Below are 57,671 nucleotides of genomic sequence, written 5' to 3' on the forward strand. Positions count from 1 at the left end.
CGGTGGCTTAGAAGAGGGCTTATTCCCACATAGCCGTACCTTGATGAATCCAGAGGAAATCGAAGAAGAACGACGCCTCGCATACGTTGGGATTACGCGTGCTGAAAAGGAATTATACATTTCTAATGCTACAACCCGTACCGTATTCGGTCGTACTAGCAGTTATTTACCGTCTCGTTTCATCGATGAAATTCCAGCGGAACTCGTCGATAGTTTACGTGCAAAACGAAGAATTCCTGATGATATTAAATCAACAGTGCCAAGACATATGTCGGTCGCTAGTCGCCCTGTAACAAAACCGATTATTCGCAATGAAGTTATCGCTGATTGGAAGGTTGGGGATACTGCGATTCACAGCAAATGGGGGAATGGTAAGGTCGTCAATGTTTCCGGTGAAGGGGCTGGCATGAAGTTGACCATTGAATTCCCTACACAAGGTGTTCGTGTAGTTATGGCTAAGTTTGCACCGGTAAAAAAAGGTTAGAACAATCACTGTATGATATAGAGGATAATTATGAATCCTAAAGATAGAATAGAACAATTACAAAAAGAATTGACTCATGCTCAGTATCTATATTATGTAAAAGATAATCCGACGATGAGCGATTTTGAATATGATCAAAAATATCGTGAGCTCGTGGATTTAGAAACGGCACATCCTGAATATATTGTGCCATCGTCTCCGACACAGCGGGTTGGCATCAAAGCGGATGGTCCCTTTGAAAAAGTAGTTCATGGTAGACCTATGCTCAGCTTATCCAATGTGTTTAGTGCAGATGAAGTGCGTGCTTTTGACCAACGGGTAACGAAGGAATTGGGACATCAAACAAAGGCTTATGTGGTGGAGTTGAAAATTGACGGCTTAGCTGTTAATTTGCACTATGAAAATGGTATCTTTGTCCGTGCTGTCACGCGTGGTGATGGTAAGGTGGGGGAAGATGTAACAGCTAATGTGCGTACCATCAAATCTATTCCTTTATATTTAGAAAATGCGCCTGAGTTTATTGAAATTCGCGGTGAAGCGTACATGCCACATAGCGAATTTAAACGTATCAATGAGGAACGCGATGAAGAAGGGCTACCGACCTTTGTCAATCCTCGCAATGCAGCGGCAGGTTCCTTGCGACAACAGGACCCTGCTATTACGGCAAGTCGAAATCTTGCATTCTTTGCTTATGCTATCGGTTCTGAAAGTGGTGCTAATATTCATACGCAAGAGGAATTGTTACATACATTGGAGAATTTCCATTTCTCTGTAAATCCTCATTATCGCGTTTGTAATACCGTAGATGAAGTTATTGAGGCTATTAATTATTGGGGCGAAAAACGTCATGAACTGCCATACGATACAGATGGTATGGTTATAAAGGTCAATGATTTTAATGATCAAGAGATGTTAGGCTCGACCGCAAAGGACCCTAAGTGGGCTACAGCTTATAAATATCCTCCAGAAGAGGTGGAAACAGTTGTCAAAGATATTACCATCAATGTAGGACGTACTGGTGTATTGACGCCAACTGGAGAATTAGAACCTGTGTTTGTATCCGGCACTAATGTGAGTCGTGTTACATTACATAATCAAGATTTCATCACTGAAAAAGATATTCGTATTGGTGACCATGTACTTATTCACAAGGCGGCTGAAATCATTCCAGAAGTCATTCGTGTATTGCCTGAAAAACGTACGGGCAGTGAGGTTCCTTTCACAATTCCTAATCGTTGTCCTGTTTGTGAAAGTCCAGCAGTACGCCGCGAAGGTGAAGCGGCCATTCGCTGTACCAATAAACATTGTCCTGCTATTGAAAAGGAACAAATCATTCACTTTGCATCTCGCGATGCGATGAATATCGATGGGCTTGGCCCAAGTATTGTGGAAAATTTAATCAATGAGAAATTGATTACCAATGTAGTTGATTTATATCATTTGACTACGGAATCCATCATGGGTATGGACCGTATGGGTAAAAAATCGGCAGATAATCTTGTGAAAGCTATTGCAGATTCTAAATCTCGTGGATTAGACCGCGTACTATTTGGTCTTGGCATTCGCCTTATCGGTTCTAAAGCGGCCGGTACAATTGCTAATGTTGTGAAGTCTATGGATAGATTTTTAACGATTAGTAAAGACGAATTAGTAGCGGTAGAAGAAATCGGTCCTACCATGGCAGATAGCATTATCGAATATCGTGAAGACCCTCAACATATTGAAATCATCAATGGCTTAATCGAAGCAGGCCTAAAAATGGACGTAGATGTGCAAGAAGCCGCTGGCAATGAAATGGAAGGGGAAACCGTTGTTCTTACTGGTAAATTGGAGGTTATGGGGCGCAGTGAAGCTGGTAAACTATTAGAAAAACACGGCGCTAAGGTGACCGGATCCGTATCTAAAAAAACAACACTCGTTATTGCTGGTGAGGATAGTGGCAGTAAATTGACGAAAGCAAATGAACTCGGTATTCGCGTCATTAATGAAGAAGAATTTACTGAATTATTACGTGATTTAGGTGAATTATAATCCTTTATTTTGAAAATAAAACCTATTTGCTTTATAATAATAAGATATGAAAGGATGTGGACCGATGAAAATCAGCCAAGAGGAAATTAAGAAAATCGCTTTACTGTCCCGATTAGAAGTAAAAGAAGATAAAATGGCTAGCGTTGAGAAGGAATTATCCGATATCTTAACGTATGTAGCAGAATTAAATGAATTAGAATTAGATGATGTAGAAGTAATGGCTCATGCTGTTCCTTTGCATAATGTGTTTAGAGAAGATGAAACTAAACCTTCTTTAGATCACGACTTAGCATTGTCTAATGCACCTGAAGAAGAAGATGGGTACTTTAAAGTACCACGCGTTGTACAAGAATAGGAGGTTTCACTGTGGCAACAATTCATGAATTACACACTAAATTAGTGAACAAAGAAATCAGTGCTGTGGAATTAACAAATGCAGTGATTAGTCACAAAGCAAAAGTGGAACCAGAGGTACATGCGTATTTATCTGATTCCCACGAACTAGCATTAGCATCTGCAAAAGCTGTTGATGAAGCTATTGCAAAGGGTGAAGCTATTTCCCCATTAGCAGGCATTCCTGGCGCTATTAAGGATAATATTTGTATCAAAGATCAACCTGCGACATGTGCATCTAAAATGTTGGAACATTTCATTCCTCCATATAATGCATCCGTTATTGAACGATTACAAGCCAATCACTTGGTTAGCTTAGGTAAACTCAACATGGATGAATTCGCTATGGGTGGTTCCACAGAAAATTCCGCATTAGCTAAAACAGCTAACCCATGGAATTTGGACTGCGTACCAGGCGGTTCTTCCGGTGGTAGTGCGGCTGCAGTATCCAGTGGTTCTGCTATCTGGGCACTGGGCTCCGATACAGGTGGTTCTATCCGCCAACCAGCATCCTTCTGTGGTGTGGTAGGTATGAAACCAACCTATGGTAATGTATCTCGTTATGGTTTGATTGCCTTTGCATCCTCCTTGGATCAAATTGGACCTGTTACACGCGATGTAACTGATGCTGCATTGGTATTAAATGCCATTGCTGGCCATGACCCTAAAGATTCCACATCCATTCCAGACGAACGTGTAGATTATACAAAAGCGCTTGTAAACGATGTTAAGAATTTAAAAATTGGTGTACCAAAAGAATTCTTTGGTGACGGTCTTAATGCAGAAGTACGCAAGGCTATCGATGAAGCTATCGAAACGTATAAAAAATTAGGTGCTGAAATCGTTGAGGTTTCTTTACCTAGCACAAAATATGCGTTGTCTGCGTACTATATTATCGCATTGGCAGAAGCAAGTTCCAACTTGGCTCGTTATGATGGTGTAAGCTATGGTTTGCGCATGCCTGCAGATAATTTGGTAGAAATGTCTACTAAAACTCGAACAGAAGGCTTTGGTCCAGAAGTACAACGTCGTATCTTGCTCGGTACCTATGTATTGAGTGCAGGTTATTACGATGCGTACTATTTGAAAGCTCTTAAAGTACGTCGCGTTATCAAAAATGAATTTGATGCAGCCTTCTCCAAGGTTGATTTGTTATTGGCTCCAACAGCCCCTAACACAGCGTATAAGTTTGGTGAAAAAATCAATGACCCATTAGCTATGTACTTAGAAGATATTTGTACAGTTCCAGCTAACTTAGCAGGTATTCCTGGTATTAGCATTCCTGCGGGCATGAGCAGTGATAACTTGCCAATCGGCTTGCAATTATTGGGTCCTGCAATGGGCGAAGAAACATTGTTACGTGCCGCTTTCACATTCGAACAAGCACGTCCAGATTGTCAATTAGTAGCACCAACTGGGGAGGTTTCTCTATGAGTAGTAAATACGAAACAGTCGTTGGTTTAGAGGTTCATACAGAGCTTAAGACTAAGTCTAAAATCTTCTGTGGTTGTACCACTGAATTCGGCGGTGACCAAAATACACATGTATGCCCAGTATGTCTCGGCTTACCTGGTGCTATGCCTGTGTTAAATAAACAAGTAGTAGAATTTGCCATCAAAGTAGGTTTAGCGTTGAATTGTGAAATTCTTAAATTCAACAAATTTGACCGTAAAAACTACTACTATCCTGATTTGCCTAAAAACTATCAAACATCTCAATACGATTTACCAATTTGCTTGAATGGTCACCTAGACATTGAAGTAAATGGTGAAACTAAACGCATCGGTATCACACGTATTCACATGGAAGAAGACGCTGGTAAATTGGTTCATAGTGGCAATACGATTTCCGACTCCAATTCTTCTAATGTTGACTATAACCGTACAGGTGTACCTCTTCTTGAAATCGTATCTGAACCAGATATTCGTTCCGGTGCGGAAGCGAGAGCATACGTTGAAAAATTGCGTTCCATTTTGCAATACTTAGAAGTATCTGACGGTCGTATGGAAGAAGGTTCCTTGCGTGGTGACTGTAACGTATCCGTACGCCTTCGTGGCTCTAAAGAGTTTGGTACACGTACAGAAACTAAAAACGTTAACTCCTTAACAGCTATTCAAAAGGTTGTTGAATACGAAGCGTTACGTCAAGCTAAGCTTATTGAAGCTGGCGGCAAAGTAGACCAAGAAACACGTACATGGGACGATGCACAAGGCATTACTCTTGGCATGCGTAAGAAGGACGAAGAAAACGATTACCGTTACTTCCCAGAACCAGATTTGGTACCAATCGTAATTACGGACGAAAAAATCGAAGAAGTACGTCGCTCTTTGCCTGAGTTACAAGATGCTAAAATTGCGCGCTTTGTGTCCGAATATGGTTTGTCTCGTGAAGATGCAACCATTCTTACAATGGCTCGCAAGACGGCTGATTATTTAGATGCAACTGTGAAAGCTGGCGCAGATCCTAAGACTGTGGCTAACTGGATGCTTGGTGATTTGTCTAAGATGATCAATGAAAGCGGCTTAACATTTGGTGAATCCAAGGTAAGCCCTGAAAACTTAGCTGGTATGATTGCTCTTATCGAAAAAGGCACTATTTCCGGTAAAATTGCGAAAAAAGTTATCGTATCTATGTGGGAATCTGGTAAGGATGCAGATACTATCGTAAAAGAAGAAGGTCTTGTTCAAATTACTGATACTGGTGCTATCGAAGAAATCGTAAAACAAGTTATCGCCAATAACCCACAACCAGTGGCCGACTTTAAGGGCGGTAATGGTAAAGCTATCGGTTTCTTGGTAGGTCAAGTTATGAAAGAATCCAAAGGCCGTGCTAACCCTGGTATGGTTAACCAATTATTACAAAAATTCTTAAATGACTAAAACAATCGTGATTTAGTTTATCGGAATATATAATTAGAATATCCTCTATGGTATACTCACTGTAGGGGATATTTTTGTTTCCATGACTATTATGGTATAATAAATTGTATAAAATTGATTAATAGTTTTGTGATAAGGAATATATCATGAATAACCAAGATACAATGAATGAAAATAAAGAACAAGAAACTAAGACACGTGTCCTAAGCGATACAGAGCGCCGCGATTTTGATGGGGTTACCATTGATGAAGCAGGGGATACTGTACATGTTGAATTTACACCTATCGAAAAAAAAGAAGAGCAAAGTGGGTATGAGCAATTTCAAGACTATGGCCCTCGTGTGAAGGTATATCATTTTGGCGGTTCTAGTTGGCTAAGCCGTATCATTATGATTATTGTATTAGCTGCAATCTTAGCAGCCATCGTATTCTTTGGTGGCATCATCTTGTCCATCGTTGGCGTGGTCATCCTAGTAGGGGCTATTATCTCCTTTATCTTAGGCTTGTTTTAATGGTATAATATATCTATTATGACAAGACGGTGGCAAGTCCATTCGATGATGCTAAAGGGGTACTATGAACGTAGTTCTATCAACATTAAACTCAAAATTTATACATTCTTCACTAGCCTTGAGATATCTCAAGGCTTATGGTGAAGCCCATGGACAGGCATACGATATAGTGGAATATACTATTAATATGCCTGTTTTGTATATTCTCAGCGATATTACAGAGCATGATATCGATGTCCTAGGTTTTGCCTGCTACATTTGGAATATTGAAATGACCTTGCATGTGGTGGACATAGTGAAAGCCGTACGGCCAGATATTAAAATTGTATTGGGCGGGCCAGAGGTTTCTTTCACAGCCGATGAACTATTAGAACGATGTCCGAATATCGATTATATTGTACAAGGTGAGGGCGAAGAAGCATTCCATGCTCTTGTAACAGCCTTACAGCTTGGTAATGATGGATTAGACCCTGTGATTCCTGGCGTGAGAGGACGTAGGGATGGTAGTATTTTAGGCTCTATAGAGGCCGTAGAGGTTCGTGATTTATCTACAATACCATTTCCGTATACAGAGGAAGATATGGATGATTTAGAGCATAAGATTATTTATTATGAATCTTCTCGTGGTTGCCCTTTTTCCTGTCAATACTGTTTATCGGGCAATAAAAATACGGTGCGATTCTTTCCTCAAGAGCGGACATTAAAAGAATTGCAATGGTTTATTGATCATGGTGTGAAGCAAGTAAAATTTGTAGACCGTACATTTAACTGTGCGCCTCATCATCATAGACCACTTATGGAGTTTATGAGAGACAGCGATACAGATATGAATTTCCACTTAGAAATGGAACCGGAGCTTATGACGGAGTGGGAAACCAACATTCTTTGTGAAACGCCGCCTGGACGTATTCAAATCGAGGTAGGTGTACAAAGTACGCATAAGAAAACATTGGATGCTATCAATCGCTATAATGATTGGCCATATATTCAAAAATCCATACGTCCTATCATTCAAGCTGGGCATACGCATGTTCACATGGATCTTATCGTAGGATTGCCGCACGAGGATTTTAATCGATTTGGACAATCATTTAACGATTTATTTAGCTTACAACCTCATGCATTACAAATTGGATTCTTAAAATTGCTAAAAGGATCTGGTGTACGACGGATGCGTGAATATAAGTATGTAGCAGATCCATTGGCTCCATACGAGGTTCTAAGTACTCATGTTCTACCTTATGATGATGTACGTTTCTTGAAATATTTTGAAGATGTCTTTGAGCGTTTTTATAATAGTGAACGATTTAGAACAACCTTTGGCTATATCGGACAGCAATTGATTCACGGTGAAACGGATGCATTTAGTTATTTCTGTGATATGACGAGAGCATGGCTTAAGGAAGATAATCATAAGGTTAATCTTAAGGATATAGACCAAATTGAATTCTTATATCGTTTCTTCCTTGCAAAAGGTGATACGATAGCCGCAGAATTATTGCAATACGATACATTGGTAAGTTATCGCGGTAAGGTTCGCAGCGAAGCAGTAGGATTGCCTAAACAAACGAAGGAATTGCTACAAGTCGGCGAAGCGTTCTGGCGTAATGAAGAGATTGCGTCTACATTTATTCCGAATTATACATTTAAAGAATGGCGTAAAATTCGCCAACAATATGTGGAAATGACCATGAGTCGTGAAACAGCATCATATTTAGGAATTCAACATATACCAGAAGGGGCTTTCACAGTAATTATAGATGTTAATAAAGAGGTGGCCCCATTCATTCGCCCTGAAAACATACAATGATATAGAGGAGTGTTATGTCAGATACAACGAGACCGAAACGGTACCGGATGGTGTCAAAATTTTATAAAGAAATATATGGTGAAAAGGTATATAAATTACCTGTTGCATTACCGTTAACCTGTCCTAATCGAGATGGGTCAGCAGGTGTTGGGGGATGTACATTCTGTGGTGAAATCGGTGCAGGTTATGAAAATAGACCGGCATGGATGACGGTGCGCATGCAATTAGAAGAAAATATTGCACACATCGGACCTAAATATAAGGCGAATAAATTTATTCCTTATTATCAAAATTTTAGTAATACCTATTTACCTCTTGAGGATTTCAAATCCTATATGGAACAAGGCTGTATCGATGAAGCCGTGGGGATTGCTATCGCTACGAGACCGGATTGTATTTCCGATGAATATTTAGATGTTTTGCAGGATATACAACAGCGATTTCATAAGGATATCTACATCGAATTAGGATTGCAAACCGTTAATTATCATACACTTGATAAGATCAATCGAGGTCACGACTTAGCACAGTTTATCGATGCAGTGCTTCGCATCAAGCGTTATGGATTTAATGTGACCACACATATGATTGTAAATTTGCCTTGGGATACGATGGAGGATACCATTGAAGGGGCCAAAATTTTATCATCCCTTGGTGTTGACCAAGTAAAGTTACATGCTCTATATATTGTAAAAAATACATTGATGGCCAAATGGTATGAAGAAGGTCAAATTACCTTGATTAGCGCCGAGGAGTATGCGGAGCGGGTTGTTCAGTTTTTACGCTATCTCCATCCAGATATTGTGTTGCAACGATTAGTGGGGCGTGCTCCAGAGGATAATACATTATTTACCAATTGGTCTATGGGCTGGTGGCGTGTACAGGATTTAATCGATGATATGATGGATGAACTAGATGCACATCAAGGCGATTTATGTGATTATTTAAATGGTAAAGCAGTACGTAAATTTATAGATGGGGGACAAGCATGAGCGAACGGGTATTTACCTTTCCTACCTATGACTTAGCACAATCTATACTAGGTCAGCACAATAGATATTTACAAATGATGAATGAAGTCATTCCTGCGGATATCGTATCTCGCGGTGATACAGTTGTCATAAAAGGGGACGAGCTTCAAGTAGAGGCGTTGTATCGGACATTAGAGGAACTGGTATTCCTCTATAAAGAAGGCAGTACGATTACAGAATCTCAAGTACGTATTGCGGCTAAGATGGTGATGAATGGCAGAGGGGATGCCCTTCACTCCATGTTCGAGGATACCTTGTCCGTAACGATGCGCGGTAAAAGCATTACGCCAAAGACGGAAGGCCAAAAACAATATGTAGACAGTATACGCAAGAATACCATCACCTTTGGCATTGGCCCTGCCGGTACAGGTAAAACGTTCTTGGCTGTTGCATTAGCTGCATTTTATTTGAAGAATCGCAATGTAGATAAGATTATTTTGACGCGCCCTGCCGTAGAGGCTGGTGAACGACTCGGTTTCTTACCTGGCGAATTACAAGATAAGGTAGATCCTTATTTGCGTCCGCTCTATGATGCGTTGCATGAAATGTTTGGTATTGAACAAGTACAACGCTTTATGGAACGGGGTACAATCGAGGTGGCACCACTGGCGTACATGCGCGGTCGTACATTAGAAAATGCCTTCGTTATCTTGGATGAAGCACAGAATACGACGGCAGAGCAAATGAAGATGTTCTTAACCCGTTTAGGTAATAACTCTAAAATGGTCGTTAATGGTGATAAAACACAAATCGACTTGCCGCCGCGTGTGACATCTGGTCTCTATGAAGCAGAAAAGGTATTAAAACGCGTGTCTGGCATTCATATGGTGTATTTTACAGATCAAGATGTTGTGCGTCATGATTTGGTAGGTCGCATCGTTAAAGCCTATGATGCGTACCATCAAAAGCTTTCAAAGGAAGAATAAGAATTATGCATATACAAATTAGTTATGATGATGGTATAGCCCAAGATGCTAAGATTGAAGAGGTTATACAAAAGGTTTGCGATGAAGTGAGCCGCGTGTATGGACTCGAAGATGATGAGTTAAGCATTCTACTATGCGACAATAAGAAAATTCATGAACTAAATAAGGAATATCGCGGTATTGATAGACCAACAGATGTATTGTCCTTTGCCCTTAATGAAGGGGACGATTACGAAGGTAGTGAAGAGGAACATCACTTATTGGGGGATATGATACTTTCCTTAGAACGAGCTCATGAACAGGCCATCGAATACGGCCATAGTTTTGAACGGGAATTAGCCTATTTGACAACACATAGTTGTTTGCATATCTTAGGCTATGACCATATGACCGATGAAGATAAAAAAGAAATGCGCACAGAAGAGGAATTTGTGCTTTCTAATTTAGGGTATGTACGAGAGGATCAACCATATAATGAATAAAGCAGAACATTTTAAATCCGGCTTCGTAGCCGTTGTAGGGCGACCAAATGTAGGCAAGTCTACCATGATTAATGCCTTGATAGGCGACAAGATTGCCATTGTATCCGATAAGGCACAGACAACGCGTAACCGTATTATTTGTGTCTACACCGATGAAGAAAAACAAATCGTTTTCATGGATACACCTGGTGTACATAAGCCAAAACATAAATTAGGTGAATTCATGGTTGATGCAGCCATTGAATCCTTAAAAGAGACTGAGGCTGTTCTATTTGTTGTGGCTGGCAATGAAAAACGTGGTCCTGGGGATAATTTCATCATTGAACAATTAAAACGTGTGAAAGTACCGGTGTTCCTCGTAGTCAATAAAATCGACACACTGCAAAAAGAACAAGTATTAGAAGCCATCGTGTCCTATCAAGATGCATATCCATTTGCAGGTGTTATTCCTATTTCAGCAAAGAATAAAGAAAATTTATCCGAACTTCTTAATGTATTAGGTGAGCATTTGCCAGAAGGTCCTCAATACTTCCCAGAAGATATGATTACGGATCAACCAGAACGATTGATTATTTCCGATATCGTTCGGGAAAAGATTTTGTTGTCTACCCGTGATGAAATTCCTCATGCCATCGCTGTCGATGTGGATGAAATGAAGACTCGTGATGATGGAACAACCTATATTCGTGCTACCATCTATTGTGAACGAGATTCTCAAAAGGGTATCATCATTGGTAATAAAGGTGCGTTACTACGCAAGATTGGCGCAGAAGCACGCATGGATATTCAAAAGTTGTTAGCTACGAAGGTGTATCTTGATTTATGGGTTAAGGTTAAAAAAGATTGGCGTAATAAATCGGGTATGCTTTCAGAATTGGGATATAAAAAATAGATTCTTTAGATTGATTATAGTTAGAAAGGATTGTTATGGACAGTATAGATGCCCTGTTACCGATTGGGTTCGGCATAGTATGTATTTTCTTAATTAACTTTTTGGTGGTAGCAAAGTTCTCCTTTGCACGGTTGCGCAAGGAACACGTAGAAGATATGGAAATCCTACATGAAAAGGATCGCCAATTCTTGTTAAAGCTATACCAAAATCCTGAGTATTTTCTTAATACTACACAATTTCTAATACTCTTTTTCATTCTCACCTTGGCAGGAACTGGTACATATATCTTTAATAGCTTTGTAGCTGGTATTATGGATATTTTTAATATCCATGGAACATGGGTTCATCATATTTTGGACCTTCTCTTGCTAATTATCATTAGCCTTGTTGTCCTCATCTTTGGCGAAATTGTACCGAAAGCATTGGGCTTATCATTCCCTACAAAATATGTCAATATGCATAGCCGCATCGTCGTTGGGGTTGGTCGTATTGTATATCCTTTTGTATGGTTAGCTAGTAAAATATCCAATTGTATCCTTAAATTTTACCAAACAAAATACTTAACTGAACTAGACCTCGTATATACAGAAGAGGAACTACGCATGATGATTTCTCGAAGTCATGAAGAAGGTCAATTAAATCAGGTAGAATCTGAGTTGATAGACAATGTGTTCAACTTTGTGGAACGTATGGCAAAAGAGGTTATGGTGCCTCGCCAAGATGTGGATTGTATTTTCGTGGAAGATGGTTATGATGAAGCCATGAAGGTGATTCGTTCTACATCGCATACGAGATACCCATTGTGTGTGGAAGATAAGGATCATATTGTAGGCCTTGTACATATTAAGGATTTGATGGAACGTCAAAAGCAGGCTAGAAAAGATTTGCGTAACATCAAACGAGATATCTTGACCGTTCCTGAAGTTATGAAATTATCTACCTTATTGCAATACATGCGAACACGTCGTATTTACCAAGCCGTTGTTGTCGATGAATACGGCGGTATGGTAGGACTTGTAGGATTAGAGGATATCATCGAAGAATTAGTAGGGGACATTCAAGACGAACATGAACCTCATTTGCCGGCTACGATGAGTTATTCTGATGGTTCCTTTGAATTTGATGGTAAGGTTCTTGTGGATGAAGTATCTGAAATGATGAATATTCATATTGAAGATTCTGATTCTGATACAATCGGTGGATATATTTTCGGTCTATTAGGTCGTACTCCAATTGTGGGGGATACTGTTGATGCTTATGGTTATACATTTGAAGTCATCAAGATGCAAGGATATCGTATTTCACGTTTGCGTGTAACGCCTTTACCTGAGTCTGAAACTGATACGGATGATGAACATGAACAAGATTAGTGGCGCTTTTAATACGCCGGCCATCGTGGTGAGTCGGAAAAAATATAAGCTCTATTCGGTGTTTACCTTTATCACACCGTCCTTAGGTATCATTAGGGCTTCGTTTCCGCATAAACGGTTGCAAACATTGCGTAATGCATCCTATTTACGCCCCTTCAGCGCTATGTATATTACAGTAGTGCAGGATGGAGAATTTGTGAAAGTCACACAAATCGATGGTTCCTATGTGGTGGAATCACTGGATACGAATTTAGATAATATTGCGTATGCAGCCGTAGCCAGTGAACTGATACAAGAACTATTTGCATTGTATGATGTTGATCGAAATGTATTTAATGCTGTAGTCAATTATTCAAAATCGATACGTCAACGAAATGTTCGATTAGGGACAATCATATTGGGATGGCAAATGCTGTCGTTAGCTGGTGTAATGCCACAACATGAGGCTTTTAATGCCGGAGATGGAATTGATTTATTTTGGGAGGAATTACGGATACATACTCGTATGAATCCATCTCTTGCATTACGCAACGAAATGCCAAATGTTTTGGCCTATCAATGGGGCGATGCAGCACCTATTGAACTTCCTGGAATTGTATGGAAGGAACTAGAACGATTACTATTTTCTTATTGTGAACAGGAAATAGGTAAACAATTGCAAAGTGTAAAATTTCTGATGAGTTTATAAAACATACTAATAAATTATTAGGTATTGATTCATAAGACTGCTTATCAAAAATTTTTATAAACTATAAACCACTTATCTTGAATAGGTTAGATAAACCTATTTAAGATAAGTGGTTTTCTTATATAGAAAAAATATAATGTATTAACTGAAGATATATCTCATTTATGAGTTAGAAAATGCAAATAAAAAGCTTTATACTAAATACATTATTGGTTGTTCTATATATGGTAGAGTAATATTAGAGCCTTATAGTGATGGCTCTATTTTATTTTTTTATTTTGTAACTATAGATTATAGAAATTTATTAAAGGATTGTATGGAATGGAATTAATCGAGTATATCAAGACATTAGGTAATGTAGGTGTGGCTCTATCTGGTGGTGTAGATTCATCCTATTTAGCATATGCGGTCAAGCAATCTGGCATTCCATGCAAAGCATATACTGTAAAGTCCCAGTTTGTACCAGAATTTGAATTAGAAGATGCCAGGAAAATCGCAGAGTTTATCGGTATTCCCTTAGAAATCATAGATATCGATGTACTTGAACATGATGATGTGACGAACAACCCAAGTGACCGTTGTTATTACTGTAAGCATCATGTGTTCACTACAATAAGCGAACATGCTAAACGCGATGGATTTTCTGTATTATGTGATGGAACCAATGCCAGTGATGATATGGATGATCGCCCTGGAATGAAAGCTATTGCAGAATTATCTGTTAAATCACCACTATCAGAATGCAATCTAACAAAATCTATGATACGAGATTTAGCTCATAAGGCTGATTTGTTTACTTGGGATAAACCGTCTTACGCTTGTTTAGCTACGAGATTTCAAGCGGGACAGCACATAACAGGTCTTGACTTAGAACATATTGAAAAAGCGGAAGGATATTTATTTTCATTAGGACTATCAGATTTTAGAGTTAGATTAGTTGGAAATACTGCTAAAATTCAAGTTCCAGAAAATCAAATAGCTATAGTTATTAAGAATAGGATTGAGATTCTTACATATTTTAAATCTATGTTTGATGATATTGTATTAGATTTAGAGGTGCGTTCATGAGCGATAATGTTAGATCTCTTTTAGAGCAAGTAAAAAATGGACAGGTAGATGTGGATGCAGCCTTATTAAAGCTAAAGATGAAACCGTTAGATGATTTAGGGTATGCCAACGTTGATTTACATCGTCAATTACGACAAGGTGTACCAGAGGTCATCTATGGTGCTGGTAAAACTAGTGAACAAATAGTTGGGATTATTTCTTCCATGCAGTCTAACGGGCAAGGTCATATATTGATTACACGCTTAGCACCTGATGTGGCCGCAGAGGTTCAAAAGCACCATTCATTGACATATATCGAGGATGCTCATATCGGCTATATTGGTGAGATGCCTACGGAGAAAACAGAGTCAAGTATAGCCATTGTTACTGGCGGTACAAGTGATTATAAGGTAGCTGAAGAATGTGCTATTACAGCTGAGTTTTACGGTAATACGGTGAATCGAATTTATGATGTAGGTGTAGCTGGTATTCATCGTTTGTTACAACATTTAGATACCATTATGTCCGCCAAGGTTATCGTTGTTATTGCAGGTATGGAGGGGGCCTTAGCCAGTGTGGTTGGTGGTCTTGTGGATGTGCCGGTCATTGCTGTGCCAACTAGTGTAGGCTATGGAACGGCATTTGGGGGCGTGACGGCGTTATTATCCATGCTCAATTCTTGTGCTAGCGGTGTTACGGTTGTTAACATAGACAATGGATTCGGTGCTGCTTATACGGCGAACATGATTAATCATATAGGTGAAAGTAAATGAAACGATTATTTTTAGATTGCCAAATGGGCATTGCCGGCGACATGTTCACTGCTACATTACTCGGTTTAGTGGATAATCCTGAAATGTGGATAGCAAAACTTAATCAAATAGGAATCCCAGATGTTACCTATACACTTATACCGAAAGAAGAAAAAGGATTACAAGGCTATCGGGTAGCGGTAACTATTAATGGTATAGAAGAATCTGAGCATCATGTACATAGCGTACATCATGTGCATGGTAGAGGCTTACAAGGTGTAACGGATATAATCAATAAATTATCTATTTCCGATACATGTAAACAGAATGCTATCAACGTATATCAACTAGTAGCTCAAGCGGAGGCTAAGGTTCATAAATCGACGGTAACGCAAATTCATTTCCACGAGTTAGGCATGCTCGATGCTATTGCAGATATTGTGGCCGTTTGTGTGCTCTTAGAGGAATTGAATTTTGATGAGATTATCATCTCGCCTATACATGTAGGAACAGGTACGGTTCACTGTGCTCATGGAGAACTACCTGTGCCAGCACCAGCAACGATGGAATTATTAGCTGGTATCCCTATGTATGCAGATTATCAAATTAAGGGTGAGCTATGCACGCCTACAGGCGCAGCGTTAGCCAAGTATTTTGGCACGGCCTTTAGCCATATGCCTGTTATGACACCAACAAAGGTATCGTATGGATTTGGCATGAAACAATTTGAAAGACCGAATTGTATTCGCGCCTTTGTAGAAATAAACAATGATTTAGAAGATACAATCATTGAAATGTCTTGTAATCTCGACGATATGACGCCAGAAGAAATCGGCTATGCAGTTGAACAGCTATTACTTTCACCAGCCTTAGATGTTTTTACAACACCGATTATGATGAAAAAACAACGACCTGGTACGATGTTGACTGTTTTTTGTAAAGTAGACGATATCGATAAGGTGCGAGATTTAATATTCAAACACACTACGAGCCTTGGTATTCGGTACCATCGCTGTGAACGATATATTTTGAACCGGTCTGCAGGAGACATAGACTGGGAAGGGCATACAATTGCTTTCAAAACAAGCAGTGGATTTGGTGTAAAGAGACATAAATATGAATATGATTCACTAGTTGCCATTGCTAAGCAAAATGATATGAGTTTGTTAGACCTTAAACGACAATTGGGTAAGAAGGAGGATTGATTTGTCGTAGCGGGTTATTTATAGTTTGTTAGTGTTAAGTTAAGGAGTGATTCCCATGAAAACATTTAATGTACCCTATGCAAAAGGATTTGTAGATATTAATATTCCTGATCAAAATATCGCAGGTGTATTAGAATCTAAAGCCCATTCCTATAAGGCTGAGCTTTCACAAGAAGCATTGGTAGAGAATGCGTTAGATAATCCTATCGGCAGCCAACGCTTGGAAGAATTGGTAAAGGGTAAATCCAACATGGTCATTATCACAAGTGACCATACGCGCCCTGTGCCTAGTAAAATTACGATGCCAATTTTACTTCGCCGTATTCGTGAAGCCAATCCATCCATCGATATTACCATTTTATTAGCAACTGGTTTCCATCGTCCTACTACGCATGAAGAAATGGTAGATAAATTCGGTCCTGAAATTGTAGCCAATGAAAAGATTGTAAACCATATCTCTGGCGATGCTAGCCAAATGACTAAAATCGGCGTGTTGCCATCTGGTGGGGATTGCATCATCAACAAATTAGCTGTAGAAACGGAGTTATTAATTTCTGAAGGTTTTATTGAACCACATTTCTTTGCTGGTTTCTCTGGTGGTAGAAAAAGCGTATTGCCAGGCATTGCTTCCGAAGTGACTGTAATGGCAAATCACTGTGCTGAATTTATCAACAGCCCATATGCTCGTACAGGTATTATCGAGAACAATCCAATTCATAAGGATATGGTATATGCGGGTCGCACTGCGAAATTAGCATTTATTTTAAATGTTGTCATCGATGCAGAAAAACATATTATCAATGCTTTTGCTGGTGATATGGAACAGGCGCATGAAACAGGCTGTGCTTTTGTGTCTGAACTAGCTAGTGTGAAAGCTGTACCAGCAGATATCGTTATCACTACAAATGGTGGGTATCCATTAGACCAAAACGTATATCAAGCTGTAAAAGGTATGACCGCTGCCGAAGCATCTTGTAAAAAAGATGGCGTTATCATCATGATTGCTGCTTGCAATGATGGTCATGGTGGGGAATCTCTTTATGAAAACCTTAAAAATGCCAAAACACCACGTGAATTACTAGACAGCATTGCTAAGGTCCCTCGTAATGAAACAATTCCAGACCAATGGGAAATGCAAATCTTGGCTCGTATTCTAGATCAATTTACAGTTATTGTTGTAACAGACCAATGCGATCCTAAGATGCTTACAGATATGCATTTACAACATGCTAGCACATTTGATGAAGCATTGAACAAAGCTTTGGAATTAAAAGGTAAAGATGCAAGCATTACAGTTATTCCTGATGGCGTATCTGTTGTGGTGAAAGCATAATATGTTATATTTTAAAAGTTAATATAAAAAGATAAAGGTACATCATGATTATTTGGTGTACTTTTATCTTTTTTATTAGTATGTCATTAATCTAATAGCATTACATTGATATGTATACATATTATGATTTATTTATTCTGATGAGAGAATATATTATAATAAAATCGTAGTGGTATTTAGTTATTTATAGGAGGTTATTATGGATCTTTTGGGGAATCTCAAAATTCACTTTCTCACACTGGTTCTTACAGTCGTGGCTGAATTTATTGGCATCCAGAAATTAGGACCCATTGTTTTATTACCGTTATTGTACACTTTGATTCTTGGTCTTTTAATTTCTATTCCTAAGTTTAAGATTCTTACTGTTCAACAAATGGAAAAATCTGCTGATTATATTGGCATAGCAGTTATGATCCTTATGGTAAAAGTAGGTCTTGGTATTGGTCCAAATCTAGGAATTCTTACAAGTGCGGGGTGGGCTTTGTTATTACAAGAACTAGGTCATTTCCTAGGTACGATTGTTTTCGGATTACCAGTTGCTTTATTCGTAAAAATGGGGCGTGAAGCTGTAGGTGCTTGCTACTCTGTAGATAGAGAACCGAATGTAGCTATCATTATAGACAAATATGGATTTAGTTCGCCAGAAGGTCGTGGCGTTATGGGGATGTATATTTGCGGTGTTCTCATTGGTGCAATGTGGGCTTCTGTATTATCTGGAATTTTAGCTTCATCTGGATTATTTCATCCATTAGCTTTGGCAATGGGGGCTGGTGTCGGTAGTGCGAGTATGATGGCAGCAGCTACAGCACCAATTGTTGCAGTATATCCGGAGTATGAACAACAAATTATGGCATTATCGGGAGCAGCTAATTTATTGACCACTGTTCTTGGTGTTTATTTTGGCTTATTTGTATCCTTACCAATAATGGAAAAAACGTATAATTTCTTTACTGGTCGTACACGTGAACAAGATCTAGCAGAGGAGGCAGTACATCATGAGTAAGAGTGAACAAATTACACAATTTATTATTGTCATCTGTATTGCTGCAATTATTACTGCTGTAGGTAATGTAATGGATGGAAAGCATCTTTTTGGTGATAGCTTAATCGGTGTTGCTATTATGGCCATCCTTGCGACTATTGGAGGGGTTATTTCTCATTTGCCATATGCAAATAAATTACCTATGGTATTCTGGGTGTCTTTGGTTGGTGTTATTGCATCTTTACCTATTATGCCAGGACAAGAATGGATTATAGCTAAAACAAGTCAAGTTACATTTTTAGCTACTACAACACCTGTATTAGCCTATGCAGGTTTATCTTTAGGTAAAGATTTAGCAGCATTTCGTCGATTATCATGGAGAATTATTCCTGTAGCACTAGCTGTTACAGCAGGTACATTTATATGTGCTAGTGCTTTGGCTCAAATTATGCTTCATTTAGAAGGTTTAATTTAATAGTGTTTTTAGCATATAGTTATTCATATTATAGTAGTAAATAAATATGCTTTGTTAAAAAATTATCGACCGTATGTAAGTACGGTCGATTTTAAAAGGAGATGTTCTTTTTATGACAAAGGAAGAAGTAAAACAACGTGTTTGTAAAGCTATTGTTGATGCACAATCGCGTTTACGAGAACTAGCTGAATCTATTATGGCTGAACCTGAGTTGGGTTTTAAAGAGGTAAAAACTTCTAAAAAGGTTCAAGATATGTTTGATGAACTTGGCATTTCTTACACTACTGGTCATGCAATGACAGGTGTAAAGGGTAGAATGAAAGGCCGAGATAGTAAATATACGGTTGCCATGGTTGGGGAATTAGATGCCATTCTATGTCCACGCCATCCTCGTGCCGATGATTTAACAGGTGCTGCTCATTGCTGTGGACATAATGTACAAATTACGAATATGTTTGCCGTAGCTATGGGTTTACAAGCGGTGATGGACGAATTAGCTGGCGATGTTGTATTATTTGCTGTTCCTGCAGAGGAAATGATTGAAATTGATTACCGCAATAAATTGCGTGAGCAAGGAAAACTCAAGTATATGGGTGGTAAGCAACAACTCATCTATGAAGGTGCTTTCGATGATATCGATATGGCCATGCAAATGCATGTGGAGACAGCCAAAACACCAGCTGGTGAAATGGGGCTTGGTAGTACCTCTAATGGTTTTGTATCTAAACTGATTGAATATCACGGTAAGGTAGCCCATGCGGCGCAAGCACCTCATGAAGGTATAAATGCGCTTAATGCTGCCTTGATGGGGGTTATGGGGGTTAACTCCATTCGTGAAACCTTCAAAGAAAGCGATTATTTTAGATTCCATCCCATCATTAATCAAGGTGGCACATTGGTAAACTGTGTGCCGGATTATGTCCAAGTTGAAAGCTACGTGCGTGCCTCTAATATTGAAGCTATTGTAGATGGCAACCATCGTGTAAACCGGGCCTTAAAAGCCGGTGGCGATGCAGTAGGGGCCACATGTGTTATCAAGGACCTACCTGGTTATTTACCGATGCGTAATGATGAACGTATGAATGCTCTATTACGTGAAAATTCAAATCCTATTTTTGGTGAAGCCAATGTATACCAAGGTCCACATATTACAGCTAGTACAGACATGGGGGACGTATCTCACTTGATGCCGGTCATCCATCCATGGGTTGGCTGTATCAGTGGTGTACTACACAGCGCAGAATACGAAATCTCTGTACCTGATGTAGCGTACATTAAAACAGCACAAGCCTTGGCTATGACAATCGTAGACCTACTATACGATGATGCAGCAGGCGCTAAAGATGTATTAGATAACTTTACACCAGCATTAAACAAAGAAACTTATATTGAACTCTTAGATCGCATTGCTAAGGGCGAATAAAATAAACCACCTATCAAAGATGAATTGATTATCTTTGGTAGGTGGTTTACAATTTTATTAAATGATTTAAAAATAATTACTAATTGTTGATTAATAGAAAGTATGTCTTTATTTTTTATTTCATTCATATGTTTTAGTATTATTGGAATAGTTCTTTTTTATTATAAGTAATGAAGAAAGTGAATATTATGAAACGATTATTTTTTTATGTATTTGCATTATTTAATTTAATTTCGCTTATATATGCTGTGGCTTATGATTATATGACTGGTGCCGAAATCCACTATGATTTCTATGGAGCATTCTTTGTTTGTTGGTTAATATTCTTTGGTATATTGAAAGCAATTTTAGGTATATAAATAGTGTTAATTAATAATTAGATGTTTTATCGAATGATACAGCTAGCGTTTTATGTGATCTTTTTGATTTTATTATTCTCTATTATGGGAAAAATAATATATGACTATATTAAAGGTGGTAAGCTAAAATATAAAGCCTATGGTATTCCTTTCGTAAGTTGTCTTATTATAAATAAATCCTTAAGGAGAAAGAAGAAGAATGGAAAAACAAATGGCAGCTATATTTTCTCTCTTAAGTTTTAACTATCTTATGATTAAATGTTGGGGGAGATGGAAAGTAACTCTTTTAGCATTAATTGGCAACTATTTCCTTATATGTATTTTAATAAAATCATATTTTAGTTTACCTAAATTTATTGAGGACTTCAATGTAATTTTTGTATTCGTAATATGTGTTTTCGGTGCTTATAATTTATGGTGTAAAAATAAAGTTGAAACACTAACTTATTATGAAAAAAGAGGATGGGTTTTGACCCGTATTTTTTCATTATTATTTATCTTAGCTCTATTACTATTAGCTTTAATTTTTATATTTATAGAGTATATTTATGGGATATATATTTAGTTTAATGATATATTGAGTTCTAATTTGGAGATTTAGCAGTAGATATTTTTGAATAAATAGCTAGTCCGGAAAAAATTCATTTTCCTAAAGAATTTTATATAGGAGATATAAGTTTATGAAGGAGAATATTGCTTTATTTTTAGCAATCTTATATCTAATTTATAGATATAAGACTTATAAAAACGTTAATAAAATAATAGAAGACAGAATAGAAAATGTTCATAGGTCATTTTTTAAACGAATACAGGATGTTTTGCAGTGCTCTAAAGAAGATGCGGAGAAGGTAGGTTTAGCATTAGATAAATATTTTGTACCATTAAAAAGTAAATTCTATAAAATTGATAATAATACCTACTCATTTGTTGATGAGGGCGGTTTTAAAGGTTCATTCTCAATAGATCAAAATTATAATTTATTAACATTAGAGTATAATGGTGTAGATTTATTGGCTTTACATTAAATTAGTAATAAAGAGTTACTCAATAGACAGATATATTTAATATTCATTTACATGAATTACTTATATATAGCATGATTGGACTCTTCTTTGATTTGTTTGATTTCTTTAAGTGAAATTATTTTTTATATAAGGAAATTATTAAAATGGCTGTTATAAAAAAATATTTTTTCTATGCATTTGCATTATTTTCATTACCTTCCATCATATATGGGATGTCTTATGATTTTATGACTGGTGTCGAAATCCACTATGATTTTTATGGTGCAGGTTTTGTTGCTTGGCTAGTATTTTTTGGTATATTGAAAGAAATTCTGGGATTGTGAGAATGCTCTTAAATTTAATAAATCATAATCTGTCCAGTTGAAAATCGGAGAAGAAACTAGAATAGATGTTTATTCTGATTCCTAAGGTGGAGGTCTTTAATATCAATCGTGTCTGAAAACGGTAATACTATATTTAATTACATTAATAATATAGCTAATGCAATTTGTACTAATTGGAATAAATTGTATTTCCATGCGGAAATTGATAAAGATTATGGTAACACTAGAATATGTTTATATATTGTAAATGGTAATGAACTAATTAATGCTTATCAATTTCTGAAAAATTCTGATAATGTTAGACACCTAGAAACATATTGGGATGAAATACTACATTTAATATTCGCATTGTCAAAGGATGAAGTAAACAAAGATTATTTATGGAATATTATGAATGTTATTGTTGATGATTCTTTAGGCATTAAAATATCATTTCAGTATGGTAATTTTAATCAGAAATATGATTTAGAAGAGGTTTTAAAATGGGAATATCTAACTTTAGGACTTAACAATAATCTTTGGATTCTTGATGATAAAGAAAGAAATGAATTATTGAAACAACCACTAGGGAATTCTTTTGTAAATAGAAAATAAGGAATGATATGAAAAACGTTTTGAAAAACATATTTAGAAAAACTAAAAAAGAAATAGATAGTTCGGAATTAGATAATACTGCACAAGAGAATCTTTTAGACAAGGAATCACTGGATGTAGATATGGAAGCCTGGCATATACATACAAATGATTTAATTAAACAAAGTGCAACTGTACTATATCAAATGATTGATAGTGAGGATTGGAATGTTATGTTTTTACATGGAGTTCCTACCGAAGAGTCTGTTGATTGTAGATTTTATTATATCAATTTAGAAGGCACAGCTTACTCTGGTCAACTTTTATCAAATCCAGGAATTAATTTGGATAATTATATCGAAGGTACCATGCATATGGCTCAACGTATTCGTGCATTATATATGCACTTTAAATCTGCTAAAATGCAAACACCATCTTCTATAACAATTACTGTTACTAATGAGGGGAAGGTAGAAGTTAATTTTGGTTATGATGAAGGTATATCAGATACGGATTCTTATTTTGAAGCGTATGAGATGAATAAATTTACTCACTTAATTAAGTAAATAAGAATGACTTTATGTTTCTAATATGATGATTTAGGTGACTATGTATACTTGTTAGAATTTGGATTAATTTTTTAGTGTAAAAAGCGTTAGATAAAATAAATGATAAGTGAAGAGATACAACTAATAAAACAAAATATATATGATTTACTTCATAATACACGAATAAATAAGAAGGCCTACCTTATTATATTGATTGGTTTATTCTTTACCTATTTTGTTAGTAATGGAATTATAAACACTTTGTCTATCCAATTAATAGAGATGTATTATTTACGTTATATCTTTAAACTAATGGGTGTATGTTTAGTTATAGAGTTAAGTAGACGTAGATTACATGATTTTGGATTATCAGGAAAATGGATATACTTATGGTTAATAATAAGTTGTAGTATATATGGATATTATATGTATGATTTATATGCAGTTGATGGATTAAGTATAGCTTTTTTTGAAGAAATCTTACTTATAGAATTAGGTGTTATTTTTATACCAACAATGTTTTTATACTTACTCCCAAGTAATCATGGTAATAATCGATATGGGAATAGTACAGTTCAATTGATTTCACCAACGAAATCTGTTGGTTATCTAAATAACAAGATAACTCTAGAGAATAAAAATGGATTATTAGAGTATATGAGGGATATTTATATAAGTCAGTCATTTTGTTTTAAAGGCAGAGCTAAAAGAGTAGAGGCTTATTTTGGTATAGGATCATTTGGTATGATTATTAGCTTAATCGTAAATTTTATCTCAATACTTTTTATGATTAAAGACGAGACAGGAATAGAAATACTTACACCTATATCAATAGGTATATTTTATGTCTTATATTTTTATGCTATTCTATCAATTTTGACATTATGTATTCGTAGATTACACGATAGTTTATATAGTGGTATTTGGATCATATTATTATTGGTTCCATATTTAAATATTTTTATTATATACAGAATATTTGTAAAAAGTAGTTGGGATATAAATAGTTTAAGGGATATAAGCTAATTGTTATTGCCCATCTGTATATGATATTTGCTAAGAGTAAAGCATAATGATATTCAGATAGTAATTACTTGTTTTCACTAATATTTAAAAATAGTAATAAATGGATTTACTATTTATTTTCTTTATTCACTATATTGCTATTTTTAATGGCTATCTTATTCTCAGTGTAATTTTATATTAAGTAAATTATAGTATAAGATTATACATTCATGATTGGAATCTTATTAAATGAATGTATATAAACAGAAACGTAATTTCATAAGTCTGATTAGGTATAGATTATGGTGTTCTTTATTTATGATAGTTGCATGGACATTAAATGCAATAGATGCTATACCTATTGAGGGTATTGTTGCGATTCCAGAGGTAACACTAGTATGTACTATTTTTATTGTAATGCTTTTGTGGCCTCTCATTAGTCATAGAAAACTTTTTGTTTTAATATATCGAAAATATATCAACAAAGGACATTCTACATTTTATTTCTGTTTATGGTTCTTAGTAGGATGGATAGATAAAATTGTGAAAAAAGATGAACTCAATAGTTCTGCATTTAGACTTTCATTTGAATCCTATTCATTATATGACTATATATGGCTAGTAATTTATATTCTATTTTTGATGTGGATTATTTTCTATGCGGATATGAATAAGTGGGAACGTTTAATAGGTTCTGGTAGTGTGATTCTTTTAATTCTTAAATCCTTATATGTAAAGTAATTGTTTTACTAGTTTCCCATAATTCATATCTGTGTTGACATTCATCCCTTTGTATTGCTACAATATTGTGTGTAATATATGCGATGAAGCAGAGTAGTAAACCTCTCTAGCGAGTGAGGATGGTGTAAGCTCACATTTGGTTGAAGGCGCTGTAGAGCATTGGCAGGAACGCAGGTATCTGTTAGTAAAGGCCAACATAGAAAAAAGAGGGCGCAAGCCAAATAGGGTGGAACCGCGGGTATACTCGTCCCTGTAACGTTTTTCGTTACAGGGACTTTTTTGTTTGTAACGAAATGGTTGATTTTATGTCGGTTGTGTAAAGTGGAGGCAGCAATGACATTTCAAGAGATTATACTAAATCTACAAAAATTTTGGAGTGAACAAGGTTGTATCGTTCAAAATCCATATGACATCGAAAAGGGCGCAGGTACAATGAACCCTGCTACATTCTTACATGCAATTGGTCCTGAACCATGGGCTGTATGTTATGTAGAGCCTTCTCGTCGTCCAGCAGACGGTCGTTATGGTGATAACCCTAACCGTTTGTTCCAACATCATCAATTCCAAGTTATCGTGAAACCATCTCCAGATAATATCCAAGAATTGTACTTACAATCCTTGGCAACTCTTGGTATTCATGCGGAAGATCACGATATCCGTTTCGTAGAGGATAACTGGGAATCTCCAACATTGGGCGCTTGGGGCCTCGGCTGGGAAGTATGGCTCGATGGTATGGAAGTAACTCAGTTCACATATTTCCAACAAGTTGGTTCCATCGACTGTAAACCAGTTTCCGTAGAAATTACATACGGTCTAGAACGTTTAGCTATGTACATTCAAGGCGTAGAAAACGTATATGACCTTAAATGGAATGAAAATGTTACTTATGGTGACGTTTGGCATGCTAACGAAGTTGAACAATCCGTTTACAATTTTGAATTAGCAGATACAGATATGCTTTTCAAATTGTTTGATATGTACGAAGCAGAAGCAAAACGCGTTTGCGGCGCAGGTTATGTACTACCAGCCTATGACTATGTATTGAAATGCTCCCACACATTCAACTTGCTTGATTCCCGTGGCGCTATTTCCATTAGCGAACGTACTGCTTTCATCGGCCGCGTACGTGCACTAGCTCGTATTTGTGCACAACAGTACCTCGCTAAACGCGAAGAATTAGGTTTCCCACTTTTGAAAGGAGATAAATAAGATGGCAAAGGATTTATTATTTGAAATCGGTGCAGAAGAAATTCCTGCCGGCTTTATGCCAAATATCTTAGGTCAATTGAAAACATTGGCTGAAACAAAATTAAATGATGCCCATCTTCCTTTTGAAAGCATCGCAACATACGGCACACCACGTCGTTTGGCTCTTATCGTGAAAGGTCTTGCTGACACATCTGCTGAAATCAGCGAACGTCATAAAGGTCCTTCCGCATCCATCGCATATGATGCTGACGGTAATGCAACAAAAGCTGCTATCGGTTTTGCTCGTGGTAAAGGTCTTGTTGTAGCTGATCTTGTTGTAGAAGACGGCTATATCTATGCTGAAACTAAAACTGCAGGCGTACCTGCAAAAGATATCGTAACTGATATGTTGCCACAATTGATTACAGGTCTTAACTTCCCTAAATCTATGCATTGGGGCAACCTAGATGCTAAATTTGTACGTCCTGTACGTTGGCTTGTAGCATTACTTGATGAAGAAGTAATTCCTGTAGAATTTGCTACTGTAAAATCTGGTAATGTAACACGTGGTCATCGCTTCTTAGGTGCTGATGAAATCACTATTAAAAATGCAGCATCCTATGTAGACACATTAAAAGAAAACTTTGTTATGGTTGATCAAGACACACGTCGTGAATTGATCTCCAAACAATTACATGATATTGCAGTTTCTAAAAATGCATCCATCGTTTGGGATGATGATTTGTTAGAAGAAATCAACTACCTTGTTGAATGGCCTACAGCATTATGTGGTGGCTTCGAAGAGTCCTACTTGGCACTTCCAGATGCAGCTATCATTACACCTATGAAAGACCATCAACGTTACTTCCCATTGGTTGACCAAGACGGCAAATTGTTGCCAATGTTCTTAACAGTTCGTAACGGCTCCGACCATTCCATCGAAGTAGTGCAAGCTGGTAATGAACGCGTATTGCGCGCTCGTCTTGATGATGCTAAATTCTTCTTTAATGAAGACCGTAAGAAACCTCTTATTGACCGTCAAGATGGTTTGACAAAAATCGTGTTCCAAGAAGGCCTTGGCAACTTGGCTGACAAAACAGAACGTTTGTTAACATTAGGCCGTGTGTTCAGTGAAGAATGTGAGTTACATGAAGATGCGCGTGTCGTATTAGAACGTGCTACTGAACTCGCTAAAACTGACCTCACAACAGGTATGGTTACAGAATTTACTGAATTGCAAGGCGTGATGGGTAAAGAATACGCATTGCTCGACGGTGAATCCCCAGAAGTAGCAGAAGCTATTTTTGAACAATATTTACCACGTTTTGCAGGTGATGTATTGCCTCAAACTGAAGCTGGTAAAGTATTGTCCATTATCGATAAAGTAGATAATATCGTTGCTACTTTCAGCCGTGGTTTAATTCCTACAGGCTCTCAAGATCCATATGCATTGCGTCGTCAAACAATTGGTATCTTGAACATCTTATTTGGTAGCGAATGGAATATTTCCTTGCGCCCAATCATCGTAGAATCCATGAATCTTCTTAATGTACCAGCAGATAAACAAGATGAATTGCTTGGCCAAGTAGAAGAATTCATTACATTGCGTTTGAAAAATATCTTCCTTGACCGTGAAGTACCTCATCATGTAATCGATTTGTTGTTATCTAACAATGAATTGTCCGTTGCTGATGCTGAAGGTCTTGTGAAAGCTCTCTTGGCTAACCGCATTGATGAAAATGTTGAATTAGTACAAGCTTTCACACGTATGTATAATCTTGTGAAAGATGTAACATATACTGGTGTTGATGAAAGCTTATTAAAAGAAGATGCAGAACGCGCCTTGTATGAAGTGGCTACAAAAGCATCTGAAGCAAGTATCGATGCATGGGATAAGAACGACTATGACGCTGTTGTAGCAGTACCTGCTACATTGGTTCCTGCCATCAATACATTCTTTGAAGATGTTATGGTCATGGACAAAGACGAAGCTATTAAGGCTAACCGTTTACAACTTGTTCGTTTGGCATATAGTGTAATGGCTATTATCGGCGATATTAGTGCATTAAAATAACATATATTTTATATAGTTAGAGAATTACATTTGTCTTAACTATGTGAATCTGAGGAAAGGCAACTGCGGTTGCCTTTTCTTTATGCAGGAATTTTGGCATCTATGTCGAATACATAAAGTATACAAAGTTGTAAGGAGATGTCATTATGATTACCAATGTTGAATTGTTCAATGCCCTCCGTAATGTGACGGCTAAGCGTGAAGGTTCACGTTATAGAATACTCATGGAACTATATACTATAGGCAAGGGAACGAGCCAACGCGTTTTAGTGGATAGTTTACAGATTCGTCCAGCTACCGTATCAGAGCAACTGGATGTACTCATACAATTGGGGTTTGTAGAAAAGACCATTGATACGATGGATAAGAGGACAACTGTTGTAACACTAACCGATGCGGGGAAAGAAGAAGCACATAGTTTAGTTGAACATAGGGAACAGCAGTTAGCTCATCGGTTTAGACGATTATCGTCAGAGGATCGACAAGATCTGTATGACCTATTAGGCCGCATTGATTAACCTATTTACTTGTATATATTTTCGGTGAAATAGGTATATAAATCTATACAAGATATAGTGTGTAACCTCTTGCATTGTACATTGACTTGTGATAATATATTACTGTTAATTTGAGACAGTCCGCTGCCTATAAGGTGTAGGTATTGAATGTCTGCAAACAGGAGGAAACAATGAACATTATTAACGTACTCGAACAAGAACAACTTCGTACAGACATCCCTACTTTCCGTGCTGGTGATACAGTACGCGTACACGTAAAAGTAGTGGAAGGTAGCCGTGAACGTATCCAAGTATTCGAAGGCTTGGTAATTAAACGTCAAAACGGTGGCGTACGTGAAACTTTCACAGTTCGTCGTATTGCATCCGGTGTAGGTGTAGAACGTACATTCCCACTTCACAGCCCACGCTTAGCTAAAATCGAAGTTATGCGCCGTGGTGTTGTTCGTCGTGCTAAATTGTACTACTTACGTAACCTTACTGGTAAAGCTGCTCGTATTCGCGAAAAACGCTAATGTTCTTAAAAGGCTGCCGTTGGCAGCCTTTTATTTTTGCTAAAATATAGATATACATACATTTATACAAGATATATAGAAAGGAGACATTATGGCAGATTCACCTATCGTACATTGGTTCCCTGGACATATGGCGAAAGCTACGCGCATGATAACGGAGTTCATCAAAAAGGTAGACGTTGTTATCGAGTTATTAGACGCGCGCATTCCTCGTTCTAGTGCGAACCCAGTCATCCTAGAGTTAGTTGGTCAAAAACCGCATATTGTACTGTTAAATAAGGTAGATTTAGCAGATCCAAAGGCAACGAAGGAATGGACAGAATTCTTTACGAAACAAGGGATAACTGTATTAGCTATCGATTCTAAATCTGGTAAGGGGAATAAAAAATTAGTATCTACCGTAGAACGTCTCAGCAAACCTATTATTGATCGATGGGTTGCAAAGGGGATTCGTAGCCGATCCATACGTACTATCATCTTAGGGATTCCTAATGTAGGGAAGTCTACATTGATTAATTCCTTAGCTGGTTCTGCAGCAACTCGGACGGCTAATAAGGCAGGTCACACCCGTGGTCAACAATGGGTTAAAATCGGTAAGAATATGGAATTGCTCGATACGCCAGGCGTATTATGGCCTAAATTAGAGGACCAACGAGCTGCTGCTCGTCTTGCTATGACAGGTGCCATTTCTGATGATGTATATGACTTAGAGCACGTAATTAAGCAATTGTTAAACCATTTATTGACGAATACACCTAATATCTTGATTGAACGCTACAAATTAAAAGAAGAAGAGATGGCCGATGTGGATACAATTCTTGAAAGCATTGGCCGTCGTCGCGGCTGTCTTGTCAGCGGTGGTGTTGTGGATCTTGATAAGGCACGCCGCATTATTTTGCGAGACTATCGCAACACAAAGCTTGGTACGATTACTCTAGACCAAGTTGATGAAGAGCCTTATTATCCAGAAGATGGTGAGGAAACACATAATGGATAAGGATATATTCGCTAAGTTAAAGGTAGCTGATATTAAGGCCCTTTTTGAAACGGAACAAGCTTTGGAAATTTTACCATTAGCACAAGAGGATACTCGTAGTTCCGTTCAAAAATTGGCGGCTTCTTATATTAAACGTCAAGAAAAAGAGCTAAAAGAACAACAGCGTTTGATGGGCATGTACGACTATGAAGGCATGTTCTACGATGAAGGGCTATATCATGTGGCTGGTGTCGATGAGGTTGGGCGTGGGCCCATTGCAGGCCCTGTTACAGTAGCTGCAGTCATTTTGCCTCCTATGACATTAATTCCAGGCCTTAATGATTCTAAAAAGCTAACCGAAGAAAAACGTGAAGCATTGTATGACATCATCATGGAGGAAGCTGTAGCCGTCAGCTGTATTTCTTACGGTCCAGAAAAAATTGATGACCTCAATATTTATGAGGCCACACGTCAAGCGATGTACGAGGCCATTCGTACCCTTGATGTACCTGCAGAGGCTGTTGTAGCGGATGCAATGAAATTACCTGATTTAACAATTCCTGTTGAATCCATCATCAAGGGCGATAGCAAAAGTGCAAATATTGCAGCTGCATCCATCATTGCAAAGGTCACGCGGGATCGATATATGAAGAGCCTTGATGAAGAGTATCCTGGCTATGGTTTTGGTATCCATAAAGGGTATTATACAGAACTTCATAAAGAAGCTGTGGAGCAACAAGGTGTGACACCATTGCATAGAAAGAGCTTCGAACCAATTAAATCCATCGTTGGATGGCATCGAGAAGAAAATTAAATAGATAACACACTCAATCATGAAATAGAAATGAAAAATCTATAGAAAAGAGGTTCCTATTGGTCACCTAGGTGACTATTAGGAACCTCTTTTCTATTTACATTCATGGTCAGACCGTCTTATGTTGTATATATAAGTATTCGAAAGCATCTATATACATAAGGAGGTAACCATGAATACGATGAATTGTGAACAAAATTGTAACCTATTAGATGCAAAAGCTCTTGGTAATTGGGGAGAAGATATTGCTCGACAGTATATTGAGCAACAAGGATTGAAAATTGTAACGACCAATTACAAAACGAAGGTAGGTGAAATCGATATTATCGCTAAAAATGGGCTGACCTATCATTTTATTGAAATCAAGGCGCGTCGTGGTATCACCCATGGATTGCCACGGGAGGCTGTTTCAAAACGTAAGCAAAAACATATTAAGCAAGCAGCCATGTATTTTATTCGGGATTTGCGGGCCCAGAATCGCAAATGGAAGGAACTGTCCTTTGATGTAGTTGAGGTATATGTACATGAGGACCTTAAGGCCACTGTACACTATATGCCTCAGTGTTTCATGTAGGAGGCCCATTATGTATGCAAAGGTCTATGGTGCTACCATAGATGGTTTAGATGGCGTCGTTGTAACAGTAGAGGTGGACATATCCCAAGGACTACCTGTTTTCGACATCGTGGGACTCCCCAATCAAGCTGTAAAAGAATCGAGAGAACGCGTACGGGCAGCCATTAAAAATAGTGGATTTGATTTTCCTATGCGTCGTATTGTTGTTAATCTGGGACCTGCAGAGGTCAGAAAAAGTAGTTCCGGATTAGATTTGCCCATAGCCATAGGCGTATTAGCCGCATCAGGTCAAATCAGATTACGCAAACCTAAACTAACAAAATTATTACAATCAACTTTGTTTATAGGCGAATTATCTTTAGATGGCAGTCTGAAAAAAACACAAGGCATTCTTAGTATGGCTATGAAAGCACTTGAAGATAAACTACTTACAATCTTTACCAGTAGAGATAATGTATCATTACTGCACAATATAGAAGCAATCACATCCTATGGTGCACATACGTTAGAGGATATTGTGAAACTTGTAATGCGACCGGATGAATATAGTATAGACACTGTTGATGAGAATTGTGATGACGCGGTCAACGGCGTCATTGATTACAAGGATGTACAAGGCCAAGAACTAGGAAAACGAGCCATTGTTATTGCTGCTGCAGGTGTTCACCACGTGATGATGATAGGTCCGCCTGGATCTGGTAAGACGATGTTAGCAGAACGATTACCAACCATTTTACCGCCCCTGAGCTGGGAGGAGCGGCTCGAAACGACACGCATTCACGATGTGGCAGGATTGCTCGAAAAGAATACACTGATTGCTAGACGGCCTTTTAGATGTCCTCATCATACAGCAACCTTGGCGAGCATCATAGGGGGCGGTAGTAATGCAAAACCTGGAGAAATTACATTAGCCCATAATGGGGTCCTATTTATTGATGAAGCACCTGAATTTCCTCGCTATGTACTAGATGCACTACGTCAACCATTAGAGTCACATATGATTACTGTGAATCGATTACAAAATAGTTATGACTATCCAGCAGATTTTATATGTATACTCGCCGCCAATCCATGTCCTTGTGGCTATTATGGGGACCCTCATAAGGAATGTGTTTGTAGCTCTACAGAACTAGAGAGATACCAGCATAAAATATCTGGGCCTATATTAGACCGCTTAGATCTATTCATCCTTGTAGAGAGACCTAGTTTTAACGATATGTTATGTATGGATGTTGATTCTATGAGCAGTGCAGATATGAAACAACTCGTAAAACAAGGGCGCCAGATGCAGTTCGAACGTTTCCGAGACCAACCATTTAAGTCAAATGGTGCCTTGCCACATGGCGCTATTCGTGAACTGTGTAATATACGCGATGATTGCTGGGGCTTGTTAGGAGACGTATATGAACGATTTCATTTTACAGGGCGTAGCTTTGATCGGTTGCTAAAGGTGAGTCGAACCATTGCAGATTTAGATGGGTCCTTATACATAGAAAACGAACATATTTCAGAAGCGATGATGTATCGGCACATTCCATACCATGTGTCGAGGATAGGAGTTCATGATGGAGCAACAGTATGAAAGTAATTTTTACATTGCCGCAATGCAGAGTATTTCTTCACTAGGGGCGGCTACAATACGTGATTTAGTCGAAAAGTTTGGAGGACCCTATGAGGCGTGGTGTGCGTTACAAAATCGTAAGAATCTAACAACAATACTGGGGATTCCGCCCACAAAATATAGGCAAATCGAGAAAGAAGCGACTGACGAACGATTACAGACTATTTATAAGGCTCTTAAAAACTGGCATATAGAATATATTACGTACCTTGACGTATTATTCCCTGGGCATTTACAAGAGATATACAATCCGCCAGCTGTCATATTTGTGAGAGGAAATGTATCGCTATTAGATGATGAGACGATGAAAATTGCCATGGTGGGAGCTCGAAAATGTTCCGATTATGGTCGTAATGTGGCACTGCGGATAGGTAAGGAACTAGCTGCGTATAATGTAGCCATAGTCAGCGGTGGTGCACGGGGGATCGATAGTCATAGCCATGAAGGTGCTTTAGCGGCAAAGGGACAAGTAATCGTTGTTATGGGATGCGGTTTAGATATTGTATATCCGCCGGAGAATAAACGGTTATTTGATGCCGTTCTTAAGAACAATGGTTTATTATTGTCAGAATATCCTCCCGGTACACCGCCGTCAGGTGTCCATTTTCCAGCAAGAAATCGCATTATTAGTGGGCTTTCACAAATCATCATCGTAGTAGAGGCCAAGGCGAGCAGTGGGTCTCTGATAACGGCTGATATGGCCGCCAACGAAGGACGTGAAATCTATGTGGTACCTGGCAGTATTTTAAGCAATGTAGCGGAGGGCAATCACTGGCTCATGCGCCAAGGTGCTAATATATTGACGAAAGCACAAGATATAATCGAGGATTATGAGTTAAAGCTCCGTGTGGTTGATACGCAAGGGTCCGATGTGTTAAGCTTTAAGGTGGAATGGGAGGTCGTGTTGAGCACAATTCCTACCGATCAATGTATCAGTGTAGGCGATTTAATCAAGAAAACACACATTCCATTACAACGATTACAGAGCATTTTATTAGACCTTGAAATGAAACATATGATTGAGAAGGTTCATTCTAAGGGCTATATTAACATAATCGGGAGTGATGTACTTGTCCATTAAACGATCTATCGTTATTGGGGAACCGAAAGAACCAAAACAAGAAACAAAAAAGAAAAAGACTACGGTCAATAAAAAGGTAGCAAAAGAAGCGTTAACACCAGTTGGCATTGTGCGCGACAAATCAATTGTGGCTACATCGATGCCGCCAGAGCAACGAAAACCGCGTGTATATAATCCGGATGGTAAAATCCTTGTCATCGTGGAATCACCGGCTAAATCTAAGACTATCGAGAAATTTTTAGGACCTAACTTTATTGTGAAAGCCAGTATGGGCCATCTTCGGGATTTGCCTAAATCTCAAATGGGTATCGACATTGATCATGACTTTACCCCACGATATAGCAATCTGGTAGCGCGTAAAAAGGTGATTGACGATTTGGTGGCTCATGCCGATGAAAGTAGCGCCGTATTGCTCGCAACTGACCCGGACCGCGAAGGGGAAGCTATTTCTTGGCATTTAGCATACATTCTAAACGTAGATACCACATCTAATTGTCGTATTACGTTCAATGAAATCACGAAAACTGCTGTTGCAGAGGCCCTAGAACATCCACGTACCGTAGATATGAACATGGTTGATGCTCAGCAGGCCCGTCGTGTATTAGACCGCATTGTAGGGTATAAATTGAGCCCCCTATTATGGAAAAAGGTTTGCAAAGGCTTGAGCGCTGGTCGTGTTCAATCTGTAGCTGTACGTCTCATTTGTGAACGAGAGCGTGAAATACAAGCCTTTGTACCTCAAGAATATTGGTCTATTGAGGGACAATTTAAGACAAAAACTAATGAAGAGTTTACCGCTGAACTAACGCATGTGAAGGGTGATAAACTCGATATTACATGTGAAGCAGATGCCGTGGCAATCCAAAAGGCTATTGCGGATTATACGGCTACTGTTACATCTGTTAAGAAAAGTAAACGAAGCCGTAAACCTGCTCCGCCTTTCACCACATCTACATTACAACAAGATGGTGTTCGTAAGCTCAATTTTGGGGCCAAACGAACCATGATGATTGCTCAACATTTATATGAAGGTTTGGAAATCGGTTCTTATGGTCACGTAGGTTTAATTACTTATATGCGTACCGACTCTACACGTATATCCAAAGATATGCAAGAACAGGCACGAGACTATATTAAGAGAACCTATGGCGATGACTATTGTCCTGCTAAACCGAATGTATACGGTAAGAAGGAATCCGCTCAAGATGCGCATGAAGCCATTCGTCCTACATCTCTTGAATTGACACCTAAAATGGTTGAACCATTTGTAAATCGCGATGAGCTAAAGTTGTATACATTGATTTGGAATCGTTTTATGGCGAGCCAAATGGCGCCACAACAAAATGAGTCCACTACCATTGAACTAGATATCGATGATACTTATACATTCAAGGCAACTGGTTCCCGTGTATTGTTCCCTGGATTTAGTGCGGTCTATGAAGATAGTAAGAAAGAAGAAACACCACAATTACCAGCATTGAAGAAATCTGATGTGGTGGAAACTGTACTTATCGACCCAGAACAACATTTTACGCAACCGCCTGCTAGATATTCGGAAGCAAGCCTTATCAAGACATTGGAAGAATTAGGCATTGGTCGTCCAAGTACATATGCGCCAATCTTAGATACTATCGTTAGCCGCAACTATGTAGAAACCAATAATAAACAATTTATACCTACAGAACTCGGCTTTGTAGTAGTAGACTTTTTGGTGGCTTATTTTGAAAAAATCATCAACACTGGGTTTACCGCAGAACTTGAAGAAGAGCTCGATGCCATCGCAAATGGTAAGGATACGTATGTGAAGGTATTGACCGATTTCTACAATATATTTAAACAAGAATTAGATGATGCTAGCGATGTAGACAAAATTCAAATCGCATCCATGGAAAGTGATGAAACTTGTGAGCTTTGTGGTCATCCTATGGTTTATAAATTCGGCCGTTACGGTAAATTCTTAGCATGTTCTAATTTCCCAGAATGCAAGAATACGAAACCTATAACGGTTGGTACCGGTGTTGCTTGTCCTAAATGCGGTGAAGGGGAAATCGTAGAGCGTAAATCTAAGCGGGGTCGTATCTTCTATGGTTGTAATCGCTATCCACAATGTGATTTTACGTTATGGGATAAGCCAACTCATGAGTTCTGTGATACATGTGGTAGTATCATCGTTGAAAAAACGTATAAAAATGGTACGACAAAGAAATTCTGCTCTAATGAAACATGTTCAACTAGACCGCCAAAGAAAACGAGAAAGAAAAAGTCTGATGATTCAGTAAAGAAAGAAGAGGATACAAAGAGTGAGTGAACATAGAGTTACTGTTATAGGAGCCGGCCTAGCTGGCTCTGAAGCAGCTTGGCAACTTGCCAATCGTGGTGTTGCTGTCGATTTATATGAAATGCGTCCTGTAAAGAGTTCTCCGGCCCATCAAACGGATCAATTTGCTGAGCTAGTGTGTAGCAATTCTTTGCGCGCTGGTAATATAGAAAATGCTGTTGGCCTATTAAAGGAAGAAATGCGACGCTTAGGCTCGTTAATTATGGAATGTGCAGATGCAACAGCTGTACCTGCTGGTGGTGCTTTAGCGGTTGACCGTCATCTATTCAGTGCTATGGTAACTGATAAGATAAAAAGTCACCCTAATATTACGGTGCATCATGAAGAGGTGACATCTATTCCTACGGATGGAACGGTTATCTTTGCTTCTGGTCCATTAACATCTGAAACACTAGGCGATGCCATTAGAGAATTAACCGGTAATAGGGGATTTTATTTCTATGATGCAGCGGCCCCTATTGTGACTGCAGAGTCTCTTAACTATGATAAGGTATTTGCTGCGTCTCGCTACGATAAAGGTGATGCAGACTATCTTAATTGCCCTATGAATGAAGAAGAGTATAAACACTTTTGGCACGAATTAACCCATGCTGAGGCTGTGCAGACTAAGGATTTTGAAAAGGAAATCTATTTTGAAGGTTGTATGCCGGTAGAAATCATGGCGTCCCGTGGCGAAGATACATTGCGCTATGGCCCATTAAAACCAGTAGGCTTAGTGGATAAGCGCACCAATGAAGAATCCTATGCAGTTGTGCAATTGCGTAAGGAAAATAAAGAGGGAACTATGTTTAACCTCGTAGGGTTCCAAACTCATTTAAAATGGGGTGAACAAAAACGCGTATTTGGTTTAATCCCTGGCCTTGAAAATGCAGAATTTATTCGGTATGGTGTGATGCATCGTAATACGTATATCAATTCTCCAGAATTGCTCAATCATGCATTCCAATTACAGTCTGATCATCGACTATTCTTTGCTGGTCAAATGACAGGTGTAGAAGGGTATCTTGAATCCGCCGCATCAGGACTCATGGTAGGGTTACAGGTAAAACGATATCTTGATGATAAGGCATTTATCGACTTCCCTAAAACGACGGCTATCGGATCATTGAGCCATTATATTTCTTCCTATGAAGGATCTAATTTTCAGCCTATGAATGTTAATTTTGGCATTATGGAATCATGGCCTCAACGGATTCGTAAGAAAAAAGAGAAAAACGCTCTCATTGCCAATCGTGCATTAGAAGAGCTTGACGCATTAAAGGAACAAGAACAGCTGTAAATGATGCTTGTCGTTCATAGTCTATCGTTAGAATAATTGAATAGATATAAAAAATCCTTCATTCATGGATGTTGTGTATCCGTGAATGAAGGATTTTATTATTTACGTTTCTTTTGTTTTTGTGGTGATTCTAGTACTGTTTCCGCTACGGCTTGTTGCTTTTTATCTAGATAACCGAAGTAGATAAATACACAGATACCTACAATCATAACAATGAGGCTCGTCATCTGTGCTGATTTAAGTCCCATTGTGAGGTATACATAATCACCGCGTAAGAATTCTAAGCAGAATCGCGCTCCGGAATACAGGATAGCGTATAGAACGAATACTTGTCCTTTAGCATGTTTGAACGAGCTAAAGAGTAGTAAGATCACGAAGATTAGAATATCGATTTGGCCTTCCCAAATTTCAGCTGGCCATAATGGCTGATTACCGTAGGTACGGTATGCAAGGGTACTTTCAGGATAGAGAATACCAAAATTTCCACCTGTAGGATGACCAAAGGCATCGCCGTTAAATAGGTTAGCCATACGACCAACCGATTGAGCCAGAATGAGGGCTGGTGCAAAAATATCGGCAAAGGCCCAGAAATCGATATTATGTTTTCTTAGATACCAATAACCGGCTAATGTACCAAACACCACACCACCCTGGATGGCCATTCCTCCTTGCCATACGAAAGGAATTTCGAGGAGATGATTGCCATAGTAATGCCAGTCGAAGAAAAACACGTCCCATAAACGGGCGCCGATAAGACCTGCTATAGCGACTGTAATAGAGAAATCAACAATGTGCTCGTGCCACCCACGACCGTCTTTTTTGAGTAAGAAATAGGCTACAGAGGCACCGCTAATGATGGCTAGTGCTAACATGACTCCGTAGGCCCTAATCGGAAAATCGCCTATGAAAAAAAGATATTGATGCATATGAACTCCTTTATGAATAAATGTTCATGCTTTTATAAGCATAGAAATTATAAGTGTCGATATATGTATGATATAATATAGGAATTGTTATGTAAACAAAAGCTAGTCAGCATAAATTATAGGAGACATACATGTTACGTAAATTTGCTATGGTCACTACCTTGGCAGCCGCTGTATTATCTAGTATTTCTGGTAATACTGTACAGGCTGAGGTGTTGGTGCCATTACAACAATATTTAAATACGACCAACCGTAATTATGAGGCCAATCAATATAAGACATCTTATACTATCTATGTACCACAGTTAGAACTGAATGGTACAACCATTACGATGAATCCTAAAGCCGTTGGCGAGCCGGTTAAATTGCCGATTACCAAACGGGATGGTGCCGAGTATGTTGATGTAGAAAACGCAACACCGTTGATAGGCGTCACCTATACAAAGGATGGTGACCACGTTCAATTGACCGCTGCACCAGAGACGATGCAAGTATTGCAAAATAAACCTGTCCAAGGTCCTCTATCTTGGGCCTTTGATCCATGGTCTAACCAAGATGCTCCGTATGCAAAAAAATTGAATGCCAGTGGAGATAACATCATCTCTCCAAGTTGGTTCAAATTGCATAGCCTTGGCTTAGAATCTAGTTCTAATATTAATGTGGACTATGTGAAAGCATATAAGGCCAACGGATATCATGTGTGGCCGCTTATTACTAATCGTTTTGATCCCGACTTTACGAGTGGTATCTTAGCCGATGAAGCGGTGTGGAAAAAATACGCTCAAAATCTTATTCAATATGCCTACATTTATGGCTTTGATGGATATAATTTTGACTTTGAAAATGTAGATTATTCTGACCGGGATAAATTGACCAAATTCGTAGCCTATTTAGCTGACGAATTACATAAATATAATATTCAATCCTCTGTAGATGTAACGGGATATTCCAATAGTCCAAATTGGTCTCTTGTATATGACCGTAAGTCCTTCGCTAACAGTGTAGATTATGTGGTATTGATGGCTTATGACGAAACTTGGGCCAAGAGTACTACGGCAGGACCGGTTGCAAGTTATCCTTGGGTACGCGATCATGCTGAGAAGATGCTACAAGAGGTGCCAAGTCATAAGCTTGTTCTTGGCATTCCATTCTACACTAGAATTTGGCATGAATCAGGCGGCGTGGCGCGGGGTGAAACATTAGCCATTAAAAATGAATCATCTTATTTCACAAATCACGCATCGAATATTATTTGGAATGATACGTTAAAATCTTATTATGCAGCTATTCCAACATCTAGTGGTACCGATAAGATTTGGTTTGAAGATAATAAATCTTTAGGGTATAAATTAAACCTTGTGAAAGAATTTCAATTAGCCGGCTTTGCTGCATGGCGCAAAGGCTTTGAAGATGATAATACGATTTCCATGATTCAAGGCGTTGATTTAGGTAAAGGTGTACCTAACACAGCACCAGTTGCTGTAGCTCCTAAGCCTGTTGTTGAAAAACCATTAACAAAGGCTGAACGTAAGGCTCTTGAAAAAGCAGCTAAAGAAAAAGCAAAAGCAGAAGCTAAAGCGGCTAAGGAGAAGGCAAAAGCAGAAGCTAAAACTGCAAAAGAAAAGGCGAAAGCTGAAGCTAAAGCATCTAAAGAACGTACAAAAGCGAATGCTAAGACTACCAATGAAAAGCAAAAGGTTGATAATGATATAGCGTCTATCGTTCCCGCTGTTCAAGTAGTAAAAAAGTAGATAAATTGACGGTTTATGGTACGAAGTAGTACAATAATACTATTAATTAGAATCACAAATAGATTTGAGGAGGCACCTACATGAACGAAAAATATGTAGCCCAAGATATTGAGAAAAAGTGGCAAAAGTACTGGGATGAAAACCATACTTTTAAAACTGAATATGACGAAAATAAAGAGAAATACTATGCATTAGAAATGTTCCCATACCCATCTGGTAATTTGCATATGGGTCATGTGCGCAACTATTCCATCGGTGACGTAGTAGCGCGCTTTAAGAAAATGAATGGCTTTAACGTATTGCATCCAATGGGCTGGGATTCCTTTGGTATGCCTGCAGAAAATGCAGCCATCAAACATGGTATTGCACCTAAAACATGGACTCTTGATAATATTGAGAATATGAAAAAGCAACAAAAAGCATTGGGCCTTTCTTATGATTGGGACCGTGAAGTTGCAACATGTAAAGAAGATTACTATAAATGGACACAATGGTTCTTTGAACAATTCTATAAAAAAGGGTTAGCTTATAAAAAAGAAGCAAAGGTTAACTGGTGTGAAACATGCCACACTGTATTAGCTAACGAACAAGTTATCGATGGTCTTTGCTGGCGTTGTGATAATCCTGTAGAAAAAAAGGATTTATCCCAATGGTTCCTCCGCATCACGGAATATGCAGATCGCTTGTTAGATGATCTCGATACACTCGATGGTTGGCCTCAACGCGTTAAATTGATGCAAAAGAACTGGATTGGTCGCTCTGAAGGTACAGAATTCTCCTTTGATGTGCCATCTATTAACGAACGCATTTCCGTATATACGACTCGTGTAGATACTATCTATGGCGTAAGCTATGTTGTATTAGCTCCTGAACATCCGTATGTAGAACGTTTAATTGAAAAAGCACCTAACAAGGCTGATTTAGATGCTTTCATTACGCGTATGCGCAACATGAGCGATATCGACCGCACATCTACAGAAGCTCCTAAGGAAGGTATGTTTACCGGTTCTTATGCAGTAAATCCTATGTCTGGCGAACAAGTGCCTATTTGGATTGCTAACTATGTTCTCGTAGATTATGGTACTGGCGCTGTTATGGGTTCTCCTGCTCATGATGAACGGGACTGGGAATTTGCTCATAAATACGATTTGCCTATTAAACCTGTTGTTTCCCATAATGGTGAAAGCTACAACTTCGACAAATGGGAAGAATCTGACCACGAAGATGGCGTGTTGATTAATTCCGGCGAATTTGATGGTCAAACATCTGAAGAGGCTCGTAAAAATATTACAGCTGCACTTCACGAACGCGGTATCGGTGAAGGTAAAATTAATTTCCGCCTTCGCGATTGGCTTATCTCTCGTCAACGTTATTGGGGCGTGCCAATTCCTGTTGTATATTGCGATAAATGTGGTGAACAACTCGTACCAGAAGAAGAATTGCCTGTACGTCTTCCTGAAGATGTCAAATTTGAATCCGGTGCTGTATCCCCATTGGCAACATCCGAAGCTTTCATGAATGCTACATGCCCTAAATGTGGTGGTCCTGCGCGTCGTGAAACAGATACTATGGATACATTCATCGACTCCTCTTGGTACTTCTTGCGTTACACTGACGCATTGAACGATAAAGCACCATTTGATTCTAAAATTGCTAATTACTGGATGAACGTTGACCAATACATCGGCGGTATTGAACATGCGATTTTGCACTTGTTATACTCTCGTTTCTTTGTGAAAGTTATCCATGATTTAGGCCTCATCGAAGCTAACGAACCATTCCGTGGTCTTTTGACACAAGGTATGGTACTTAAAGAAGGCAGCAAGATGTCTAAATCCAAAGGCAATGTGGTTTCTCCAGAAGAAATCATCAATAAATACGGTGCTGATACGGCGCGTCTATTTATCTTGTTCGCAGCACCAGTTGACCGCGATCTTGATTGGAGTGACCAAGGTGTTGAAGGTTCCTATCGTTTCTTAGGTCGCGTATGGCGTATTGTGGATGCATATGATCAAGCAGCAAAAGAAAATCATACGGGTGACCTTACAAAAGACGAAGTGGCATTACGCCGCGAATTACACCGTGTTATCAAAAAGGTTACAGAAGATTTAGATAATAACTTCAACTTTAATACGGCAATCAGTGCGATTATGGAACTTGTTAATGCTATGTATGCACACAAGGACAAAGCAGAATCCGTGAATGCTGATCTTGCTAATGAGTTAACACATAATCTCGTGTTGTTGTTAGCTCCATTCGTACCACATATTACAGAAGAATTGTGGCATGAACTTGGCGAAACTGAATCCGTTCACACTATGAACTGGCCAACATACGAAGAATCTGCTCTTGAAGTGGACGAAGTAGAAGTGGTTCTCCAAGTTAATGGTAAGGTTCGCGATAAATTAATTGTTTCTGTGAATATTACGAAAGAAGAATTAGAAGCATTGGCTAAAGAATCCAGCCGTGTTCAAGAATTTACAGAAGGTAAACAAATCGTTAAGGTTATCTACGTACCAGGTAAACTTGTGAATATTGTTGTAAAATAATATTTCTATATATGATTTGTTAATATAATGAAAGCCCCCAACTACATAGGTAGAAGGGGGCTTTATTATCTAGAGAGGTTATTATGGCAAAACGTAGCGATTATATTTCTTGGGATGAATACTTTATGGGCGTTGCTATTTTGGCTGCGCAACGATCTAAAGATCCTAATACACAAGTGGGGGCCTGTATCGTCAGCAATGATAATAAAATCTTATCCATCGGTTATAATGGCATGCCCTTAAATTGTAGTGATGATGATTTCACATGGGAACGTGATACGGCAGATGATAATAAATATTTCTATACCGTTCATAGTGAATTAAATGCGATTCTAAACTATCGCGGTGGCTCTTTAGAAGGGTCTAAGATTTATGTAACACTGTTTCCTTGTAATGAATGTGCAAAGGCGATTATTCAAAGCGGCATAAAGGCCGTTATTTATCGAGATGATTTGTACAAAGATACTAAAGAGGTTAAGGCTTCAAAACGTATGCTAAAGACGGCTGGTGTAGATATTATCGAATATCAATCGACGGGCCGCGTATTGGAAATAACACTGTAATATTGAATGGGATAGCACATCCTCCGCAAGCTCCACCGGCCGGGTCTGACTCCGGCCTTCGGCCTCCGCAGGGCCAAAGTCGCTTCGTAGGACATGCTATCCCATTTTATTTAAGCTGTTATACCAATAAGCGGCCGTCGATCATGATATCTACTTGTTGGCCGTCTTTTGTAATGCCTTTAATATTCATGTTTTCGTGACCAATCATAAAGTCCACATGAGCGAGGGAGTGGTTGAGACCACGTTCTTTGAGTTCATCTTCCGATAAACCATCGCTATTTTTTAGACAAGTTGGATAAGCTGCACCGATTGCTAAATGGCAGGATGCATTTTCATCAAACAATGTTTCATAGTAAATCATGTTAGATTGACTAATAGGGCTATAGTGATCCACGAGGGCTACTTCACCAAGATATTGAGATCCTTCGTCTGTTTCGATGAGTTCTTTAAGAATATCTAATCCTTCTTCAGCCGTGTAATCAACAATTTTACCGTTTTCAAAGGTAAAGGAGAAGTTAGAAATAGGATTGCCTTGATAGATAAGTGGTTTTGTACTAACTACTTTACCATTTACACCATTCCATTGAGGTGCACAGAACACCTCTTCTGTAGGTATATTGGCATTGAATTTGATACCCTCTTTGGAGAACTCTTCGCCACCTTGCCAAATATGGTTTTCTGGTAATTCGAGAAGTAAATCTGTGCCATTTTCACATGTATATCGCAATGCTTTCAATTCAAGAGCATTTAATGCTTCGCGACGATGGCGTAGCTTAGCCATATGATGCGCATATGTTTCTTTTGGTTCTACGTCGTTGAGACGGCATAATTTTAATAATGTAAGCCATAGTTGATCAATTTTTTTTTCATCAGATCCTTCGTAGCCAAGAAGTTCAGCCCAAAGTACTGTTGGTACAGCGGCTACACACCATGTTACGGATGAGTTCATGATGGCTGTATGGTAGAATGACAGAACCTTGTTAAGATTGCGTGAGTTTAGGCTAATGCGCTCTGTAGGGATACCTGCTAACGCCTTTGGATTGGCACTGATAAGTGATAAAAAGGCAGCTTTTTCTTCTACATATTGTTCGTAATATACAGGAATCCATTTAGCCGGTGTTTCTAGAACCGATGCATCAGCATGTAATAAGCGTTGTCGTGTAATTGGGGTATGGCGCCAATTGATGATAACCTCTTTGGCACCTAATTGATAGGCTTCTTCCGTAACGATGACTGCAAAATCTTTATTGTCTACATCAACAGATACGATGAGTGTTTGCTTTTCTTGTAAATTAACGCCAGACTGCAATAAAGTACGGGCGTATTTACGTAATAATTCTTGATTCATTATAGACTCCTTAACATAGTAATAGGATATACTAGGAAAGTATGTTCCTTTAATTCGATATCATTTTGAAAACTCCTGCTTATGTGACTAATAGAGTCACATGTAGGAGTTCTTTGTTGCATATGGAAACTCTAGTAGTAGGAGGTGACCATATGAAACAACTTATTATGTCACATAAGTGGATTGTAATAATCCTGTGTATTTTAGTAGGAATTTATTTCCTATGGCCTATTATAACAGAAGGAAGCCCCATAATGCCAGATTCATCTGTATTAGCCGCTGATACGACAAAGGGGACTCCAACTGAACAACAGGATAATACGCCCCTTTCTATGAATGGTGATATAAATCAAAGAGAATCACAACAGGAGGATGGTAAGGATAGTATTGTGTATATAACCGGCGCTATTCAATCGCCAGGACTGTATAAGGTGTCATCTAGCTCGACAATTGGCGATGTTATAAAAGGGGCTGGAGGTGCACTACCATATGGAGATATAGAGTCCATCAATTTAGCAGAGACTGTGACAGGTGGACAACATATTCACATCAAATTTAACTTTCACGGAAATCCTGAATCATTACTACGAAATCAAAAGATTAATATTAACACGGCTACCGTTAAAGAACTCGATTCACTACCTGGAATTGGGCCAACCATGGCAAAACGTATTGAAGAGTATCGTCAAAGTAAGGGCGCTTTTACATCTATAGAGGATATTAAGCACGTCAAAGGTATCGGCGATGGATTATTTAAGAAGATACGCGATAAAATTACAGTCTAATTTAACTATCTATTTGACCTTGAATATGCTCATCACCTATTCGGAGATAGCCCATTGTATACTAAGTGGTATCATACTAGGCATTTTATGTGCCTATAGCTCGCATTATGTTTTGCTCGATACGAGTTGGTATTGTATGTTTGGCGCTGCTGGCTATCTACTATATACATTGGTTAAAGCTGTGGCTCGCTATAGGTTACAATCGTCTTTGTCAATTAAATATATAGTTGTAACCTGCATCATCTTATGTGTATTAGGTGGCGTATCATTTGTACATGTAAACCATCAAATTAATCAGTATGTAGGACATAGTAAATTCTTTTTATCACAAGAAGGCGAATATGCACTACTCATTGATTCTCCGGTAGATCTAAAAGTAATCGATGGAAAAGAATATAAATCATTTAGTGCAGTACTGTTAGGGTTAGTGCCATACAAGGATACGGCAAAAGGCGTGCATATTAAGGCCGATGGACATATTAGAGTAACAATACAAGAAAATTCCACACATCTTCATATGGGGGATTCCATTATCGTTCATGGTACGCCTAAATCTCTCTATTTGACAGAAGAGCGAGGCACTATTGATAAGCGAAATAAGGCAATTCGTAATGAAGATATGGGCGCCATATTTGATGGTACCTATAAGGTAGTGGACTTACATACTCTTAAACAGTATAAGATAGATTCTTATATCGGTTATTATCAACGGTGCCTTCACATAATTGATTCGATGCGTAGTGCTGTTGAAGTATTGATGGAACGTTATCTATCAGATACAACTAAATGGCTTGGAATTGCCTTAGTTTTAGGTGGCCACTATGGAGAATTAGGTCAAGATGTGCTGCGTCAATTTGGCTACACCGGTATCATTCATATTTTATCTATATCGGGGTCCCATATTGCACTGTTATTTTCTATTGTATATGGCCTATGTAGATTAGGTCGTATTAGAAAACGATATGCTATGATGGGTGGTATTATAATATCTATCTTTTATTGTATAGTGGTTGGCTTTAGTGCACCTGTTGTGCGTTCTACCATAATGGGAATTTGGCTTGCTTTAGCCTATTTAAAAGGTCGAATGTATACGGCGAAACAAGGATTGGCCGTGACGGCTATACTATTTTTATTATATGATCCGTTACTTATATTGGACGTGAGCTTTCAGCTATCCTTTGGTGCCACTTATGGACTCTTATTATTTGGTATGCCATTATATCGATGGATCACAGTATTGCCACCGATTGTGAAAGCTCCACTAGTGCTCTGCATCAGTGCACAGCTTTTATTGATACCATTTCAACTTTATTATTTTCACTATTTGAGTTTAGCAAGTCTCTTTGCAGCTATTATTATTACACCTTTACTTGATATAGCTATTGTTATGTTATTTGGTTGTACCATAATATCCTTAATTATACCAATAGGTATGGTGTGGAACGTAATCGACTGGGTATTAACTATATGTTTATATGCAAATGCGCACCTCGCTAACAGTTCTATATGTCTATGGTGGATAGGTACCATTTCTTCCACATTAGGGGTGTTATACTATGGATGTATGGGATTACTATATATTAACCTAGTCTCATTAAAGCTTAGATTTAGAACTTTCACAAAAGGAATTGTACTTATGGGAATCGGCATAATTGCTATAGCTTATAGTGGTATTTTATATAGGAATGAAACGATTTTGCATATTGTACCTATGAAACAGTCAAATGCATTCCTCATTGTTAAGCCTTATGAAAAAATGGCTATGGTATATATTGATACGCCTGATGCTATTCCTATGAAAGCTAGTGAAATTCGTGTAAGAAATGGACTTCAAAGCTTTGGTATACCATTGAAAAATGTGCAGGTCAAACGATTTCAATCCACAGGTAAAAATACTGTTTTATACAAAAATGATATATCGTCTGTGATGGTCTATAATAGACAAAATGGTGAAAAAAAACTACAATTAAATGATATGAGGAACACTATTTTGATTACCTCTCAGTCGTATATGGTGAATCAAATTATAGCATTACATTCGAATCGTCCTGTGCTTGTTAGCATGCCTCGAGGCGCGATGCGAGACATTGATCCCGATGCAGAACATGTTCATTTATGGGGCTATCAATATATTCCGGATTATCGATTATGAAAGGAGGACTGGCGATGAATCAAGTATATCTAATCTATGGTAATGAACCACAACTCATAGAAGAAGAGAAACAAAAGTTTTTCTTATCTCATAAAAATCTAGATGTGTGCGTATTGCATGATGAAGCAGGTCCTTCCAAAATATCAGAACAATTGATGGAGGATTCCTTATTTGGCGATGCCAAGGTATTTTGTCTTATCAATTTACCTATCTTGAAAAAAGCAGGCCAAAAAGAGAGTCAAGAATGGGATGCACTGGCCGAGTTACTGATGAATTATACCGGTGATAATCCAGTACTTATTATCTATCACGATATGGTGGATAAACGATTAAAACAAAATAAAAAGATATTAGAATCTATTCCTAATAAGGAATGTAAGCGATTAGAAGGTGACGATTTATTGATGTGGATTCGTCAGTATTGCACCTCTAATGGATATACGCTGACGCCTGATGGGCACGACTATCTATCTCATCTATTGGAGTTATGGCAAGATGTGCCGGTTGCGTTTATGCGTACCGAGTTTGATCGATATTTTCTGTTATTAGGGAATCATAAGAAAATAGATAAATCCTTTTTAATGGAACATAGCAGTAATTATGGAGCTAAAAATATCTTTACCTTTAAAGAAGCTTTATTAAAACAAGATGTGAATACCTTATTAGAATTATTTCCGTTTATGTTTAGCTATAAAGAAATCGATCGTGCTATGGGCTATATCGAAGGACAGTTGAGGCTCCAATTATTGGTAAGCGAATGTCGTGCTGCAGGTATGACAGCTAAACAGGTAGAAATTTTTTGTAAAGAAAATGGGGCCTCTTATAAGCCGTACCCTATAAAACTGGCCTATGAAGCTAGTTCTCGTATTTCTATAAAGGCTTTAAAAGCACTCTTAATGGGACTATATGAGGTTATATTAGATAGTCGCACAAGCAAAGGGGATATGTGGCGATTTAGGGATTTATGTTTGACCTATTGCGGATATAAGGGATAAAAATGAAAGTACGTTATCGAGTAGTACCAAAACAGAATAGTAAACCTGCTTTCTATGTGAATTGTGATGATAAACAGGTAACCATACAAGCAGCAGATTCAGCATTTAAAACATTAGTATCATTGCAAGAACGATTAGCTGCTTGGTACAAAGAAAAAAATATTTCCTTTGATACGATTCCTACCAATGCAACTACATCTTGCTGCTTTGCGTGGAAGGTAGATGACGATGATGAAGAATTTGCACCATACTACTATGCCGGTGGTTGTGGTGTAGGTGAATTTATTGAAGATGTTGAAGCACATCGTCAGAAATTAGAGGAAGAAAACATGCCAGAACGGGGAAAATCTTTTGCTGGCAACAATGATGACGAAATTGATTATGCAGATGAAATTGATTATACAGATGAGTTTGTGCCCTTTATGGATGCGGTGGAATTGGACTATTTTAATCCAGACCCCACATCGTATGAGTTTGTAACTACAAGAACTCCATCTGTATCTAGTAGCTCATCATCTACATCTTCAGCTAATAGCGGACATCAACACAAAGGTGGTAAGAAATATCCACAACGCGCGCCTAAGGATGCACCAACTGATGAGGGCATGATTTTAGGCCCTCGCATTGAGGGGATACCATCAAGTATCATGGGAACTACTGAAACACCTAGTGTCATCTTTGAAGGTGTATTTGTGGGCCTAGATAAACGAGATACAAGAACGGGTAAAAGCATTGTTAATGGTAGCATCGTAGATGATACAAACAGTATGAAGTTTATCAAGTTTACGAATAGTCCTGAAGAAGGGGATGTTTTATTAAAACAATTGAAGAAATTGCAAAAGGTGCGCGTTCAAGGTAGTGTCAACTTTGATGATCGATTTGATAAGGACTATATTTTATCTATACGTAGTATCGAAGCTATCGAAGAAGACAATACAAATGAACGGACAGAAGATAGACCAGATTCTCGTGTTGAGCTTCATCTCCATACTAAGATGAGTGATAAAGATGCACTCGTATCGATTAAGGATTTATTTAAAACTGTCAAAAAATGGGGGCATCCTGCGGTCGCTATTACCGACCATGGTGTTGTACAAGCCTTTCCTGAAGCACAAGCACTTGGTAAAGAACTTGGTGTTAAGGTTATTTATGGCGTTGAAGGGTATCTTGTTGATGATGCGGATTTAGAAAAGGAATTATCCTTAGACGTTGTAAAACGAAAAGATGAGGCGCCTCGATATCACATTATTTTGTTAGCTCAAAACATGGTGGGCTTACGTAATCTGTATAAAATGATTTCCATATCCCATTTGGAATACTATAAACGGAGACCTCGTTTGCCTCGTTCTATCATTGAAGAACATCGTGAGGGTATTCTCATAGGGTCTGCCTGTGAAGCAGGTGAATTGATGCAGGCTATTGTTAAAGGTTCCTCCAAAGAAGAGCTATTAACGATTGCATCCTTCTATGATTACCTTGAAATTCAACCACATACCAACAATACATTCTTAATTCGCAAGGGTATCGTGCCAGATGAACAAGCTCTGATCGATATGAATAAGACGGTTATTGAATTGGGCGAAGCTCTCAATAAACGTGTATGTGCTACCTGTGACGTTCATTATTTAACGCCAGAGGAAAAGATATATCGTGAAATCATGTTGACTGCGTGTGGGTTCCCTGATGCGGATGAGCAACCGGATTTACACTTGCGTACAACTGATGAAATGCTGGCATCATTCCCTTATTTAAGTGAAGAGAAGGCCTATGAAGTTGTTGTTACAAATACGCGTGCTATTAACGATAGTATTGAAGATATAAAACCAGTGCCAGATGGTACATATTCACCTAAAATCGAAGGGGCTGATGAAGCTTTCACAGAAATGTGTTATGTAAATGCGAAGAAGATTTATGGTGATCCATTGCCTCGTGTTGTACAGGAACGCCTAGATTATGAACTCGACTGTATCATCAGCAATGGTTATGGCGTGCTTTACTATATCGCTCATAAGCTGGTAAAAAAATCACTAGATGATGGGTACCTCGTAGGTTCTCGTGGTTCTGTAGGTTCGTCCTTTGCTGCTACCATGTCTGAGATTACGGAAGTTAATCCATTGCCACCGCATTATATTTGTCCTGAATGTAAGTGGTCGGAATTTTATGAAAATGGTGAATACGCCGGTGGATTCGATTTACCGCGTCGTGACTGTCCTAATTGCGGTCATCCATTACAAACGAATGGCCATGACATTCCATTTGCTATCTTCCTTGGTTTCGAAGGCGATAAGGTTCCAGATATCGATTTGAATTTCTCTGGTGACTACCAAGCGAAGGCTCATAAGTACACAGAAGAATTGTTCGGTCGTGACAATGTATTTAAGGCTGGTACGATAGGTACTATTGCAGATAAGACTGCTTTTGGTTATGTAAAGAAGTATGCAGAATTAAGAAATATTCAGGCTCGCAGTGGATTCCTTGAACATCTCGCAAAAGGATTTACGAATGTAAAAAATACAACAGGCCAACATCCAGGTGGCATCATGGTTTGTCCTCGTGATATGGACGTGCATCACTTTACGCCGATTCAGCATCCGGCCAACAAAAAAGAGAGTGGCGTATTAACCACTCACTTTGACTATCACTCTATTGAAGGACGTATGACAAAACTCGATATTCTAGGCCATGATGATCCGACGATTATTCGTATGTTGGAGGATTTGACCGGCATTGATGCAAAGACGATTCCTTTTGATGATCCGAGAACGCTAAGTCTATTTTCTTCAACAGAGGGTATCGGATTAACGCCTGAACAATTGCAAGGGGACCAAGTAGCTAGCCTTGCCGTACCGGAATGTGGTACGAAATTTGTACGGGGCATGTTAGAAGATTCTAGACCTCAAACCTTCTCTGATCTTGTTCGTATTTCTGGTTTCTCCCACGGTACGAATGTATGGCTCGATAATGCACAGGAACTCATTAAAAATGGTACTTGTAAATTGAACGAAGCTATTTCTACTCGTGATGACGTAATGAACTTTTTGATTCATCGTGGCATGAATAAGAAAAACAGTTTCTTCGTCATGGAAAATGTTCGTAAAGGGAAGGGCATTGAAAAGAGAAATAAACAAGGGCAAGCAACTACGGAATTTGAAAAAGAAATGCGAGAAAATAATATTCCTGAATGGTTTATTGAGTCTTGTAAAAAGATTTCCTATCTATTCCCGCGTGCCCATGCAGTTGCTTATGTAATGATGGCATTCCGTATTGCGTGGTTTAAGGTATATCATCCGTTGGCATTCTATGCAGCGTATTTCTCAATTCGTGCTAAAGCCTTTGATTTACGGATCATGACCGGTGATTTGAATACACAATTGAAAGAATTTAATCGAATTAAAGCTCTTGACCGTGGTGCCAGCCCTAAGGAAAAGGATTTGATGTCTGCCTTAGAGGTATCCATGGAAATGTATCAACGGGGTTATCGTTTTATTAACGTAGATATTCAACATTCCGGTGCTCGCCGATTTAGCATTAAGGACGGCGCACTATTACCACCATTCTTAGCTATCGATTCACTTGGTGAAACCGTTGCTGATGCAATCGTAGAAGAACGAGAAGCAAAACCATTTACATCGTTAAAAGACTTACAACGTCGTTGTAAGGTATCGGCTACCATCATTGAAACGATGAAAGAACTAAAATGCTGTGGTGATTTGCCAGAAGACGAACAAATGTCGTTATTTGGCTAATTCTTCTGATTTGATTAACATTAAAAGGTGTCATCGTTTGATGACACCTTTTTTTTGAAAGTTTTGCAGTTTAATTATTTTGGCAGATTTTAGTATAAGGATTTATATTTCATCCAGTTAGTTTTAGCCATTTCTTTAAGTTCTGTACCACGTCCATCAAGGATGGCGTTGATCAAGTATTTACTAAAGCCTTTTGCTTGTTGGTATGCAATTTTTGGAGGCATAGCAAGTTCTTGTTTATCTACACGAACGTTGATAATGACAGGACCTTCATTATAGTTCAAGGCTTCTTTAATTTTTTCATCAACCTCGCTAGAGTTTGTAATGCTAATACCTTTGATACCAGCTGCTTCAGCAAGTTTACCAAAGTCAGGATTTACAAAGTCTGTAGCATAATCTAGGTAACCAGATGCTTTCATTTCCATGGCAATGAAGCTAAGTTCTTCATTGTTAAATACGAATACTTTCACAGGAAGATTTAATTGTTTTAATGACAACATTTCGCCCATCATCATGGTGAAACCGCCGTCCCCAGATAGGGAGATAACTTGGCGATTTGGACATGCATTTTGAGCGCCTATTGCGTGCATCATTGCATTGGCCATGGAACCGTGGTTGTAGGAGCCAATGATACGACGTTTGCCATTCGTTTTGATATGGCGTGCAGTCCAGATAACAGGGGTGCCCACATCAAATGTAAAGATGGCATCATCAGCAGCCAATTTATTGAGACGATTTACGAAATATTGAGGGTGAATTGCTACACCATCTGGTTCTGCAACAGCATAGCTGTCTAAATCACTACGGAATTTAGTGTATGCTTTACGAACGGTATCGATGAATTCTATATCATCGCGTTGTGTAAGGTGAGGGAGTAGTTCGTGTAATGTATCTTTCACAGAACCTATGATGCCTTGTGTTAATGGAACGCGTGCACCAAGAGCGGATGGATTAATGTCTACTTGAATTACCTTAGCATTTTCCGGATAGAATGGACGATAAGGGAAATCGGTACCTAACATGATTAGTGTATCGCATTGCTCAATAGCGCGGTAACCGGATGTATAACCAAGCAAACCTGTCATGCCGACATTATAAGGATTATCCCACTCAACCCATTCTTTGCCTCTGAAAGCATGTACAACAGGGGCTTGTAATTTAGTAGCAAGTTCAACCACTTCGTCATGAGCGCCGGCACAACCAGCACCACAGAAAAGTGTAATGCGTTTGCCATTGGTTATATGTTGGACCATTTCAAGAATATCCTCTGATTGAGGAATTACGCGTGGCAATTTAGGCGCATGCCATGTAGGTAATTCATCAATTTCTGTTTCCATAACGGCCACATCACCAGGTAGAACGATTACGGCAACATCGCGATTGCCAACTGCGGCATTCATGGCGCGGAATAGGATTTCAGGCATTTGCTTTGGATTAGAAACGAGTTCACAGAAACAAGAGCACTCTTTAAATAAATTTTCTGGATGTGTTTCTTGGAAATAGTTGAGACCGACTTCGGATTGTGGAATATGAGAGGCAATAGCGAGCACTGGTACACGATTGCGATGACAATCAAATAGACCATTGATCAAATGGAGATTACCAGGGCCAGAGCTACCAGCACATACGGTTAATTTACCTGTTAATAGAGCCTCTGCACCAGCAGCGAAGGCTGCAGATTCTTCGTGGCGCACGTGTTCAAATTGAATTTTCCCATTACGACGTAAACTATCGTTTACCGAGTTTAAACTATCCCCAGTAATACCATAAATTCTTTTGATGCCTGCGTTAGCTAATACTTCTATGAGTACATCTGATATACGTTTTTTTGCCATATTATCACCTCTATATGATAATTAATGTTATTTAAAAATATAATTCATTGTATACTGTAAATAGTAGTATCTTATGATTGCATATTATGTGACTTTTATCACAATATATTGTATACATCACAAAATTAGTTCAATTTCTAAAAGTGCTATATAATTGAGATGGATATTAATAAGTTTTCTCATATACAAATGTATAATCTTGCGAAAGTATCATAAAAGTGGTACTATAAACATATAAATTAATATGATAAGTCTTTGGGGATAGGTGAAATTCCTTACCGGCGGTGATAGTCCGCGAGCCATATGGCATGAATCGGTGTAATTCCGATACCGACAGTAGAGTCTGGATGAGAAAAGACGATACCACATGATTTCATGTGTATGTATGATGCTCCAAGGACTATGTATATAGTCCTTTTTTTATTGAGGTATTATGATGAACGACGAATTATATATGAAACGTGCCATTTGTCTTGCAAAAATGGCAACAGGACATACATCGCCCAATCCTTTGGTTGGTGCCGTCGTAGTAAAAAATAATACAATAGTTGGCGAAGGGTATCACCATAAGGCTGGTGAGGCCCATGCGGAAGTACATGCTTTAGATGCAGCGGGAGATAATGCTAGGGGGGCTACCTTATATGTAACCCTTGAACCTTGTGCTCATTATGGAAAGACCCCGCCATGTGCAAAGCGTGTCGTAGAATCTGGTATTGCTCGCGTTGTGATTGGTAGTACCGATCCAAATCCACTAGTAGCTGGTAAGGGCATTCAAATTCTTACAGAGGCTGGTATAGAGGTAACTACAGATGTATGTGTGGATGAATGTATTCAGTTAAATGAACATTTCTTTACATTTATTCAAACACATAAACCGTTTGTAACCATAAAGAGTGCTATGTCCTTAGATGGTAAAATTGCTACTTTCACGGGTCAATCCCAATGGATTACGAATGAAAGCTCCCGTAAGGATGGGCATGTGCTAAGAGCAATTCATGATGCGATGCTTGTTGGTATTGGTACCATCTTGGCCGATGATCCATTGCTTAATTGTAGACTGACTAGAGATGAATTATATCAAGCTGTTATCGACACAAATGAGGTATCTTTAGAGAATACATTAGAGATACATCAGCCAGATATTGTTATCTTGGATAGTCAAGGGCGTACGCCAACGGATGCAAAGGTATTTACGATTCCCAATCGCAAGGTTATCGTTTATGTAGCGAAGGGTTGTCCAGAGCAGCGTAGAGTTGCTTTGACTAATGCTGGAGCGATTGTAGAGGAACTCCCAACAAAATCGGTGCGTCAAGGACGTACTACTGATGTAGCTATAGATATTAAGAAGATAGACATTCAAGCGTGTTTGGAACATCTTGGAAAGCAAGGATACACATCAGTGCTTGTTGAAGGTGGTTCCACCATCATCAGTTCTTTTGTTGAATCGTTGGCCTTTGATAAAATTGTTACCTATATAGGCAATCTTGTCATAGGTGGAACGAATAGTACATCTGCTGTAGGTGGTATAGGTTTTGCTACATTACATGAGGCGCCTATACTCGAATTTGCTAGTTCACGAATACTAGATAATAATATTCGCATAGAATCCTATCGTGTAGGAAGGGAGGGCTCCTATGTTTACAGGCATCGTTGAAGAAGTTGGCAAAATGGTAAGTGTTAAAAAGGGAGCTCAATCCTTAGTGTTGACGATTGGTGGCCATAAAATTTTTGACGATTTAAAAATTGGTGATTCTGTAGCGGTTAATGGCGTTTGTTTAACAGCAACATCAATTGGTAATCATCAATTTACTGCAGACGTTATGCCGGAGTCAATAAGTATGACGACGTTTACCAATTTAAAGGTAAATCAACCCGTTAATCTCGAACGCGCCATGGCTGCTAATGGAAGATTTGGAGGGCATATCGTAGCTGGTCATGTGGATGGTACAGGTCGTATTGTCAATATGAAACGCACAGATAACGCTATTATTTTCACGATTTCTGCACCAAAGTCGATTATGGATTACGTTATTTATAAAGGCTCTATTACAATCGATGGTATTAGCTTAACGATTATGGAGAGAACGGAATCGACATTTTCCGTATCTATCATTCCACATACATTAAGCGAAACTGTGCTCGGATATGCGTCGATTGGTACAGAGGTAAATTTAGAAACAGATATTACAGGCCGTTATATTCGTCATTTTATGACATTAGATGAGCCTACACATACAAGTAAGTCCAAAAAATCCATAGAATCTCTATTAGTAGAGAACGGATTTATGTAAAAGGAGGAGTTGTCTCCATGAATTATACATTGAATACAATTGAAGAAGTTCTTCAAGATATGAAAGTTGGTAAACCTGTTATTATCGTTGATGATGAAAGTCGCGAAAATGAAGGGGATTTAATCATCGCTGCTGAGTTTGCTACTCAAGAAAACATTAATTTCTTTGTTAAATATGCACGTGGTATCGTATGTACACCGATGAGACGAGAAGCTTTAGAACGTCTCGGCATTCCTGCAATGGTCACGAAGAATACGGATAACCATGAAACAGCGTTTACTGTTACCGTAGACCATGTAGATACAACTACAGGTGTTTCTCCTGCAGAACGGGCCTATACGATTCAAAAATTATTAGATCCAACTGCAAAACCTGCTGATTTCCGTCGACCTGGACACGTATTCCCATTGGTATATAAAGAAGGTGGCGTTCTTGTACGCCAAGGTCATACGGAAGCTTCTGTAGA

At 38.5% G+C, this 57,671-nt stretch carries 52 protein-coding genes and 1 riboswitch (2 of these 53 running past the window's edge); of the genes, 49 read left to right on the top strand and 3 right to left on the bottom strand.

Annotation, left to right across the window (positions count from 1 at the left end):
• The 39 genes from pcrA to trmFO form a co-directional block, all read left to right on the top strand.
• Positions 1-484, top strand: the end of a protein-coding gene (pcrA, locus tag O3617_RS00805) for a DNA helicase PcrA (RefSeq protein WP_371448079.1). It extends 1,706 nt beyond the left edge of the window; only the last 484 of its 2,190 coding nucleotides appear in the window; its start codon lies off the left edge, out of view; its stop codon occupies positions 482-484.
• A gap of 30 nt (positions 485-514) precedes the next feature.
• Entirely contained in the window at positions 515-2,515 is a 2,001-nt protein-coding gene (gene ligA, locus O3617_RS00810; RefSeq protein ID WP_371448080.1) for an NAD-dependent DNA ligase LigA, read from the top strand.
• A 64-nt stretch (positions 2,516-2,579) separates the two neighbouring features.
• A complete protein-coding gene (gene gatC / locus O3617_RS00815) occupies positions 2,580-2,870 on the top strand; it encodes an Asp-tRNA(Asn)/Glu-tRNA(Gln) amidotransferase subunit GatC (RefSeq protein ID WP_005379966.1) in 291 nt (96 codons plus the stop codon).
• A gap of 11 nt (positions 2,871-2,881) precedes the next feature.
• The gene (gene gatA, locus O3617_RS00820; RefSeq protein WP_371448081.1) at positions 2,882-4,342 is read left to right on the top strand and encodes an Asp-tRNA(Asn)/Glu-tRNA(Gln) amidotransferase subunit GatA; all 1,461 of its coding nucleotides are present in this window, start codon (positions 2,882-2,884) and stop codon (positions 4,340-4,342) included.
• Complete coding sequence (gene gatB / locus O3617_RS00825) at positions 4,339-5,787, top strand: Asp-tRNA(Asn)/Glu-tRNA(Gln) amidotransferase subunit GatB (RefSeq protein WP_371448082.1); 1,449 nt, start codon at positions 4,339-4,341, stop codon at positions 5,785-5,787. Before gatA ends, gatB begins: the two co-directional genes overlap by 4 nt.
• Before the next feature lie 146 nt (positions 5,788-5,933).
• Positions 5,934-6,299: a DUF4229 domain-containing protein gene (locus tag O3617_RS00830; RefSeq protein ID WP_371448083.1), complete on the top strand. Its 366-nt coding sequence runs from the start codon at positions 5,934-5,936 to the stop codon at positions 6,297-6,299.
• A gap of 64 nt (positions 6,300-6,363) precedes the next feature.
• Entirely contained in the window at positions 6,364-8,109 is a 1,746-nt protein-coding gene (locus tag O3617_RS00835; RefSeq protein WP_371448084.1) for a DUF4080 domain-containing protein, read from the top strand.
• A gap of 14 nt (positions 8,110-8,123) precedes the next feature.
• The gene (locus O3617_RS00840) at positions 8,124-9,101 is read left to right on the top strand and encodes a TIGR01212 family radical SAM protein (RefSeq protein WP_371448085.1); all 978 of its coding nucleotides are present in this window, start codon (positions 8,124-8,126) and stop codon (positions 9,099-9,101) included.
• On the top strand, positions 9,098-10,066 hold the full coding sequence (locus tag O3617_RS00845; protein WP_371448087.1) for a PhoH family protein: 969 nt from the start codon (positions 9,098-9,100) through the stop codon (positions 10,064-10,066). The genes O3617_RS00840 and O3617_RS00845 overlap by 4 nt, the downstream gene beginning before the upstream one ends.
• 5 nt (positions 10,067-10,071) lie before the next feature.
• Positions 10,072-10,548, top strand: coding sequence for an rRNA maturation RNase YbeY (gene ybeY, locus O3617_RS00850; RefSeq protein WP_298608270.1), 477 nt, complete (start codon positions 10,072-10,074; stop codon positions 10,546-10,548).
• Entirely contained in the window at positions 10,541-11,440 is a 900-nt protein-coding gene (era, locus tag O3617_RS00855; protein WP_005379880.1) for a GTPase Era, read from the top strand. Before ybeY ends, era begins: the two co-directional genes overlap by 8 nt.
• A 35-nt stretch (positions 11,441-11,475) precedes the next feature.
• Complete coding sequence (locus O3617_RS00860; RefSeq protein WP_371448089.1) at positions 11,476-12,810, top strand: hemolysin family protein; 1,335 nt, start codon at positions 11,476-11,478, stop codon at positions 12,808-12,810.
• Complete coding sequence (locus O3617_RS00865) at positions 12,797-13,498, top strand: DNA repair protein RecO (protein WP_371448090.1); 702 nt, start codon at positions 12,797-12,799, stop codon at positions 13,496-13,498. Before O3617_RS00860 ends, O3617_RS00865 begins: the two co-directional genes overlap by 14 nt.
• 321 nt (positions 13,499-13,819) lie before the next feature.
• Complete coding sequence (gene larE / locus O3617_RS00870) at positions 13,820-14,566, top strand: ATP-dependent sacrificial sulfur transferase LarE (protein WP_371448091.1); 747 nt, start codon at positions 13,820-13,822, stop codon at positions 14,564-14,566.
• Positions 14,563-15,318, top strand: coding sequence for a nickel pincer cofactor biosynthesis protein LarB (gene larB, locus O3617_RS00875; protein ID WP_371448092.1), 756 nt, complete (start codon positions 14,563-14,565; stop codon positions 15,316-15,318). The genes larE and larB overlap by 4 nt, the downstream gene beginning before the upstream one ends.
• Positions 15,315-16,502, top strand: coding sequence for a nickel pincer cofactor biosynthesis protein LarC (gene larC, locus O3617_RS00880; protein WP_371448093.1), 1,188 nt, complete (start codon positions 15,315-15,317; stop codon positions 16,500-16,502). The genes larB and larC overlap by 4 nt, the downstream gene beginning before the upstream one ends.
• A 55-nt stretch (positions 16,503-16,557) precedes the next feature.
• The gene (larA, locus tag O3617_RS00885) at positions 16,558-17,835 is read left to right on the top strand and encodes a nickel-dependent lactate racemase (protein WP_371448094.1); all 1,278 of its coding nucleotides are present in this window, start codon (positions 16,558-16,560) and stop codon (positions 17,833-17,835) included.
• Positions 17,836-18,034: 199 nt separating this feature from the next.
• Complete coding sequence (locus O3617_RS00890; RefSeq protein WP_371448095.1) at positions 18,035-18,838, top strand: DUF3100 domain-containing protein; 804 nt, start codon at positions 18,035-18,037, stop codon at positions 18,836-18,838.
• On the top strand, positions 18,831-19,292 hold the full coding sequence (locus O3617_RS00895; protein WP_371448096.1) for a hypothetical protein: 462 nt from the start codon (positions 18,831-18,833) through the stop codon (positions 19,290-19,292). The genes O3617_RS00890 and O3617_RS00895 overlap by 8 nt, the downstream gene beginning before the upstream one ends.
• 112 nt (positions 19,293-19,404) lie before the next feature.
• Positions 19,405-20,715: an amidohydrolase gene (locus O3617_RS00900; RefSeq protein ID WP_371448097.1), complete on the top strand. Its 1,311-nt coding sequence runs from the start codon at positions 19,405-19,407 to the stop codon at positions 20,713-20,715.
• A 188-nt stretch (positions 20,716-20,903) separates the two neighbouring features.
• On the top strand, positions 20,904-21,074 hold the full coding sequence (locus tag O3617_RS00905; protein WP_371448098.1) for a hypothetical protein: 171 nt from the start codon (positions 20,904-20,906) through the stop codon (positions 21,072-21,074).
• 199 nt (positions 21,075-21,273) lie between these two features.
• Positions 21,274-21,639: a hypothetical protein gene (locus O3617_RS00910; protein WP_371448100.1), complete on the top strand. Its 366-nt coding sequence runs from the start codon at positions 21,274-21,276 to the stop codon at positions 21,637-21,639.
• 115 nt (positions 21,640-21,754) lie between these two features.
• Positions 21,755-22,099, top strand: a complete 345-nt coding sequence (locus tag O3617_RS00915) for a hypothetical protein (protein ID WP_371448101.1) — start codon at positions 21,755-21,757, stop codon at positions 22,097-22,099.
• 143 nt (positions 22,100-22,242) lie between these two features.
• Positions 22,243-22,422: a hypothetical protein gene (locus O3617_RS00920; RefSeq protein ID WP_371448102.1), complete on the top strand. Its 180-nt coding sequence runs from the start codon at positions 22,243-22,245 to the stop codon at positions 22,420-22,422.
• Between the two features lie 108 nt (positions 22,423-22,530).
• Positions 22,531-23,016 (top strand): immunity protein YezG family protein, encoded by a 486-nt coding sequence (locus tag O3617_RS00925; protein ID WP_371448103.1) that lies wholly within the window; start codon positions 22,531-22,533, stop codon positions 23,014-23,016.
• Between the two features lie 8 nt (positions 23,017-23,024).
• Positions 23,025-23,561 carry an immunity protein YezG family protein gene (locus O3617_RS00930; protein ID WP_371448105.1) on the top strand — a complete coding sequence of 179 codons (537 nt, stop codon included), beginning with the start codon at positions 23,025-23,027 and terminating at the stop codon, positions 23,559-23,561.
• 102 nt (positions 23,562-23,663) lie between these two features.
• Positions 23,664-24,569, top strand: a complete 906-nt coding sequence (locus O3617_RS00935; protein ID WP_371448107.1) for a DUF805 domain-containing protein — start codon at positions 23,664-23,666, stop codon at positions 24,567-24,569.
• Positions 24,570-24,866: 297 nt separating this feature from the next.
• The gene (locus tag O3617_RS00940) at positions 24,867-25,289 is read left to right on the top strand and encodes a hypothetical protein (protein ID WP_371448108.1); all 423 of its coding nucleotides are present in this window, start codon (positions 24,867-24,869) and stop codon (positions 25,287-25,289) included.
• A 333-nt stretch (positions 25,290-25,622) separates the two neighbouring features.
• Positions 25,623-26,498: a glycine--tRNA ligase subunit alpha gene (gene glyQ, locus O3617_RS00945; protein WP_005377537.1), complete on the top strand. Its 876-nt coding sequence runs from the start codon at positions 25,623-25,625 to the stop codon at positions 26,496-26,498.
• Position 26,499: 1 nt separating this feature from the next.
• Positions 26,500-28,551 (top strand): glycine--tRNA ligase subunit beta, encoded by a 2,052-nt coding sequence (glyS, locus tag O3617_RS00950; protein WP_371448109.1) that lies wholly within the window; start codon positions 26,500-26,502, stop codon positions 28,549-28,551.
• Between the two features lie 146 nt (positions 28,552-28,697).
• The gene (locus O3617_RS00955; RefSeq protein WP_009661172.1) at positions 28,698-29,069 is read left to right on the top strand and encodes a MarR family winged helix-turn-helix transcriptional regulator; all 372 of its coding nucleotides are present in this window, start codon (positions 28,698-28,700) and stop codon (positions 29,067-29,069) included.
• A gap of 170 nt (positions 29,070-29,239) precedes the next feature.
• Positions 29,240-29,581 (top strand): 50S ribosomal protein L19, encoded by a 342-nt coding sequence (gene rplS, locus O3617_RS00960; protein WP_005377523.1) that lies wholly within the window; start codon positions 29,240-29,242, stop codon positions 29,579-29,581.
• 91 nt (positions 29,582-29,672) lie between these two features.
• The gene (ylqF, locus tag O3617_RS00965; RefSeq protein WP_371448110.1) at positions 29,673-30,578 is read left to right on the top strand and encodes a ribosome biogenesis GTPase YlqF; all 906 of its coding nucleotides are present in this window, start codon (positions 29,673-29,675) and stop codon (positions 30,576-30,578) included.
• The gene (locus O3617_RS00970) at positions 30,571-31,371 is read left to right on the top strand and encodes a ribonuclease HII (RefSeq protein ID WP_371448112.1); all 801 of its coding nucleotides are present in this window, start codon (positions 30,571-30,573) and stop codon (positions 31,369-31,371) included. Before ylqF ends, O3617_RS00970 begins: the two co-directional genes overlap by 8 nt.
• A gap of 172 nt (positions 31,372-31,543) precedes the next feature.
• The gene (locus O3617_RS00975) at positions 31,544-31,945 is read left to right on the top strand and encodes a YraN family protein (protein ID WP_371448114.1); all 402 of its coding nucleotides are present in this window, start codon (positions 31,544-31,546) and stop codon (positions 31,943-31,945) included.
• 10 nt (positions 31,946-31,955) lie between these two features.
• Positions 31,956-33,527, top strand: a complete 1,572-nt coding sequence (locus O3617_RS00980; RefSeq protein WP_371448115.1) for a YifB family Mg chelatase-like AAA ATPase — start codon at positions 31,956-31,958, stop codon at positions 33,525-33,527.
• Entirely contained in the window at positions 33,511-34,647 is a 1,137-nt protein-coding gene (gene dprA / locus O3617_RS00985) for a DNA-processing protein DprA (RefSeq protein ID WP_371448286.1), read from the top strand. The genes O3617_RS00980 and dprA overlap by 17 nt, the downstream gene beginning before the upstream one ends.
• Positions 34,637-36,955, top strand: coding sequence for a type I DNA topoisomerase (gene topA, locus O3617_RS00990; RefSeq protein WP_371448117.1), 2,319 nt, complete (start codon positions 34,637-34,639; stop codon positions 36,953-36,955). The genes dprA and topA overlap by 11 nt, the downstream gene beginning before the upstream one ends.
• Positions 36,948-38,264 carry a methylenetetrahydrofolate--tRNA-(uracil(54)-C(5))-methyltransferase (FADH(2)-oxidizing) TrmFO gene (trmFO, locus tag O3617_RS00995; protein ID WP_371448119.1) on the top strand — a complete coding sequence of 439 codons (1,317 nt, stop codon included), beginning with the start codon at positions 36,948-36,950 and terminating at the stop codon, positions 38,262-38,264. Before topA ends, trmFO begins: the two co-directional genes overlap by 8 nt.
• A 98-nt stretch (positions 38,265-38,362) precedes the next feature.
• Here the strand turns inward: trmFO and lgt are convergent, their stop codons facing one another.
• Positions 38,363-39,190, bottom strand: a complete 828-nt coding sequence (lgt, locus tag O3617_RS01000; protein ID WP_371448120.1) for a prolipoprotein diacylglyceryl transferase — start codon at positions 39,188-39,190, stop codon at positions 38,363-38,365.
• Between the two features lie 131 nt (positions 39,191-39,321).
• On the opposite strand from lgt, the gene O3617_RS01005 reads away from it, so the two are divergent.
• The 3 genes from O3617_RS01005 (at position 39,322) to O3617_RS01015 (ending at position 44,053) form a co-directional block, all read left to right on the top strand.
• Positions 39,322-40,941 carry a glycosyl hydrolase family 18 protein gene (locus O3617_RS01005; protein ID WP_371448122.1) on the top strand — a complete coding sequence of 540 codons (1,620 nt, stop codon included), beginning with the start codon at positions 39,322-39,324 and terminating at the stop codon, positions 40,939-40,941.
• Between the two features lie 80 nt (positions 40,942-41,021).
• On the top strand, positions 41,022-43,490 hold the full coding sequence (gene leuS, locus O3617_RS01010; protein WP_371448124.1) for a leucine--tRNA ligase: 2,469 nt from the start codon (positions 41,022-41,024) through the stop codon (positions 43,488-43,490).
• Positions 43,491-43,573: 83 nt separating this feature from the next.
• Positions 43,574-44,053: a dCMP deaminase family protein gene (locus tag O3617_RS01015; RefSeq protein WP_005377547.1), complete on the top strand. Its 480-nt coding sequence runs from the start codon at positions 43,574-43,576 to the stop codon at positions 44,051-44,053.
• A gap of 118 nt (positions 44,054-44,171) precedes the next feature.
• Here O3617_RS01015 and O3617_RS01020 read toward each other — a convergent pair whose 3' ends face one another.
• Complete coding sequence (locus O3617_RS01020; protein ID WP_371448125.1) at positions 44,172-45,401, bottom strand: aminopeptidase; 1,230 nt, start codon at positions 45,399-45,401, stop codon at positions 44,172-44,174.
• A 152-nt stretch (positions 45,402-45,553) separates the two neighbouring features.
• Here O3617_RS01020 and O3617_RS01025 point away from each other — a divergent pair, with 152 nt between their 5' ends.
• The 4 genes from O3617_RS01025 to O3617_RS01040 all read left to right on the top strand — a co-directional run bounded on the left by O3617_RS01025 (position 45,554) and on the right by O3617_RS01040 (position 53,079).
• A complete protein-coding gene (locus O3617_RS01025) occupies positions 45,554-46,186 on the top strand; it encodes a helix-hairpin-helix domain-containing protein (protein ID WP_371448126.1) in 633 nt (210 codons plus the stop codon).
• A gap of 136 nt (positions 46,187-46,322) precedes the next feature.
• Complete coding sequence (locus O3617_RS01030) at positions 46,323-48,338, top strand: ComEC/Rec2 family competence protein (protein ID WP_371448128.1); 2,016 nt, start codon at positions 46,323-46,325, stop codon at positions 48,336-48,338.
• Positions 48,339-48,352: 14 nt separating this feature from the next.
• Entirely contained in the window at positions 48,353-49,333 is a 981-nt protein-coding gene (gene holA / locus O3617_RS01035) for a DNA polymerase III subunit delta (RefSeq protein WP_371448129.1), read from the top strand.
• Positions 49,334-49,335: 2 nt separating this feature from the next.
• A complete protein-coding gene (locus O3617_RS01040; protein ID WP_371448130.1) occupies positions 49,336-53,079 on the top strand; it encodes a PolC-type DNA polymerase III in 3,744 nt (1,247 codons plus the stop codon).
• An 89-nt stretch (positions 53,080-53,168) separates the two neighbouring features.
• On the opposite strand, the gene poxB is transcribed toward O3617_RS01040, so the two are convergent.
• Positions 53,169-54,914: a ubiquinone-dependent pyruvate dehydrogenase gene (gene poxB, locus O3617_RS01045; RefSeq protein ID WP_371448132.1), complete on the bottom strand. Its 1,746-nt coding sequence runs from the start codon at positions 54,912-54,914 to the stop codon at positions 53,169-53,171.
• A 247-nt stretch (positions 54,915-55,161) separates the two neighbouring features.
• Positions 55,162-55,277, top strand: a riboswitch (FMN riboswitch).
• A 70-nt stretch (positions 55,278-55,347) separates the two neighbouring features.
• On the opposite strand from poxB, the gene ribD reads away from it, so the two are divergent.
• The 3 genes in view from ribD to O3617_RS01060 are tightly spaced (at most 17 nt apart) and all read left to right on the top strand, a layout consistent with a single transcriptional unit that may run on beyond the window.
• Positions 55,348-56,568, top strand: coding sequence for a bifunctional diaminohydroxyphosphoribosylaminopyrimidine deaminase/5-amino-6-(5-phosphoribosylamino)uracil reductase RibD (ribD, locus tag O3617_RS01050; RefSeq protein ID WP_371448133.1), 1,221 nt, complete (start codon positions 55,348-55,350; stop codon positions 56,566-56,568).
• On the top strand, positions 56,549-57,205 hold the full coding sequence (locus O3617_RS01055) for a riboflavin synthase (protein ID WP_371448134.1): 657 nt from the start codon (positions 56,549-56,551) through the stop codon (positions 57,203-57,205). The genes ribD and O3617_RS01055 overlap by 20 nt, the downstream gene beginning before the upstream one ends.
• Positions 57,206-57,222: 17 nt before the next feature.
• Positions 57,223-57,671, top strand: the 5' portion of a protein-coding gene (locus O3617_RS01060) for a bifunctional 3,4-dihydroxy-2-butanone-4-phosphate synthase/GTP cyclohydrolase II (protein ID WP_371448135.1). The gene runs 754 nt beyond the window's last position; 449 of the gene's 1,203 nt are visible here — the first part of the coding sequence; it begins with the start codon at positions 57,223-57,225; the stop codon falls past the right edge of the window.

The sequence above is a fragment of the Veillonella sp. 27098_8_77 genome (assembly GCF_041431535.1).
In the GTDB taxonomy this organism is placed as follows: domain Bacteria; phylum Bacillota; class Negativicutes; order Veillonellales; family Veillonellaceae; genus Veillonella.

What these genes read in the sequence shown, in the direction of transcription:
- era (WP_005379880.1), top strand. Translation starts at nt 10,541, where the DNA reads ATGAATAAAGCAGAACATTTTAAATCCGGCTTCGTAGCCGTTGTAGGG.
- dprA (WP_371448286.1), top strand. Translation starts at nt 33,511, where the DNA reads ATGGAGCAACAGTATGAAAGTAATTTTTACATTGCCGCAATGCAGAGT.
- O3617_RS00970 (WP_371448112.1), top strand. Translation starts at nt 30,571, where the DNA reads ATGGATAAGGATATATTCGCTAAGTTAAAGGTAGCTGATATTAAGGCC.
- glyS (WP_371448109.1), top strand. Translation starts at nt 26,500, where the DNA reads ATGGCAAAGGATTTATTATTTGAAATCGGTGCAGAAGAAATTCCTGCC.
- O3617_RS00975 (WP_371448114.1), top strand. Translation starts at nt 31,544, where the DNA reads ATGAATACGATGAATTGTGAACAAAATTGTAACCTATTAGATGCAAAA.
- O3617_RS00940 (WP_371448108.1), top strand. Translation starts at nt 24,867, where the DNA reads ATGATAGTTGCATGGACATTAAATGCAATAGATGCTATACCTATTGAG.
- ylqF (WP_371448110.1), top strand. Translation starts at nt 29,673, where the DNA reads ATGGCAGATTCACCTATCGTACATTGGTTCCCTGGACATATGGCGAAA.
- O3617_RS01005 (WP_371448122.1), top strand. Translation starts at nt 39,322, where the DNA reads ATGTTACGTAAATTTGCTATGGTCACTACCTTGGCAGCCGCTGTATTA.
- O3617_RS00905 (WP_371448098.1), top strand. Translation starts at nt 20,904, where the DNA reads ATGAAACGATTATTTTTTTATGTATTTGCATTATTTAATTTAATTTCG.
- O3617_RS00980 (WP_371448115.1), top strand. Translation starts at nt 31,956, where the DNA reads ATGTATGCAAAGGTCTATGGTGCTACCATAGATGGTTTAGATGGCGTC.
- rplS (WP_005377523.1), top strand. Translation starts at nt 29,240, where the DNA reads ATGAACATTATTAACGTACTCGAACAAGAACAACTTCGTACAGACATC.
- O3617_RS00865 (WP_371448090.1), top strand. Translation starts at nt 12,797, where the DNA reads ATGAACAAGATTAGTGGCGCTTTTAATACGCCGGCCATCGTGGTGAGT.
- O3617_RS00860 (WP_371448089.1), top strand. Translation starts at nt 11,476, where the DNA reads ATGGACAGTATAGATGCCCTGTTACCGATTGGGTTCGGCATAGTATGT.
- O3617_RS00830 (WP_371448083.1), top strand. Translation starts at nt 5,934, where the DNA reads ATGAATAACCAAGATACAATGAATGAAAATAAAGAACAAGAAACTAAG.
- O3617_RS00890 (WP_371448095.1), top strand. Translation starts at nt 18,035, where the DNA reads ATGGATCTTTTGGGGAATCTCAAAATTCACTTTCTCACACTGGTTCTT.
- leuS (WP_371448124.1), top strand. Translation starts at nt 41,022, where the DNA reads ATGAACGAAAAATATGTAGCCCAAGATATTGAGAAAAAGTGGCAAAAG.
- ybeY (WP_298608270.1), top strand. Translation starts at nt 10,072, where the DNA reads ATGCATATACAAATTAGTTATGATGATGGTATAGCCCAAGATGCTAAG.
- O3617_RS01040 (WP_371448130.1), top strand. Translation starts at nt 49,336, where the DNA reads ATGAAAGTACGTTATCGAGTAGTACCAAAACAGAATAGTAAACCTGCT.
- O3617_RS00935 (WP_371448107.1), top strand. Translation starts at nt 23,664, where the DNA reads ATGATAAGTGAAGAGATACAACTAATAAAACAAAATATATATGATTTA.
- O3617_RS01015 (WP_005377547.1), top strand. Translation starts at nt 43,574, where the DNA reads ATGGCAAAACGTAGCGATTATATTTCTTGGGATGAATACTTTATGGGC.
- O3617_RS01030 (WP_371448128.1), top strand. Translation starts at nt 46,323, where the DNA reads ATGTTTGGCGCTGCTGGCTATCTACTATATACATTGGTTAAAGCTGTG.
- gatC (WP_005379966.1), top strand. Translation starts at nt 2,580, where the DNA reads ATGAAAATCAGCCAAGAGGAAATTAAGAAAATCGCTTTACTGTCCCGA.
- glyQ (WP_005377537.1), top strand. Translation starts at nt 25,623, where the DNA reads ATGACATTTCAAGAGATTATACTAAATCTACAAAAATTTTGGAGTGAA.
- O3617_RS00835 (WP_371448084.1), top strand. Translation starts at nt 6,364, where the DNA reads ATGAACGTAGTTCTATCAACATTAAACTCAAAATTTATACATTCTTCA.
- ribD (WP_371448133.1), top strand. Translation starts at nt 55,348, where the DNA reads ATGATGAACGACGAATTATATATGAAACGTGCCATTTGTCTTGCAAAA.
- poxB (WP_371448132.1), bottom strand. Translation starts at nt 54,914, where the DNA reads ATGGCAAAAAAACGTATATCAGATGTACTCATAGAAGTATTAGCTAAC.
- O3617_RS00910 (WP_371448100.1), top strand. Translation starts at nt 21,274, where the DNA reads ATGGAAAAACAAATGGCAGCTATATTTTCTCTCTTAAGTTTTAACTAT.
- larC (WP_371448093.1), top strand. Translation starts at nt 15,315, where the DNA reads ATGAAACGATTATTTTTAGATTGCCAAATGGGCATTGCCGGCGACATG.
- O3617_RS00900 (WP_371448097.1), top strand. Translation starts at nt 19,405, where the DNA reads ATGACAAAGGAAGAAGTAAAACAACGTGTTTGTAAAGCTATTGTTGAT.
- gatB (WP_371448082.1), top strand. Translation starts at nt 4,339, where the DNA reads ATGAGTAGTAAATACGAAACAGTCGTTGGTTTAGAGGTTCATACAGAG.
- O3617_RS01020 (WP_371448125.1), bottom strand. Translation starts at nt 45,401, where the DNA reads ATGAATCAAGAATTATTACGTAAATACGCCCGTACTTTATTGCAGTCT.
- O3617_RS00840 (WP_371448085.1), top strand. Translation starts at nt 8,124, where the DNA reads ATGTCAGATACAACGAGACCGAAACGGTACCGGATGGTGTCAAAATTT.
- lgt (WP_371448120.1), bottom strand. Translation starts at nt 39,190, where the DNA reads ATGCATCAATATCTTTTTTTCATAGGCGATTTTCCGATTAGGGCCTAC.
- larA (WP_371448094.1), top strand. Translation starts at nt 16,558, where the DNA reads ATGAAAACATTTAATGTACCCTATGCAAAAGGATTTGTAGATATTAAT.
- O3617_RS00930 (WP_371448105.1), top strand. Translation starts at nt 23,025, where the DNA reads ATGAAAAACGTTTTGAAAAACATATTTAGAAAAACTAAAAAAGAAATA.
- larB (WP_371448092.1), top strand. Translation starts at nt 14,563, where the DNA reads ATGAGCGATAATGTTAGATCTCTTTTAGAGCAAGTAAAAAATGGACAG.
- O3617_RS00920 (WP_371448102.1), top strand. Translation starts at nt 22,243, where the DNA reads ATGGCTGTTATAAAAAAATATTTTTTCTATGCATTTGCATTATTTTCA.
- holA (WP_371448129.1), top strand. Translation starts at nt 48,353, where the DNA reads ATGAATCAAGTATATCTAATCTATGGTAATGAACCACAACTCATAGAA.
- larE (WP_371448091.1), top strand. Translation starts at nt 13,820, where the DNA reads ATGGAATTAATCGAGTATATCAAGACATTAGGTAATGTAGGTGTGGCT.
- O3617_RS01025 (WP_371448126.1), top strand. Translation starts at nt 45,554, where the DNA reads ATGAAACAACTTATTATGTCACATAAGTGGATTGTAATAATCCTGTGT.
- ligA (WP_371448080.1), top strand. Translation starts at nt 515, where the DNA reads ATGAATCCTAAAGATAGAATAGAACAATTACAAAAAGAATTGACTCAT.
- O3617_RS00955 (WP_009661172.1), top strand. Translation starts at nt 28,698, where the DNA reads ATGATTACCAATGTTGAATTGTTCAATGCCCTCCGTAATGTGACGGCT.
- O3617_RS00895 (WP_371448096.1), top strand. Translation starts at nt 18,831, where the DNA reads ATGAGTAAGAGTGAACAAATTACACAATTTATTATTGTCATCTGTATT.
- O3617_RS01055 (WP_371448134.1), top strand. Translation starts at nt 56,549, where the DNA reads ATGTTTACAGGCATCGTTGAAGAAGTTGGCAAAATGGTAAGTGTTAAA.
- O3617_RS00915 (WP_371448101.1), top strand. Translation starts at nt 21,755, where the DNA reads ATGAAGGAGAATATTGCTTTATTTTTAGCAATCTTATATCTAATTTAT.
- O3617_RS00845 (WP_371448087.1), top strand. Translation starts at nt 9,098, where the DNA reads ATGAGCGAACGGGTATTTACCTTTCCTACCTATGACTTAGCACAATCT.